Raw genomic sequence first — 57671 nt, forward strand, 5'->3', positions numbered from 1 at the left:
CATTGTGGCATCGAATACCTCTAAAACGCAGAGTTTACTCAAAGATGCAGACATTGCAGATAAACATATTAGTCTTAATGATTTAACCACATCCAGTATTCATGAACTCTTTGAAAAAGCACAATACAGTGAAGACGATAAAGCAAAATTAATAAATTTCTGCTTAATCAATCAACAAAAGCATGAAGATATTTTTAAAACCATTTAACCCTAAAAAAGCCGCTACTTGAGCGGCTTTAATTTTAAGTATTTTCAGCTTTTCGCAATACTTCCAATACAGCATCCACCACAATTTGTTGTCCTTTAGAAGACATATGCGTAGAGTCATCATAATTTTGATCTAAATCTTCATTTAAGATCTGATAATTGGGTACATACAATACACGCTTACCGTCGCTTAAATCTTTTAGAGCCTGATTATATTTTAAGATACGCGGTTCACGCGTTTTATCTTTATTAGGATACGTCTCGACCAATAATATATATTTTGCTTTACTGTGATCAATCATATAACGAATGTTATCAATATACTCTTGATATGGAACAACATTTGTTTCACCTACAACTTTATGCCAATGAATTTTTCGCGCATATTTTTTAATTTTTTTGACGAGTTTTCTTAAAAACTTACGCCAAGGTGAATCCGGATAATATAAAACAAAAGGTGAACCTTTAAAGGTTAACCAACTGTCCACACCACCATATTGAATACTGATTACATCAGCTTCAGCAACATTTTTAAGGTTAAAAAATTGAATGCCTTCACGTGTACTTGACATGGTATAACCATAGTTTTCGAGCGCCCAACCTTTCGCTTTTGCAACCCGTTCAGGATATGCATTGCCGATGTTGTGCACTTCACCTGTGGTATTACAACCACCTAAAGCGACATAACGGATTGGATTACTCATTCATTTTTCCAAAGACAGTGAATGGCACATTATACGCTACAAAAACAGTCGTGTTACACTATCGTGAATCGTTCAAATTCATTTCATTTGATGTGAGTCCACATGCAAGCAAATTTCGGCCTATCTTCAGAAACTTACCATGTTCATCCTGAAAGCTTAATCACTTTATCGCAGCGTGATTTTTCTTTTCATGGTGATCATTTAGGTTGTGATGCGGTTGTTCTTTTAGCCTGTGAAGCAAACCAACATCAAGACTGTATCATCTATTTAAATTCAGAGACTTCATTGGAGCAAGATCGTGTACGTACTCGATTTGCTTTCCAAACCGAAGGTTTTTTATTTAACTTTTTTGGTTCATTTATTAAAAAAATTCGCTCGCGTCGACAGAACTTCAGCTCCCAAAGTTATCGAATTTTACTCACAGACATAACAGAAAATGCTTTAGAGCGGAATATCAAAACGCCTGAAACAGCATACAATTGGACGAGCCGTCGTTGGAAGCTGGATGAAGATAAACGTCAGGAACGCTACAGTAAGTTGGAAAACTCGTTTAAAGATTCTGGTTATGACTTTAACTTTCCAATGCACATTATGTTATGCCGTTCTATGGGGGTAAAAGATAAGCTGAATCAAGGACATCATCGTATTATGTTCTGTAAAATTTACGGCATTACAGAAGTAAGCACCAAATTTATTAGTTCAGCCTACATGCCACCAGTATTTCAGCCTTTCTTTAAAAAGTTCATCGAAGTCACTAACTATAAACAAGTTTAAGCAGCCTGACTTGCAATCGCCTGCCTATATACTTGTTCTGTATTCAATAGCATATGCTCGATGGTTAAATGCTGCTGTGCTAAGTTAAACGCATCTTGAAAAACAGACTCAGGATGTTCCAATGCGCAATAGTGTTTGATCAGTTGTTGTAAAGCATCGGCATCATTCGTTTCACATAACCACTTTTCAGAAAGAAACTCAGGCATCATCCCAACGCGGGTTCCAAAAACAGGTCGGTTTAATAATAAAGCTTCACCCAAAGTGTAAGGACCACCTTCACGTAAGGACGAGACGATAAGAGCTTCATGCTCACTGATCTGCTTTTGTATGTCTTCACAAAATCCAATGAGCTGAACCCGATCGGATAAATCTAAGTCTTGAATAAGCTGCTCTAATAACGGACGTTGTTCCCCTTCACCCGCAATAGTCAACTGATGAGGAATGTCTTGCCAAGCTTGAAGTAAAACATCAAAACCTTTCACCTCATTTAAGCGACCAACTGCAATAAATTTACGATTCTTTTGAAATTTTTGAGGAACGATCTTCAGTTCAACGCCGTTATATACCACTGATGTTTTGGATGAATTTTCCAATTGATGTTTTAACTGTTCACTCACCACAATAATATGATCAAATGATTGATTCATTTGATTCTTTTTCTTTTGACCATGAACTGTTACGACACAGGGGAAAGCAAATGATTTAACCATTCGATGCACAAATTGGGCTGTTTTTGCTGCATGTACATGTAATACATCAGGCTGAGTTTCAATAATTTTCTTTTTTAACTGATACTTTGTCCAAGGATTATGTCGACTCCCACTCAAATCCATTTTTACAACATTCACTTTTGCATCGAGTAAGTGAGCAAAGCGCTCATGCGCAATCAAGCTGACCTCATTGTTTTGGCTTAATCCATTCGCCAATTCAATCACATGCTTTTCTAGACCACCATCTTCAGCACTTGCCATGACCAATGTGATACGCATGATTAACCCTCGCGTTTGCCTAATTTCAAACGAAGTTTTACTGCAAATAATGTATCTTTCCCACTAATTTTTATGCGTTGCAACTGCATAAAATCAGGATTGGTTGAATCAATTCCTTCTACAGTAGTAACTGCATTGGTGTAACCAGCCTGCTTAGCAAGATCTACATCACGTTGAGAATAAATACCAAAAGGATAGGCAAAGCTACTCACGGGCTTACCAGTCATGGACTCTAATTGCAACTTCGACTGTACAAGCTCATTCAAGCATTGCTCATCATCTAGTTTAGATAAGTTTGCATGCGTTAAAGTATGTGAGCCTATTTCAACTAAACCGCTATTGGCCAATTTACGCACTTGATCATCGTTCAACTTTGGCTCACGCGCTAATTCACCGCTATTATGATGGGCTTTTTTATAAGTTGACCAATCTCGATCATGACGATCAACCACAACATAGATCGTAGCTTTAACTTGGTATTTTTCTAAAATGGGAAAAGCATTTTCTAAATTATCGAGATAACCATCATCAAATGTAATCGCAACGGTCTTCTCTGGGTGTTTTCCCCAATTTTCCTGTAATTCTTGCATGGTCACAAAATGAAAGCCTTCCGATTTTAACCATGAAATTTGTTCTTCAAAGGCATCAGGCTTTACACGTAATTTATTGAACTTTGCACCATCAATATGCTCTCGAACCATGTGGTACATCAGAACTCGTGGCTTTTTCCAGTCTACAGCAGGTTTCCACCACGCATACTTATAGCTAAATAGCACCATTAATACGATTAAAATCAGGAGAAGAAATATCACAGGCTAACCCACTATAAATACTATGACTATGTTGCCATAGCCGCTTAGAGTTTAACAGTCAGACTCGGTAAATACATACTGCCACTACTGCCCCTTTAAGCTGTTATAAGAAATATAATCGTCCCAATCAAAAACGGTAACGTTTTTATTATCGGGTATCGTTTCTAAATGACGTTTTCCATTTAAAAGTGGGGTTTGAATACCAAGTAAGCCAGCATATATGTTCATATAGTCATACCCACTGATCGTTTTTTTATACTCAATTTTGTTTTTTGCATCACTGGTTAATACAAAAAATGGCACTTGATAATTATCTTTATATTCATTATCAACATGATATGAATCTTCATCCACAGTCATTCCGTGATCTGAAAAATAATTAATACTAAAACTACGCTGTGCTGTATTTAATACTGAGTAGGTTTGCTCAACAAACTGATCAAGCTTATTTATAGAAGATAAATAACAATCTATTTTCTCAGGCTTAGACATATACAAACGTGGTGCATCAAATAAACGTTCACAGGCATCTGGGTGTGAACCCATCATGTGCACAAAAAATACATTTTTTTGATTCGGGTATTTTTTAACTTGTTCTTGAAGGATATCCAGCATTTTCATGTCATCAATATTACTCGACATGTAATTACCACTCTTTAAAAAGAATTGGTGATCTGCATGAATGGCTATTTTAGATATTGCAGTATCATTTTTACCCATAAATCCTTGATTAGAAATCCAGACCGTGTTGTAACCTGCTTGTTTTGCTAAAGTGACCACGTTCATTGCAATTTGCGGATTCTTGTCTTGGTCAATCTTTGCTAATGTTCGAGTTAAACTAGTGACAGTATTTGGTGCTGTCGCAATATAATGATCTACAACTTTTAGCGGCATTCTACTTAAAAATGGTGTCGTTTTTTCTGCATAGCCATAAAGTGATAGGTAATCTCTCTGAACACTTTCTCCGATGATAATCACTTGATTGTCATATACAGCATCAACCTTTTGTATCTTCCAATCTACTATTTGGCTATTATCTTCTAATAGCTTCGCTTCTTCTTGCTTATATTTCACTGTTGCCAATGCAGCTTGAATCCCAAAAATACTGATCCCATTTACTAAAAAGATGAGTGCTAAAATTACTTTTTTATAGCTACTTTGCTTTTGACTATCAAAAATAAATAAATAACAACTCAGGGCAAAAAATAAGATAAAGGCAAAAATAATAAATTGAGGTTCGATAACTGTTAGAAATTCGAAGACCTCATTGGTATTACTTTGAAACATCGAAGCAACAATGCCTAAAGACATATGGCCTTGTAATATTCCAGTACCACTTGCAATATAAAGACAAATAAAGAAAAAAATTACAAGAAAACTTGCTTTTATTATTTTATTTTTTAACTGCTTAACTGCGATAAAAAAAAATGTACTCGATAGCACCATCACAAAAAATAAGGGTGCATCTTTTATTTCAGATAAATAATCCCAAAAGCCTAAACCAACACAAAACCCAATTGATAGAAGAAAAGGAAACAAATAGGTTTTTAGCATTGACCCGACAACCCTGTAATATTATTCAAACATTTTCTTGATAGAGTTAAATGTTTGTAGAAATTTTTCGTCGGGTATTATCTATAGTTTAGCCATCTAGTACAATGCTCTTTGCAATCCGATCAGCCTCTTTAAACAAAGTTGGCTGAGCTAAGCCTTGAATATTTATATCTGTAGATACCAATCTTTTATTTAAAATCAAATCGATCGATGCCGTAATTCGATCTTCCTGTAAACGATCTATTTCAATCACTCCAACTTTACACCCAGCAGTCATGGCTTCATAAATCATCGAAACACTGTCTTCCGTAACCCAAACCGCTTCGGCTTTTTGCATTTCTTCAAAAATCCAACCTTGCGGAGTGTCTTCAACTGGGAAAATCTGTACTTTTTCAATATTCTTTAACTGCTTTAATTCTGCTAAAAACGCTTTCGGGGTGCGCCGTGAAGTAGTCAAAATGATTTCTGAATTTGGATTCTGCTCGACTATCTGTTCAATCGCTTGGAGCACTTTAGCTGTATTCCACTGATGGCGTTTTGACGAACCACCTAGTGCAATAAGTACCCGCCCCATTTGATGTCGCCCCTCATCAACAATTGGATTTAAAGCCCCTTGCGTAATCAAAATCTTTTTGGAAGCTGCCATACCGTCATGCTCTGGTATTACACTATAGTCAAACCAGGCCACTGGCAAACTTGGCTTCATTAAAATGACAGTTTTAGCCTGCTTATAAACCTGACCCAATAACCACACACGAAAATGAGTATGGCTCCCTACACCAAAAATATAAGTCGGGACTTGCTGAATAGCTTTTACTTGATGACTAAAAACACCCGATAACAAAGTTGCTACTGGCAAATCATCAATCGATATTTCTTGAAAAGTAACAGTCGATGTATATTGACGCTGCATAGCTTTAAATAACCCTAAGGCTTGTGAGCGATGTCCGGCTTTACCATCACTGACATAAACAATATGCATAGTCACTTTCCAATCTTTCAATAATCTAAGGCCATAAAAAAAGGCGAAACTTTCATTTCGCCTTTCCATCTTAACCGATCAACTTATTTTACGTAAGTTAACCAGTGTGCATATTTAGGGTCTTTACCCTGAACAGCATTAAAGAATGCAGTTTGAATTTGCTCAGTAATTGGGCCACGACGACCTTCACCAATTTGACGATCATCATATTCACGGATTGGTGTTACTTCAGCTGCTGTACCTGTGAAGAATGCTTCATCTGCAATGTAGAATTCATCACGTGTAATACGACGTTCAACCACTTCAAAGCCAAGGTCTTTGGCAATTGTAATGATTGTTTGACGTGTAATACCATCAAGTGCACCACCCGCAATATCAGGGGTATGAATCACACCATCACGTACAAGGAATACGTTTTCACCTGAACCTTGGCATACATAGCCTTGCGGATCTAAAAGCATTGCTTCGTCATAACCCGCATGTGCTACTTCTTGATGTGCAAGAATCGACAAAGTGTAGTTACCAGATGCTTTTGCTTTACACATCGTCACGTTTGGATGGTGATGCGTAAATGACGATGTTTTAACGCGAATACCCTTCGCCATCGCTTCTTCGCCAAGGTATGCACCCCAGCTCCAAGCCGCAACAACTGCATGAATTGTATTATCTGTCGCAGCGATACCTAATTTTTCAGAACCGATGAAAATAATTGGACGCAAGTAACAAGACGCTAAGTTATTTTCACGAACAACATCAATTTGTGCTTGTTCTAATGCTGCGTGATCAAATGGAACATTCATTTGATAGATTTTTGCAGAATTTAGAAGACGCTTAGTGTGTTCTTTTAAACGGAAAATAGCCGTTCCATTCGGAGTTTCATAAGCACGGACACCTTCAAACACACCCATGCTGTAATGCAAGGTATGTGTTAATACGTGGGTTTTCGCCTCACGCCAGTCAACCAATTGTCCATCTTGCCAAATAAAACCATCACGATCAGCCAAGTTCATGGCACACACTCCAAATTTTTATACACAGTCATTTTTATCCAGTGCCGAAATAGCAGCTGGATCAATTAATCTTTGCCATAGCTTGCAAACGACCACTCGGGTATCGCGCCAGTCGTCAGCTGAAACTTGCATGGATTGATTCGCAAGTGCTAGACGATGGCTCTCGGCTCGTTCACGGAGATAAGCTTGAATCAATGCTGTCGCATCGGCGCTGGATAAGCAATCCGTTCTTGCGGCATCCTCAAGGATTCGTACGTTGTCAGAGTAATGGGCGAGATCGGGATTCGACCCACTCCATGCTAATACTGCATACTGTGCCATAAATTCGATGTCAACGATACCACCTGCATCTTGTTTTAAATGAAAAATTCCATCTTTTTGCTGTTCTTTAGAAGAGCCTAAATGGTCTTTCATTTTTTGACGCATTTTCAGCACTTCTGCACGAACATTCGCCTCATCACGCGTTTGAGTCAAAATATTACAACGCAGATTTTCAATTTCAACGCGTAAACTATGTTCTCCCGCAATTGTTCTTGCACGAACTAGAGCTTGATGCTCCCATACCCAAGCATTTTTTTGTTGATATTGTTCAAAGGCTTTTAAGCTTGTGACCAATAAACCAGCTTCACCTGAAGGACGTAAGCGAGTATCCACTTCATATACACGACCATCTAAGGTTTGCGTGGTCATCAAAGACATAAATTTTTGCGCAACCCGCATAGCAAACTCAAATCCACTGATTGGCTTCTGCCCATCTGTATCTGCTTGTTCATCCATAAAGTGAATAAACACCAAATCTAAGTCAGAGCCATAACCAAGCTCAATACCACCTACCTTGCCATAGCCAATAACAGCAAAAGCGGTATGGTCGTTTGAACAGCGTTGACCTTGTGCATCGACAGGAAAGCCATGCTTTTTAGCCACAATTTGATAGGCTAAATGCAATGCCGCATTCACAGATACTTCTGCAATATCGGTCAAAGCATCAGACACTTTCATTAAAGGGCTTTCTGCCAATACGTCACTTGCAGCCACAGCCAAAACATTGGATTTTTTAAATAACCGCAGTACACGCATTTGATCTTCAACTTGATCAATCTCAATGCGCAGCAATTGTTGACGCAGTGAGTCTTCTAAGTCTTTGCGCTTGGGTAACTCAAAATCCATGGACAGGAACTCATCCAATAAAACTGGATAATGTGTTAACTCCTCGCAAATCCATGGGCTGACTGTTGCCATTTTGACTAAACGTTGCAACGCACCTTTACTTTCAATCAACATGACCAAATAAACGGTACGACGCATGACCGACTCTACCAAAGGCATCAAACGTAGCAAAGCCGTTTGTGGCTTATCTGACTGTAAAATGGCTTCAATGAGATGCGGCCAAAAGGTTTTTAACCGCTGTACAGCTTTTGCTGGCAATTTTTTTAAGGCATGGCCATACCAAAACTCATGAATTAGATTCTTAGCATCATCATCAAGAACTTCATTCAATTGTGCTTCAAGCTGGCTAAAACTCTCAACCAATGGGTCTGGTTCTTTTTCTTTAATCAAATGCTCAAATTGATAGATGACTTTTGAGCGTTTTTGATTGAGCACCTCTAGAAACTCATCCCATGTTGAAAAACCAAGTGTATCCAAGATTCGTTGACGTGGTTCATCTTCATGCGGCAAGGACTGAGTTTGCTGATCATTTAAGGCTTGAATGGCGTGCTCTATACGACGCAAGAATAAGTAGGCATCTTCCAGTTCATTGACAGCCGTTTTCTCCAGCAACCCCACTTCGCCTAGGTGATGCAAACTCACTAAACATTGGCGATCTTGTAACTCTAGTTTTGAGCCACCGTAAATTAACTGAAAGACTTGTACGATAAATTCAACTTCACGAATCCCGCCTGCCCCTAATTTAATATCATCTTCAATATTACGGCGCAGAACCTCACGTTCAATCATTGCTTTCATTTCACGCATGGCTTCAAAAGCAGTGTAATCAACGTATTTTCGGAATACAAAAGGACGTGTCATTTCAAGAAGCTCATCTCCTTCTTTACCACCTGTCACGATACGCGCTTTAATCCAAGCATAGCGCTCCCATTCGCGGCCATGTTGGCTGAGATACTTTTCTAATGCAGCATGACTAATCGCTAAAGCAGAGCCATCCCCCCACGGACGAAGACGCATATCCACACGGAAAACAAAACCATCAGCGGTAATGTGATCCAGTAAATAAATCAGTTTTTGTCCCCACAAAATACAGAACTGCTGTACATCAATACATTTTCGCCCATTGGCTTCACCCTGTTCATCAAAAGCAAAAATCAGGTCAATATCACTGGACAGATTTAACTCTTGTGCACCAAGCTTACCCATCGCAACGACAATTAAATCTTGCACATTGCCTTTATAACCCACAGGTTCACCATGTTTGGCAACCAATGGAATACGCGCAAAATCTTTGGCAGCGCAAATCGATACATCCGCAAAATCAGAAAGCTCACGAGTTAAAGTAACAACATCGGTTAATTGATTGGCATCTTGCCAAATCCAACGAAACATTAAACGCGCTCGAAGTACACGAAGTTCGCGCATCCACATGGTTTCATCAGTAATTTGATCTAATGTTTGGGAAACATAATCTTGAATTTGCTGGGTACTCAATGATGTTAAGTACTGATCAATTGCATAGTCTTGTTCTAAACTTTTTTGATGGATGCCTAACACCTGTTCAGCATATTGACTGGCACGTAATGTTTTCTGCAATTGCTGCACATTCATTCCACAAACCCTAGCATGATTTTTTTCTAGTTATAACAGCTACAAATGCTCAGGGAAAAGTGTTTTTAGACTTTTATCTCATGCAAACTAACCATTCACTTGAGTTGCCAGGCATTCTTGCTCATGACTGGCCGCATCCACATTCAAAACATGATGACTACTTGTTGCAGCAGGTAATAGTACTTTAAAAGTTGTCCCTTCGCCCTCTTTAGAAGTCACCGAGATTTCACCTTGATTTAAATCAACAAAACGTTTACACAGCACCAAACCAAGTCCAGTCCCACGCTCTCCAGCCGTTCCCTTAATACTTACCGTTAATTTTTGCTGGAATAAATCATCAATTTGAGCTTGAGACATACCTAAACCGGTATCTTGAATGGTCAATAAAATTTGCTGTCCAATTTGCTCTGTTGCCAAACGAACTGAGCCGCGACCATCTGTATGTGTAAATTTCAATGCATTGGAGACCAAATTTTGAATTACCGAAGTCATCATATTGATGTCCGCATTCACTTTCGTGCCAATTGCCACATCATTAATTAAGCGAATATTTTTTTTCACGGCTAAACCATTGAGTACATCACAGACAATTTTCGCCGATTGATTTAAATCGAAATTAATAGGGTGATAAACAAAACGTCCGCCTTCCGCCATGGCCCAATTCAACAGACTTTCAAGTAAGTTATAAGTCGATTGCGTGGTGTCATGTAAATAATCTGCAATATTTTGAATACTAGAATCATCTAAAGTACCACGCTCTTGTGCCAGCACTTCTGAAAAGCCCAATAGCCCATGAAACGGAGCACGTAAATCATGCGCAATAATTTGAAAAAATTTGGTTTTACTAAAATTCAGAGCTGATTGCTGTTCATACAATTCTTTTAATTCTGCATTTTCCACACGAAGTTGAATAATATTAACTAAGCTTTGCACAAACTCTTCGACAATTTTTAATTGTTTTTCCTCAAACTGTTCTGTCTGATCATCAAATAGCATGACCTTACCAATTGAAGCTTGATTATATTTCAAATCAAAAGCCACCATCCTGCGATGACCGACCCCAAGCTGCTTTAAATAAGCACTATAAGCTGGATAATTCTCTGAACAAGAGTCTATACGTGAATGGTTTTCAAAAAACGTATCAAGATAATCATCATCGGTTTGAGCAAGGAATGCTTTAAGCCCATTTTCTGAGGCATACCAAATATAAGGCTCATCTTTAAATGCCAAAATTGCGCTATCCGTACCTATCATGCCACGCGCAAATTTTAAAAAATCTTCGACACGATTATCGTCAGTGTAGACCCCCATGAGCAAAGACAAGCGGCAGGCAGCTAACAATTCAGTTTGTGATCCAATCTCAAGTAATTGAAGTACCATTCATTTGTTCTCCTAGGCTGATCTTTCAAATAAAAACCAACGACCGTGCTCAAGATTATTAGCAAAATTTATCATTCGACTCAATAACAAAAGCTAACAAAAAGACTAATGTCACTTACTTAATTTAATTCCACTTTAAAATATACCAAACGTTAAAATAATTTAATAGAAATATATCCAATATTCATTGTTAATATATTTTTTTTATTCATACTAATCAATAGTATAATAAACCAAGTTAAGATGTGTTCACAATATCAAAATTGACTAGATTTTAATATCATTCAATTAACACAATCTAAATAGAAACATTCACTTACAGAACACTCAAAAAAACACATACAGAACTTTAGAGATGTATCACAAATTTTGGTGATATTTTCAAAGCATTTTTAGCCTAATGGGACAAAATCCGCCCATTTTTTATTTCTTGTAGGTTAAACACATTCTTTTAATTTGATTATTTTTTCTTAAAAATACCAATCACGACGATTTATATAAATCATTTTTTTGACATGGCATACAGAGCTAGCACAGCGATCGCTTTTACGGAGTCAATCTAATTTATTTTTCATCCATAGTATTTTTTGGATACCACGCCTAACGTCCCAAATTTCCAAATGAAGTTTTTTTACAGTGATTTATCCAGACTTCACAAAAACTGGTGAAGTTATGAACAATTGCGACGAAATGCAGGCAGCAATTAGGCATTATTTATTTGACGCTATAGCCATATTGTTTTACAAATAAATAAAGCCTGATGAGAAAACCGTATAAATACCAATAAAACTAATCACAATCTAATTGCTCAATAGTTTAAAACTATGAATGAGCCTTGATTATTCTTAATTTTCAAAATATTGCCCCATTATTGGGCAACGAGTATTTATTTTCGTGTTGTATCATTTTTCTACGAAATGTCCACATCACTGTATCTTGCGTTGACTGAAAAGCCCTGAACACCGATACTTTCAATGTTTTATTTAAGCAAATCGGTTCGTAGGGGCTGTGCCATAAGCTCGGCCCTCAAAAACATAATCCAAAGCAAGGGGCTATATATGGCTGGTGGAAAGTCAACTATCATTTACACACTGACCGACGAGGCGCCATTATTGGCGACTTACTCTCTGCTGCCGATCATTGAGACCTTTACTAAGCCTGCTGGCGTTGAAATCGTTAAACGCGACATCTCTGTAGCAGCACGCGTACTCGCTGAATTTACAGATTACTTAAGCGACGAACAAAAGGTGCCAAATACTTTGGCAGAGCTTGGACAATTAACTCAAGATCCAAGCACAAACATCATCAAACTCCCAAATATCAGTGCTTCAGTTGGCCAATTGACTGCTTGTATTAAAGAGCTTCAATCTAAAGGCTTCGCAATTCCTGACTACCCGGAAAACCCAGCGACTGAAGAAGAAAAAGCAATCAAGGCGCGTTATAGCAAATGTTTAGGTTCTGCTGTGAACCCTGTACTTCGTGAAGGTAACTCTGACCGTCGTGCGCCTGCTGCTGTTAAAAACTACGCGAAAAAACACCCGCACTCTATGAGCGAATGGAAACAGTGGTCTCAAACTCACGTTTCTCACATGGACGAAGGTGACTTCTACCACGGCGAAAAGTCGATGACTTTAGACCGCGCGCGTAACGTAAAAATGGAATTGATCACTAAGTCTGGTGAAACTGTTGTTCTTAAGCCAAAAGTTGCGCTTCAAGAAGGCGAAATCATCGACTCAATGTTCATGAGCAAAAAAGCGCTTTGCGACTTCTATGAAAAAGAGTTAGAAGATTGCCGCGAAGCTGGTATTTTGTTCTCTCTACACGTTAAAGCGACCATGATGAAGGTGTCTCACCCAATCGTTTTCGGTCACTGTGTGAAGATTTACTACAAAGATGCATTCGAAAAACACGGCAAATTGTTTGATGAGTTAGGTATTAACATCAACAACGGTATGTCTGGTCTTTACGAAAAAATTGAAACTCTTCCGACTTCTCTTCGTGAAGAAATCATTGCTGACTTACACGCTTGCCAAGAACACCGTCCTGCGCTTGCAATGGTTGATTCTGCAAAAGGCATCACCAACTTCCACTCACCTAACGACGTAATTGTAGATGCATCTATGCCTGCAATGATCCGTGGTGGCGGTAAAATGTGGGGCGCTGACGGCAAACAGTACGACTGTAAAGCTGTAATGCCTGAATCTACTTTCGCGCGTATCTACCAAGAAATGATCAATTTCTGTAAATGGAATGGTAACTTTGATCCACGTACTATGGGTACAGTTCCTAACGTTGGTTTGATGGCGCAAAAAGCTGAAGAATACGGCTCACACGACAAAACTTTCGAAATCGCTGAAGCGGGTGTTGCAAACATCACTGACCTAGAAACTGGTGAAGTGTTGATGTCACAAAACGTGGAAGAAGGCGATATCTGGCGTATGTGCCAAGTGAAAGACGCTCCGATCCGTGACTGGGTGAAACTTGCTGTGACTCGTGCACGCAACTCAGGCATGCCTGCGATCTTCTGGCTTGACCCGTACCGTCCACACGAAAATGAACTGATCAAGAAAGTTGAAAAATACCTGAAAGATCACGACACTGCCGGTCTTGATATCCAGATCATGTCACAAGTACGTGCAATGCGTTATACGCTTGAACGTGTTGCGCGCGGTCTAGATACCATTTCTGTAACAGGTAACATCCTACGTGACTACCTAACAGACTTGTTCCCGATTATGGAATTGGGTACTTCTGCGAAAATGCTTTCTATCGTGCCGTTAATGGCTGGTGGCGGCATGTACGAAACTGGTGCGGGTGGTTCTGCGCCTAAACACGTACAACAACTTGTAGAAGAAAACCACTTACGTTGGGATTCTTTAGGTGAGTTCTTGGCGCTTGCTGTTTCTCTAGAAGAAATGGGCATCAAAGAAGACAACGCGAAAGCTAAACTTCTTGCAAATACGCTTGATGCTGCGACTGGTAAATTGCTTGACAATGACAAGTCTCCATCACGTCGTACTGGCGAACTTGACAACCGTGGCAGCCACTTCTACCTTGCTAAATACTGGGCTGAAGAACTTGCTGCGCAAGACGAAGATGCAGATCTTAAAGTGAAATTTGCTCCTCTTGCTCAAGCTCTTGCTGACAACGAAGAAAAAATTGTTGCAGAACTTGCTGAAGTTCAAGGTAAAGCTGCGGACATCGGTGGTTACTACGCTGTAGATACAGCGAAAGTAAATGCTGTAATGCGTCCAAGCGCAACTTTGAATGCTGCTCTTGATGCTGCTCAATAAGTTGATGCAAAACTAACTTAAGTTAGTGATGTAAAAAAACCAGCGCTTCGGCGCTGGTTTTTTTACAATATATATCTTTCAATTTGTATACTTGATAAAAAAATATTTTGTAGACAAGTAACTTAAATATAGGTACTAGATTTCAACTAAAAAAAAGAGGAAACTTTCTGTTCTCATTATTTAAATTTCTACATATTAGAATTTTGATTTTCTTGAGTCGATGGATCTGCTTGGCTTGATGGATTTAAATTAAATTTTAGAAGGTTAAAAAATCTTTCTAAATATTCTACTCTAGCGTATCCAACATATGAATATGCTCCAATTAAAATAATTAATGATGTCAAAACAATTGAAAGAAGTAATTTATTAAAAATAATATCACCTAAATAATTATTAACGTAAACCACAGTAAATAATGACAAAAGAATAGAAGAGACGAACACAAACAAACCAAATAATTTATTTAAAAACGGGCTATTAATAAAAACTTTGTAAGGCATTAAAACAAAAAGAAATAATACAGACAATAAAATATATTTATCATTTTGAGGTATTTCACCATCCAAACTTAAAAGTATTTTATCAAAAAAAATAAAAAACAAATAAAAGCAACCCACTATAGATAGAAACCTTAATACTATTAAAAAACAATTAAAATATTTATGATTAGTCCCAACTACAGATTCCACGCAATCTTTATATAGATTATTTTCTGTACTTTTACTAAGTTTTTTGTATGTTTTTAAATTAATAAATTTTTGTGAAGCCAAAAATAAAGACAATAACTCATATAAATCCTCACATTTTTGAATATCATTTTTTATATAAGATGGAACTTTTGACCCACCATATGCTTGTTCAAAAATATCAATTTTAGTACTGTCATTTTTTCGTTTTTTCTGAGTCTTTTTTAAAAAAAATATTTTTAAATAGAAGTTATTTGCCAAAAACACCCAAGTAATGAGTGTAAAGAAAAGTACAAAACCTAGATTAAAACTAATCGTATTCATTCTGCATCACCTTTTCCATTTTTTGCTTTTACCATTTCAGCACTCGCACGTACTAACTCAGTTCCTGCAGATAATTGATCCTGAACCAAATCACCAATCTTATCATTTTGGGTTTGATCAATATTATTTCCAAAGTACCGTAGTGCAAGTTCTTTGGTGATTTCTTGCTGGTCAGATTTTTCTAATGACCTTATAAATAGTGGGTAAGCATTGATTTCAACATGAGTTTGATACGCTTTTTCATGCAGTTTTTTTGCATGTGCAGCTCGGCGTAAAAATAATGTACAGAGTGTGATACCTACAGCCAAAATCAAAAACTTGACAGATATAAATACAGCCCAATTAATATCAACTATAGGTATATTAAAAGCATAAGCAATAGATAAAATTGTACAACAAACTGTAATGAACAATGTATTTCTAAAATGCTCATTATTAAGTTCATATTCTTCTTCGTATTTTTCAGATAGTTCTACAAAAAATTTATCTGTAGCATTTGATTCAATTGCAAGTTTAGCAGCTTCTACACTTTGTATTTTTTCTTTTAATTCAGATATAGCATCCGATATTATTTTATTATTTCTTTGATATATATTCTTATATAATGATACATATGTATTTGCTTCTTTATAAATATTATTTAACTCATCTAAATATGAATTAATTAAATCAATTTTGCCATGCAATATTCCTTTATTTCTATCAAATAAATCAGTATAAGAACCCAAATTTATAGATCTAGTTAATAATGGTATATATAGACCATCATTTCTAAGAAGATTTAGATCTTCCTTAATCGTAGTACTTAAAAAATAACGCAAACTATCACGCAATTCGATAGCCTTATTAAGCGTAGGTGCAATACCCTCATCTGTCATAGATGATGATGAAATTAAATCACTTACAAAATCTAAGTTTTCATGAAGATATTCAATAATTACATTTGAAGGCTCAGATTCCAATTTTTACACCTTTAATTTTTTATAAATTCTATCAACTAAAAAACCTTGCATTAAAAAGAACCACTATATTTAAAACTCAGAGTAGCCATGATATCCCCTTCAAAATATGTTATTACTTTCTATTAAGTGATTTATATCAACGATACTAAAGAACTTACATAATTTTTTCATTATTTATTAAAAGATAATTACAGACAATAAAAAACCCCAAGTCTTAATAAGCTTGGGGTCTTTTAGAATTTTGGTCCCGAGGGTCGGACTCGAACCGACACATCATCTCTGATAGTGGATTTTGAATCCACCGCGTCTACCAATTTCACCACCTCGGGTAGGTGTTGAAACGTATAATAAACTTTTTCAGAGACTTGTCAACGCAAGAAATTCCCAATTGATTAAAAATAAAGCGTACAGGTTTTTTTCGATGGATAATCCATCAATTTCAACGTTAAAACCCAAAAAAGTTTATACTAAGCCAAATTTCTTTTGCTTCTTTATCAGATTTCTTGACATGCAACTCTCTGACTTTAATTTCAATCTTCCCGATGAACTCATAGCCCGCTACCCGCTTGAAACACGAAGTGCGTCTCGCCTGCTACACCTTGATCGCCAAGGCCAATATCATGATCAACATTTCACAGATATTTTAGACCTGCTTGAACCGGGTGATTTATTGGTATTGAACGATACCAAAGTGATGAAAGCACGCCTCAAAGGTAAACGTGCAACAGGTGGTGCAATTGAAGTTCTTGTTGAGCGAATTTTAGACCCACAAACAGCACATTGCCACATAAAAGCCAGTAATACACCCAAAGAAGGTGCTGAACTGTTTATTGGCCCAGATGAAGTCAAAGTTACAGTAAAAGGTCGTCATGAAAACTTATTCGTAGTTGAGTTTTCACAACCTATTTTACAAGTTTTGGATTTGTATGGTGCATTGCCTATTCCACCTTATTTTAACCGTGAAGCTGAAAGTATTGATACTGAACGCTACCAAACTGTATTTAACGACCCAACAAAATTAGCATCTGTAGCTGCGCCAACTGCAAGTTTGCATTTTGATGAAGCACTACTAGAAAAATTAGCCGCAAAAGGCATTAACAAAACATTTGTGACCCTACACGTAGGTGCTGGAACGTTCTTGCCTGTACGTACCAATGACATTGAAAATCATATCATGCACAGCGAATGGTGTGATGTATCAGAAGATTCAATGGCTTTAATTCGCGAGACCAAAGCTCGTGGCAATAAAGTCATTGCAGTCGGCACCACTGCGACTCGTGCAACAGAAAGCGCGGCGCAAGCGAATGGTGGCGAATTAAAAGCATGGACAGGTGATACTCAAATCTTTATCTATCCAGGATATGAATTCAAAGTGGTCGACCGCTTAATCACTAACTTCCACCTTCCAGAATCTACTCTTTTAATGTTGGTTTCTGCCCTTTCAAATCGCGACAATATTTTAAATGCGTATCACCATGCGGTTGAAAGTAAATATCGTTTCTTCAGTTATGGTGATGCCATGCTGATTGATAATATCAACGTAAAATAATTCGCTTATAGAAGCCACGCCCATGCCGATTGATACTGTGAAACATTCCATCCACATTCGTCGTAAGAAAAATGAAGTGGTTTTTCGCAATATTGCTCGGTTATGGGATATTGGTCGTAACGCTGAAACACAGCAAGACATCCTTGATGGATTGCATCCTTGGAATGCACCTATCACACTCAAATTTGAAAATTTATTGCCCTTAGCTTTAGGGTTTATAGGCGCCTGCTTTGCCCTATTTATTGTGATACAACCTGACCACGCTTGGGCACAACTTTGCTTTGTAGCGGGCTTAATCATGCTGTTTTGGGCATATATCAGTTATGAAAAAGATGATCCGCTTGAAGATGTCATTGAATACTTAGAAACGCAATGTATCGCCAAAAAATATCACTTGGCCTTCAATCAACAACCTCAACATATTTCCATTCAACTGAATCATTTGCAGTTTCTTGGTCATCTCAAACGTATGTTTCCAGTATTTAATCAAGGTAGCTTGTCCAATGAGATTAGCTCTTATGCAAGTACCGTCTGGGAAGATGAAAATCAGCAGCAACATCAGGTGATGGTATTTCAATATCACTATGTCCATGAAATCCGTGTGCGTGATAAAGATGGTGATGAAGTTAAAGTCAAAGAAATTCACAAAGACCTTTGGGGCGTTTTTGTGTTTGATGTCGCTATTCACGGGCTAGCTGTTTCAGCTTCAGGTAAAGATTATGCTTATCCATACAGCTTTCCATGGCATAGCAGCGATATACAAACCAATCGTAAATTAAAGTTCTTTTGCAGCGATGAATTGGCGTCGGCAAAGCTACTCACACCAAGCTTTGTACTGAAACTTTCGGATTTTTTTCAGCAACGACAAGGTGACCTGCTATTTCATCCGAACAATCAAATAATGTGCTATCTTGGTTCTCAAGATTTATTTAAAGTCAGCAGCAAAGCCAAACAGATAAACGACGTTTCGGCTTTACGTGGACATTTAAGAACTTTTAAATTGGTTGCATTAGAAAACTTAAAAAGCGACCTGATACAATTTTTAAAGTGATCATGTTTTAGAACTTTAAAAATGATTAACGATATTAATGACCTTTTATCTTGAGGATAAAATTTTATGGGGCTTTTGATTTTTTTATTGCTAATTGTTGCGCTGATAATTGGGGCAATCATCATTCGCAATAATATTGTCCGCCATCACAATGCAACTATTCGCGCATGGTCTGATGTTGCCAGTTATGAACGGCAAAAAATTAAAATTTTGGATGGATTACAACCGCTTGTTGAACAGTATTCCAGTTTCGAACAAGGCACTTTGGCAAAAGTCACAGAGCTACGTCAGAACATCATGAATTTGAACATCAATTCTACCGATGTCTCACAGCTACAGCATATTGAGGCTTTAAACAAAGAGCTTATGCGCAGCTTAAATGTTGTGGTTGAAAATTATCCTGAGCTTAAAGCCAATGAAATTTATCTAAAAATGATGAATGAAATTGAAGAGCAAAATGAAAATGTCGGTGCCGCAATTACCATCTTTAACCGCAATGTAGAGTTGTTCAATAACCATATTCAGATTTTTCCGAATAATATTATTAACACCTTGTTATTAAGTAAAAAAGCGATTCGCCCTTTCCGCGACCAAGCTGCAAGTCAAAGCTTTGATTACCGTCCAAACTTTTAAGTTTGGGCAGTAATAAAAAATATTAAAAAAATAATGATGAGGTGGTTAGCACCTCCATATACAAAGAATGAAAATAAAATATGCAAAACCAAACGATATACAAAGATGCGTTCGTCGCAGCATTTATGAATCTGTACCAACTGTATCAGACGGATCAAATCTATGCTTGCGCACTAGTTTTGAATAAATTCTTATTGATTGATAATTTAGCCATTTCTACACAGCGCAGTATTTTTGCCGAAGATGAAGATAGCGCTCAGTATCTTGCGGAAAATGACCGTTGGAATACTTCAAAGTGGCGATATCGCGCAACACCTATGCTTGAAAATAGCTCGAATCAGACCAAATCCATATTGTCTGACCATTTGAAGACGCCATACATGATTGATTCAGCCATACAACACGCACATTCAATCACACAGCAAAACAATCTAGCGATGCTGTTAAGTGCATTTCAGCAAGTTATAATCACATTAAAAAAGAATTTTGCCATCGAAGTAGAGCGTATTTTATTTTTTATCAGCCTACCGACACAGCCTGAAATCGAAATTTCTTCTGCACGCTATCTGAATACAACATCCCCATTGCTGCAAAACTTTTTAGATTCAAAACAACAATCCAATATCAACAGTTTGCCCAAACGTATGAAACTGACGCAAAGCGATAAAGATATGCTGATCGATTTAGCGCAAATTATCGAAATTCAGCCCTACCACTATTTGCAAGTTGCAAATGACGCTTATTTACTGACGCTAGACCGAAACTACCATGCAACCAATCCTTACATTCAAAAACTAATCGAAAGCATTGTTGCGATGACGTCAGCCCCTGATGGAACATTTGCAATGGAAAAGGATGAAATTTTACAAAGGATTAATCAGTTCTATCACAATGCCGAAGTTTCAACCGATGCCCTATTGAATTAAACATCCAATAAATTTACAGACATAACACCCGACAATGCTAGCGTTTAACAGCAGAATCAAGGAAAATAGTGCACTTTTAGCACTCTTACCATCAGCGAACTGTTTTTTCGCCTTGATCTGGATCTTGTATGAAGTTTGAAAAATTAGCACAGTCGGGGCGTGCTCGCCGCGGCCGTCTGACTTTAGAACATGGTGTTGTTGAGACACCAATGTTCATGCCTGTCGGTACTTACGGTACTGTCAAAGGTATGCTCCCGCGCGACATCAAAGAAATTAAATCCCAAGTGATTTTGGGTAATACTTTCCATCTTTACCTACGCCCAGGCCTCGATGTCATTCGTGAACACGGTGGCTTACACCAATTCATGAAATGGAATAACCCTATTCTGACTGACTCAGGTGGCTTCCAAGTTTTCAGCCTTGGTGCGATGCGTAAAATTAAAGAAGATGGCGTGACTTTCCGTTCTCCAATTGACGGTTCTAAAGTCTTTTTATCTCCTGAAATTTCGATGGATATTCAGCACACACTGAACTCTGACATCGTGATGATTTTCGATGAATGCACACCATACCCTGCAACACACGAAGAAGCACAAAAATCTTTACAGCTTTCTTTACGCTGGGCGAAGCGTTGTAAAACACAGCACCATGATGTGCTCAAAAACCGTAATGCGCTGTTTGGTATTATCCAAGGCGGCATGTATGAAGATTTACGTGATGAATCTTTAAACGGTTTAAAAGAAATTGATTTTGATGGTTATGCCATTGGCGGCTTGTCTGTCGGTGAACCAAAAGAAGAAATGATCAAAGTTTTAGATTATCTTCCTGCCAAAATGCCTGAAGATAAACCACGTTACTTAATGGGCGTGGGTAAACCTGAAGATATCGTTGAAGCGGTGCGCCGCGGTGTCGATATGTTTGACTGTGTGATGCCAACTCGAAATGCACGTAATGGTCATTATTTTGTGACCGATGGTTTGGTACGTATTCGTAATGCGAAATATCGTCACGATCAAAGTCCGTTAGACCCACATTGCGACTGTTATACCTGTACCAATTTTACAAAATCGTATTTGTTCCATCTTGAAAAATGTGGCGAGATGCTAGGTTCAATGCTCGGTACGATTCATAACTTACGTTACTACCTACGTTTGACCGAAGCGATGCGTGATGCACTCGACAACGGTACATTTGATGACTTTGTTGAAGACTTTTATCACCGTCGCGGTATGAAAGTACCACCTTGTCCACAAGATTAATTCTTTCAGTATTTGCGCTGAAGAAAAAGACAAGGTAAATTGCTGAACAAGTCCAATTTACTTATCAATAATTTGATAACCAGTTTTTTAGTTTAGGAAAATAAAATGAGCCTTTTTATTTCTACTGCTCACGCAGCAGGTGAAGCTGCACAGCAACCAAGCATGATGGCAAACCTGTTGATGATTGCTGTATTCGTGGCGATTTTCTACTTTTTGATTTGGCGTCCTCAATCAAAACGTGCAAAAGAACATCGCGCACTTGTTGACAGCCTTGGCGTTGGCAGTGAAGTTGTTTTTGCGGGCGGTTTAATGGGTAAAATCACAAAAATTGAAGGTGATTTTGCAGTCGTTGAACTGAACCGTGGCGTAGAAGTAAAAGTACAACGCGCAAGTGTGATTTCAGTTCTTCCTGAAGGCACGCTCAATAACCTTTAATCAAAAAATAAGTCGTGCACTCGCACGACTTTTTTCATTTTAAGAAGAAAACGAATGCGTTACCCAGCATGGAAATATCTGCTGATCCTAGTTGTTCTTGTGATCAGTACATTATATGCCCTGCCAAGTTTGTATCCTGATGAACCTGCTGTTCAAATTTCAGGTGCCAAAGCCGGTACCCAGATTGATCAAAGCATCGTACAAAAAGCAGAGCAAATTTTAAAATCTGAAAATATTGCCAGTCATGACAATAGCTTCACCAACAATGCCGCTTTATTGCGTGTCGATTCTAGCGAAATACAGTTAAAAGCCAAGGAAGCATTACGTCGTGGTCTAGGTGATAATTACGTCGTTGCATTGAACCTTGCCCCTACAACTCCAGAATGGCTACAAAAAATTGGTGCAAAACCAATGAAATTGGGTCTGGATTTACGTGGTGGGGTACATTTCCTACTCGAAGTGGATATGGATAAAGCCATTTCACAACGTATGGAAACCTCTGCAGCGGACTTACGCCGTCAATTACGTGATAACAAAATTAAATTCAACAGCTTAACGTTAAATAACAACACCATTACCATGCAGTTTGCAAATAATGATGATCGTTCTGCTGCTATGGATTTCCTACGTCGTAATGGTAACGAGTTTACGCAGCAAGCCGTTGCAACCACTAATGGTTCGACACTACGTTTAAACTATACTGACGCACGTCGACAAGAAATTCAGTCTTATGCCGTCAACCAAAACTTAACCACTTTACGTAACCGTATTAATGAGTTAGGTGTGGCTGAAGCATTGGTACAAACCCAAGGTAGCAACCGTATTGTGGTTGAACTTCCGGGTGTACAAGATACGGCTGAAGCAAAACGTGTTCTTGGTCGTACAGCAAACCTTGAATTCCGTCTCGTTTCCGACTTAAACGATCAATACATTGACCCATATACAGGCCAAGCTACCGGTTCATTACCACCGGGGACTGAAGCCTTTGCTTATGAGTCTCTCGATAGTGGTCGTCAATTATTGCTGAACCGCAACCGTATTCTAACCGGTGAACGTGTACAAAACGCATCTTCTGGCTTTAGCCAAGATACCGGTGGTGCTGAAGTAAATATTACTTTGGATACTGCTGGCGGCAAGTTGATGTCTGAAGCGACACGTAATGCTGTTGGTAAACGCATGGCGGTATTGTTCATTGAGAACAAACAAAAAATTAGCTATGTTCCAGACCCTGTGACAGGCACACAAACTGAAGTCCGTACACCTTATACCGAATCTGTCATCATTAATGCGGCAACGATTCAAGCGGTACTTGGTTCACAGTTCCGTATTACTGGTCTAGATTCACCACAAGAAGCAGCTGAACTTGCCCTGATGTTACGTGCTGGTGCACTTGCTGCGCCAATGTACTTCGTTGAAGAACGTGTGATTGGTCCAAGTTTGGGTCAAGAGAACATTGATAAAGGTGTTCTTTCAGTCCAAATTGGTTTCATCTTGGTTGCAATTTGGATGGTGGTATTCTTCCGTCTATTCGGTTTAATTGCCAACTTTGCACTTGTGGTTAACCTTGCCATGATCCTAACGATTATGTCTTGGATTGGTGCTTCTCTTACCCTTCCGGGTATTGCAGGTATCGTGATTACCATTGGTATGGCGGTCGATGCCAACGTACTGATTTGCGAGCGAATACGAGAAGAAATGAAATGGGGGGCCTCACCAAAACAGGCCATTGTTGCGGGTTATGATCGTGCATATAACACCATTTTTGACTCCAACTTAACCACCTTCCTCGTTGCATTCATTCTGTTTGCAATTGGTACAGGCCCGATTAAAGGCTTCGCTGTTACCCTCATGATTGGTATCGTTTGTTCAATGTTCACTGCAATTACAGTAACACGTGCAATCGTACAGCTGATTTACGGTAAAAAGCGTAACCTGAAGAAGTTGAGCATTTAGGAGATCGATGATGACTGAAAATACTCAACCGAAACAATACGGCCGCCCGGACAATGAACGGATTATTCCGTTCATGAAAATTGCCAAGCCGGCAGCAATCATTTCAATCCTTCTAACCATTGCCAGTATCTTTTTTATTAGCACCAAAGGCTTAAACCTCGGTTTGGACTTTACTGGTGGTATTGCGGCGGAATTAAACTACAGCCAACCAGTGAAATCATCTGATGTCACTTCGGCACTGACCCAAGCTGGCTTTAAAGATCCTGTGGTACAAACCTTAGGGTCTGACCGTGACCTAATGGTTCGTATGCCGGTACAAAAAGATGTTGAAGCTGAAGACTTAACCAAGGCGATCACTTCTGCTGCCCAATTACCGGGCAATAAAGCCGAAGTGAGTAAAATGGATGTGGTTGGTGGCCAAGTGGGGAATGAACTGTATGTTCGCTCTGCGGGTGCAGTCGGCCTTGCACTGATTCTGATGCTGGTCTATGTCACCATTCGCTTTGAGTTTAAACTTGCGATGGGTGCAGTACTGTCGTTATTCCACGACATTATCGTGACCATTGGTATTTTTGCCATGATGCAATGGCCATTTGACCTCACCGTATTGGCTGCATTATTGGCAATTATTGGTTTCTCACTCAACGATAACATCGTGGTCTCGGACCGTATCCGTGAAAACTTCCGTAAGATTCGTGGGGCTGAACCACTGGAAGTTGTAAACAGTGCATTGACCGAAACGCTGCGCCGTACCATTCATACTTCGATGACTTTATTACTTGTTGTCGTAGCAATGATGGTATTGGGCGGTGATGGTCTGAAATGGTTCTCTGTTGCAATGTTTGTGGGTGTGTTTGTGGGTACTTACTCATCTATCTATATTGGTACGGCTTTCGCGTTATGGCGTGGTCTGAACCGTCAGGACTTCATTGTTCAAGTGAAACCTGAATTCGAAGAAGAAGAGATTCCTTAAACATTTCTGCTTTTTCTTCGGTATTAAAAACCCATCTTCGGATGGGTTTTTTATTGCGCTAAAAAGTGTTCAGCACAGGTAAAATGGCAACAATAGGATCTACCCGCTCAATATCAGCAACATTAAATGTGACTTGCCTTAGTCCATCTAAGCGCTCAAATGTCATCTGTGATTGGCTTTGCTGTTTCAGCTTCAGGATTAAGTTTATCGCATTGGCTAAATACACACAGACAATTTGTCCCGTTTCAGCGGTATGTTTATCACACACAATAATCCAGTCAGGTTGCAAAATGGGGGCATAAAATGAATCCGTTACCTCTATCGCATATAACTGCGGATTCAACTGAAATAAACCCGCTAAAAGTGCATTATGATCGTTTTCGATGGATATCAATGTAAAAGCTTCAGACTCATGTACCTGCATACGAAATAATGGCATGGCTGCCATCAACAACTCGATACTTTCGACAAACTTCACTTCGCCATCTAAACTTCCTTTAACTAACCCCAATTGCTGTTCTAGTTCACGGGCAAATTTCTCACCAATTTGGCGGTGACTATTCAACAATTGAGTAATTAAAGGGATGTCTAAATCATGATGTTCACAAACCGCTTTGCCATTTTTAAATTGGCCAGTTGCGACCCATTGATCGATTGCATGAGATAAATTCTGTCGACGTTTTTCAAAAAGTTCTGTTGGCAACATAAGCATTCGAGTTTTATTTTAGCCTTGCCCCAATATAATAAAAAACCCGCATGCCGCGGGTTTTTTATTCAATCCTTTTACTTATAAACAAAATGCTTGATCAACTGCCCTGCACCAAACGGCGTGCACTGATAATGCCTGGTTGCTGTTCAAGACGTGCTAACAACTTAGACAACTGTGCCAAGCCTTTTACTTCAATCAACAGCTTCATATTAGCAATACCATCACTTTCAGAGATTGTATTCACCTGACGAATATTGATTTGATCAGAGAAAATCACTTGGGTTAAGTCTTTTAACAAACCACGGCGGTCATAAGCTTCAACCACAATTTGTACACTTTGACCACGGGTTGGCTGCATTTCCCAATCGGCTTCGACAGCGCGTTCAGGTTCTTGACCAATCATACGCACATAGTCAGGACAAGCGACTTTATGAATACTCACACCACGATTCAAAGTAATGTATCCCGCAATCGACTCCCCATGTACGGGCTGACAGCACTGTGCAACGTGTAATTCCACGTTATCCAGTCCATCAATCAAAATACCATGCGCAGATAAGGTATGACTCGCACGCGGATTCAATGTTGGTTTAAGCACCAGCTCAGGTTCATCCTGATCCAGATGCATATGACGGTTGACCTGATTGATTAAGGCATGCAGGCTAATATCACCATTCACCAAACCAATTAAGATATCCTCGCCTAATTTCACATTGAAATGGTTGCAGTAATCATTCAAATCAATGCTTTTTGGATGAATCGCAAGACGTGATAATTCTTTATTTAGAATTTCACGCCCCACTTCCAAATTCTTGCTACGGTCTTGCTGACGGAACCAATGGCGTAACTTGTCACGAGCACGTGCTGTCTTGATATAACCCAGTGAATTCACCAACCAATCACGGTTCGGCTCACGGTCTTTCTTGGTTAAAATCTCAACTTGCTCACCAGTTTTTAGCGTATAAGTCAAAGGAACATAGCGTTGGTTTACACGTGCCGCATAGCACTTGTTACCCACTTCAGTATGTACATGATATGCAAAATCTAGAACTGTCGAGCCACGTGGTAGTTCTTTAATATCACCATCACGACTGAACACATAGATTTTCTCAAAATCTTCGAACTCTTGTATTTGTTCAAAGTTTTCCGAGTCTTCTTCATCCTTATGCGCACTAGCATCATTACGTTCTTGATAATGTTCAAGTACCGCACGAAGTGAGTGTAGACGATGATTAAATGAATAATCGGTCGTCTTCGAGCCTTCTTTATAGTTAAAGTGCGAACATACCCCTAGCTCAGCTTCTTCATGCATATTCTTGGTACGAATCTGCACTTCTAGCGATTTATTTTCTGCAATGACTGCGGTATGAAGCGAACGATAGCCATTAGCTTTAGGGTTAGTAATATAGTCGTCAAACTGATGCGGGATGTGACGCCAAATTTGATGCACAATACCCAATGTGTGATAACACTCAGGTACGCTATCCACTAATACACGAACTGCACGAATATCGTAAAGCTGATCAAAACTCAGGTTCTTACTTTTCATTTTTCGATAAATCGAATAAATGTGTTTCACCCGACCATTAATTTCGGCCACGATGTCATGATCAAGCAATTCTTTGCGTAATTTATCGGTTACAAACTGAATATATTGCTCACGCTCTAGACGTTTTTCATTTAATAAAGATGCAATTTCCTTATAACGTTCAGGCGCTAAATAGCGGAACGCTAAATCTTCCAGTTCCCACTTTAACTGTGCAATGCCAAGTCGATGTGCCAGTGGTGAGTAAATGGTTAAAATTTCTCGTGCTACACGTTCTTGACGCTCTTTTGACGAATGCGCCAATTCACGTAAGGCATAAGTACGTTCAGAAAGTTTGATTAATACAACACGAACATCTTCCGTCACCGAAATCAACATTTTATAAATGCCGGTTAAATGTTCACGCTGGTTATTATTAAAATGATCTTCGAGGCGCTTATTCTGCTCAATCAATTCAGAAAGTTTACCCATCGCAAGCGTGCCTTTCACCAAAGCATGGACTTGCTCACCAAACTGGGTACGTACTTCTTCTAAACTGGTTACACCTTCACGCACCGAACGATATAACATCGCTGCGGATAAAGTATCTTCATCCACATACAGATGCGCCAAAATATCCGCCATTTCAATACCTGTATAAAAGGTATTGGAACGATGACTCACCGTGGTTTCGAGTTCTTTTTGCAAGGTCAGATTCGCAACTTCTCTGAGTTGCTTCAATGGAGCTCCGTCAAACATACCACTGACACGCTCCAACCATTCGGCTAGATCATGCTGTGCTTGCTCGGCATGTTCTACAGTCGCTTCCTGTGACAACTCATTGAGACGTCCAGGCAGCTGTTCACGTACTGTGACCATACCCTACTCCTACTTTTCTACGCTTCATATCTCTAATCGTTTATCTGATTTTCTTTTTCGAACAAAGCAATCGATTCGACATGCCCTGTATGGGTAAACATGTCCATGACACCCGCTTTTTTCAAACGGTAGCCTTGTTGTACCAACATCCCGGCATCACGCGCAAGGGTTGCTGGATTACATGACACATAAACGATTCTATTTGCACCAAATTTGGGCACATATTGCATAACTTCCTCCGCACCGGAGCGCGGCGGGTCAATCAATAATGCATCAAATCCCTGTTTTGCCCAAGAATGATGCGAAAAATCTTTTGTTAAATCTTGTGAATAAAATTTTACTTGAGAAAGGCCATTGTTTTGTGCATTTTCTGCACCACGTTGAACCATTTCCTCACTACCCTCAACGGCAACAACTGAACCAGTCTCTCCCACAGATTTTGCCAGTGGTAAAGAAAAGTTCCCTAAACCACAGAACAGATCAAGAACGCGTTCACCCTGTTGTAACTGAAGCAAATCACATGCCAGTTTCACCATTTGTGGATTAATCGTTGAATTCACTTGCGTGAAGTCTTGAGGATTAAAGCCAAATTCTACATTAAAGTCACTTAGACCATAGTGCAGACGCATCGCTGACGATGGATCATCAACACGGTGTAGGCTATCAGGGCCTTCAGGTTGTAAGTAAAGCTGCCATCCCTTCTGTAACGCAAATTTCTTAAATTGGTTGACATCTTCTGCACAAAGTTCAGCCGTATGTCGAACCAATAGCGCAATCTCTTGATCGCCCATAGCCAATTCAATATGCCCAATGTCAGCCTTACCAGCTAAACGTTGTAATAACTGTTTAAGTGTCGTCAATGAACCAAATTCACGATCAAGCACCATACAACGATCAATCGAGGTCAGTTTATTGGATTGGCTTTCACGGAAGCCCACCACCAATTTATCTTTCGCAGGTAGGTATCGCACGCCGATACGTGCTTTACGACGGTAATCTTCACGCTGTGAACGTAATGGCGCTAACCATTCTTCAGGTTGAATACCAGCAAAATGTTCAAGATGTGATTTTAGTACATCCTGTTTTAAACGAATTTGTTCATCTGGATGGATATGCTGCATGCTACAACCACCACACACACCATAATGTGGACAGGCTGGCTCAACACGCATCTCAGAGGCTTCGCTTAATAATTCCAGACTGTCAGCTTCTTCAAGACGCTTCACCACATTGGTAATACGCGCGCGTACAGTTTCACCCGGTAAAGCATAACGAATAAACACTTTTTTACCGTGTTTTTCTACAGGATGGTCTGGATGTGTGCCAAAGTGCGCAATGCCACGCCCCTCATGTGAAAGCGACTCAACCTGAAATGTATAAATGGGCTGTTGGGCTTTTTGGGGCTTGGCTCTATGTTTCATGCGTACCTAATGTGTGAGAGATGGGAAATCTGATTGAGTAAATTCGGTACGCTGCGATGTTTGCTGCCATACCGATAAAAAGTCAGCGTGTTGCGGCTGAGTATTTAAGTATTGAATCGTGCTTTGAATCATGTGCTGATGATCATTCAGCAGTAACTGTCCTTTCAACAATAGCCAGCGCAAATATATCAGCCATGTATTCAACACATCACCTTCACAATAACTGGTCAGTTCCAACCAGTGTTCATTTTGAACATATTCAGGAACATGATAGCCACCGTCACCACGCTTCCCAGGGAAGCCAAGTAAATGTGCTGTATCATCGAGCTTTTGAAAATGACGGCCATGGAACATTGCCATGACATCCATTAAATCAATATGACGATGATGATAACGATTCTGGTAGTTATTATACCGCTTTTGCGTATCAATCTCGCCCTGATCGAACAAACTTGGTGCAGATAAGCCGTGATACATGGCACGAAATAAAATGACCGGTAAATCAAATTGCGAACCATTCCAACTGACAAGCGTTGGGTGACGCTTTTCAAAAATCGAAACGAATTTTTTTAAAATTTCAGCTTCGCTGTTGTCTTCTCGGCTAAATGAAAACAACTTCATGCCTTTTTCATCAATCCACAGACCTGAAATACAAACAATTTCATGCAGCGCCAAACGTTGAAAATCAGTACCCGCTTCTTGACGGCGTAATTTCGTCAACGCAGCGTCAAGATCTGCCTCAGGCAAATCTAGCCCGTACAAATGCGCCCCAGATTTTAAATCGGTGAGTGTTTCGATATCAAAAATTAAAACAGGTAAACGCATGAGTACTCACCAGTGGAATTGCAATCGCAATTATTCAGGATCTACAACAGAGAACAAACCAGTCGACAAATAACGATCGCCACGGTCACAAACGATACAAACAATTACTGCATCTGGGTTTTCTTCAGCCAGTTTAATCGATGCCCACACTGCACCACCAGACGATGTTCCTGCACTGACACCTTCTTTACGTGCAAGACGACGTGCAGTTTTTTCTGCCTCAATTTGTGGAATATCCATAATACGGTCAACGCGTGATGGATCAAAAATTGTTGGCAAATATTCTTGCGGCCAACGGCGGATACCTGCAATGTTTGAGCCTTCAGAAGGTTGTAAACCAACAATTTGAATCTCTGGGTTTTGTTCTTTTAAATACTTTGAAATCCCCATGATGGTACCCGTTGTACCCATTGAGCTGACAAAGTGCGTAATTTTACCGCCAGTTTGTTTCCAAATTTCTGGGCCAGTAGTTAAATAATGCGCTTCCACATTATCCGGATTACCAAACTGGTTGAGTACCAAACCTTGACCATCTTTTTCCATTTGAAGCGCAAGATCACGTGCCTCTTCCATGTTTTCAGATTCAATCAGCTCAGCACCGTAAGCGCGCATTGCATCTTTACGTTCCTGACTTGAGCTTGCTGGCATAATTAATGTCATTTTATAGCCACGCATTGCAGCAACCATTGCCAAAGCAATACCTGTATTTCCGCTCGTCGCCTCAATTAATGTATCACCCGGTTTGATTTGGCCACGCTTTTCAGCTTGCATAATCATGTTATACGCGGGACGGTCTTTTACCGAACCTGCTGGGTTATTGCCTTCTAACTTGGCTAATACTGTTGCTTGAGTGTGACTTGCCAGACGCTGTAAACGCACTAACGGAGTATTTCCGACGTAATGGTCTAATAAAAAATCATCTGCTTGAAAATCAGGGGTTGTGTTACTCATTATGTGTACCTATATCGAGGTGCGCCTATTGTATGAAAAAATACCTGAGCCTGCACCCATTTGACTGGCTTTTTCGTCAAAGTGATTAAAGCGCAATCAGTTTTAAATAATCCATGCTAATATTCGGTGCATAAGGAATAAACTGCTTAAATCATGTCAAATATCAACAAAAAGCTTTTTAAACGCCTGCACTTAAATCATGCTTATGGACAGCTGATTGCACTGATTTTCGTGCCGATCACGATATTGGCATGTGTAGGTGCCATGTTGGTAATTACTGAAACGTCTAATGCAGCAAAAGCGCAGCAACGTCAAATGGCAATTGCAATTTTGACGCGTTATCAGCAAACCTCTGAATCTGCCGTCGACCTCCTTAACCATTACCCTTGGCAATTTGACCAAGCTCGTAATGCCATGCAAAACATGCTGAATGAAAAGCATCTGATTCGCGCTGCTATTTTAGATGTACAAGGTCATAACCGCCTGAGCATTGGCTTTCAAGACCAAGACCTTTGGCCTAAATTTGATAATAAAAGTTCTTTTGTCGGTCCAATAGCCCATAACGGCAATCATGTTTATGCGCTCAAAATTACAGATGCCAACGAAACGCCTGCTTGGTTATCTATTGAATTAGATAATCAACCACTTCAAATTGCACACTACCGTGTTTTGATTGTCTTAATCGCTACAGGTTTACTGACCTTATTGTTGTTATTGCTGTGCCTGAATTTCTATTCACGTCGCTGGATTGCCCCGATGTATGAAATCCGCATGCAATTACAACGCCTGAATGCAGACACCCTCAATCAGCACATGGTAATTAACAGTACCGGTGAATTACGCTTACTTCAGCGTGACATTGCTAACGTCGTAAAACGCCTGCATTTTAGCTTTTTAGAATTACGTGAGCATACTGAACAAACTGAGGATGATCTACGTCGTACCCTCGATACCTTAGAAGTTCAAAACATTACTTATCGCCAAGCACGTGACCAAGCAATTCATGCGAATCAATCCAAATCGGTTTTCTTAGCCAATATTTCACATGAACTACGCACACCACTCAACAGTATTGATGGTTTTATTCATCTGTTATTACGTCAAGGCAACCTCAGTAATGAACAAAATCTCTATCTACAAACGATTCGTAAATCGTCAGCGCATCTACTCGCTTTAATTAATGATGTATTAGATTTCTCAAAAATTGATGCTGGAAAATTAGAACTCGAAACAGCACAGTTTGACTTAGAAGAAGCGGTCTTTGATGTCATGGATATGTTGTCGCCGTTGGCTGCACAGAAATATATTGATATGACCTTCTACTATGCAGACAACGTCCCGAAATATGTGGTCGGCGATGCCCTACGCTTTAAGCAGATTTTGACCAACTTAACCTCAAATGCCATCAAATTCACTCCAGATGGTGAAATTATTGTCCGTGTGCGTATGGAGCATGATGACATCGGTCAATGCTTACTGCACTTTAGCGTTCAGGACAGTGGCATTGGCTTAAGCGGTACGGATCGTAAAAAACTGTTTGAATCCTTCTCGCAAGGTGATGCTTCGGTCACTCGTCAATTTGGTGGAACAGGACTCGGACTGGCAATTTCAAAACAATTGGTAAGCCTCATGCATGGGCAAATTGGTTTTGAAGACAACCAAGAACGTGCACCGACCGAAAAAGGTTCAACCTTCTGGTTCACTGCCCGCTTTAGTGTCGATGATGACGTTGAAATTGTTCATCCACAGTTTAGCCATTTGCAAGTGGTGTCCTATTTAGCACACCCTGCCACCGCGAATGTACTTCGTCATTATTTAGAAGATTATGATGTGCAGCACATTGAAACTCAGTCAATTTTAGATTTGTTTAGCCGACTCAATCAACTGCAAAGCAATGAAAACACTTGGCTGATTGTCGATCATAGTGGTGACTCTGAAGCCTTATTAAAAGAAATTCGTAACCGTTATACCGGCAATTTAGCCGTGTACGGTTATCAAATGATGCTTGATCCAAACATGTTGAATGAGTACCGAGCTCGTCCATTGCACCAACCGCTCAGCCGTACTGCGTTAGTTCAACTTTTGAGTAATGAACCATGGTTCGATCAAGAACAACATGAAGAATTCAATGGGCAAGGTTTACACATTTTGGCGGTGGATGATCATCTACCCAACTTAATTGTACTTGAAGCCTTACTTTCAGAATTAAATGTCAAAACCACAAAAGTGCTCAGTGGGCAAGAAGCCATTGAAGTTATTCAATCACGACATGAACAAAATTTATCGGCTTTCGATCTGGTCTTTATGGATATTCAAATGCCAGTCATGTCTGGTATTGATACTACACGAGCGATTCGCTCTTTAGAGTCCACATTTGAAGAACATAAACGCTTGCCAATTATTGCGCTTACTGCTCATGCCCTGTCAGATGAAAAACAAAAGCTGCTGCAAAGTGGTATGGATGACTATGTGACGAAGCCAATTCAGATGGATCAGATTATTCAAATATTGACGCAGTGGACAACAGAAAATTTCAAAAAAGCCAAAGGTTTAGAACGTAACTCTGTCATCGAAGCGTTAGAACCAAGCATTTTAGATTGGCAACAAAGCTTACAATTGGCTGCGAATAAAGAAGATCTTGCGATCGATTTACTAAAAATGCTGGTGGACAGTTTTGAGCAAGAAAAAACTGAAATGGCACAGCTCATTGACGATGAAGATTTTCCTCAATTAGAGCATGTACTACATCGTTTATATGGCGCAACACGTTATGTCGGTGCACCAACACTGCAAGAAGTTTCGGGTAATTTTGAACAATTCGTTTCGACATTACGCAAAGAACGTCGTAAAGCAGACGAAAGCTTTATTCAAGAAACCTTGCAACGTTTTGATGAACTCAATGCCGTGATGTTGCAAGTTGAACATGCAGCACAACAAATTTTAGCCAAACAAAACCAATAATTTTTAAACCTGAAAAAACAGTGCAGGCTTCAAACTCAAGTGACTGCACTGTCATCTATCAGACTAAACTGCATGCTATGCTCGGCGCAGAAACAACAAGAGTAAATACCATGGCTTTATTACGTATCGAAAAAAATAATGGCATTGCAACGGTTTATCTCAACCGTCCAGACAAACGTAATGCAATGAGTTTTACATTGTTAAAGGAATTAGTGAGCACAGCTGAAAAACTAAAAAAAGATCGCAGCTTACGCTGTGTAATTTTAACAGGTGAAGCTCAGGTTTTTAGCGCAGGTATTGATCTAGCTGATCTGAATGACCCTAAAAATCGTGCGTTTGCAGCATGGGAGCTGATTAAACCAGGCCAAAGCTTATTTCAAAAAGCGTTCCTGATTTGGCAACAACTCCCTGTACCAGTAATTGCGGCACTTGAAGGCTTTTGCTTCGGAGCTGGCATGCAATTGGCATTAGCAGCAGATATTCGTATTGCCCATCCTGATACTAAAATGTCGATTATGGAAAGTCGTTGGGGTTTGGTTCCGGACATGGGCTTAACCCGTTCGCTTAAAGGCCTAATTGGGTTGGATTTGGCGAAAGAGTTGACTTTAACTGCTCGAATATTTGATGGTCAATATGCCAAAGAAATTGGATTGGTGACACATTTAAATGAAACACCCTTGGCACAGGCTCAAATTTTGGCTGAAGAACTCTCTCAGCGCTCTCCTGATGCTTTGGCCGCAACCAAACAAGTATTAGACGCGATGGAACATAATCCAAAACGCTCACTGCGCTTAGAAAAAATTTGGCAATTTAAATTATTGATGGGCAAAAACAGTCAGTTAGCCCGTAAAAAGGATAAGAACCCAGAGGTTCAGTTTTTGCCGCGCCAATATAAGTAAACTATGTATGACTGGATAGATTGAGAATAAAAATGGCTTTTGATCGAAATACCAAAATTGCATTCCTTGGCATGGGTCTCATGGGAAGTCGGATGGCAACACGTTTGATTCAAGCAGGTTTTGAAGTTGCAGTCTGGAATCGTAGCGCTGCCGCTTGCGATGAGCTGGTTGCGATAGGTGCGACGCCATTATCCCTCGATCAAATCGCCCACTATCCCGTCATCCTCAGTTGCCTTGCAGATGACTATGCTGTTGCTGCGGTCTATGCACAAATCGCGCCCTACTTAAGTCCGAGCCAAATCATCGTGGATTTTTCAAGCCTATCGGTCAATCAAACATTGGATTTGGCCGCACAAGCAAAAACTAAAAATGTCATTTGGATCGACTCCCCTGTTTCAGGTGGAACGGCTGGTGCAGAGCAAGGAACATTGGTTATCTTCGCTGGTGGTGATGCACAAATCATTAATGATCTCAGCTTAATCTACAATGTTTTATCTCAACGCGTCACCCGAATGGGAGAAACTGGTACTGGACAAGCCACCAAGATTTGTAATCAATTGATTGTTGCTGCAAATAGTACCTTAATTGCTGAAGCCGTTGCCCTTGCATCACAAGCAGGTGTCGATACAACTTTACTTGCACCTGCCCTTGCAGGCGGCTTTGCAGATTCCAAACCGTTTCAAATATTAACGCCACGTATGGCCAGTCATCAATTTGAACCGGTGCAATGGAAAGTGCAGACTTTGTCGAAAGATTTGAACAATGCGGTACAGCTTGCTGCTCAATTTAATCTAGATATACCCGTCGCGACTTTGGCTCTTTCACAGCTCAAAGCACATCAAAATAATGGCTATGCTGAAAAAGATTTAGCCACAGTGATTGAACACGTTGAATGTAAAAAATCATGAGTGAATTGACCGACTACATGGATAAAAGGATCTAAACATGACCAAGCTCGCTGTGAATTTATCAATGATTTTCACTGAAGTTCCGTTATTAGAACGCTTTGTTTTAGCACGTGAACATGGCTTTAAATACATCGAAATTCAGTTCCCTTATGAACTGAGCATTGAGCAAATTCAAACACAATTAACCCTAAATGATTTGAGTTTATGTCTGATCAATGTTCCAGCAGGCGACTTAATGCAAGGTGGTGACGGGCTTGCCGGTGTGCCTGGTCGCGAAAATGAATTTCACCAAGCGTTAGAGCTATGTATTCGTTATGCAACAGCGCTCAATGTCCCAAGTGTAAACATTTTGGCGGGGAAGCAACCACAAGATGCTGACCTACTGCCTTGTTTAAATACCTTATCCACTAATTTAAAATTAGCGTGTCATATGCTGGTCGAACATCAAATTCAGCCAGTTTTTGAAATGATTAATGGTACAGATATGCCGCGTTTCTTGGTGCAAAATATTGCTCAAGCACAAGAAATGCTTGAAGCTGTACAACATCCTGCTTTAAAGATGCAATATGACTGCTACCACATGGCCATGATGGGTGAAGATATTTTAAGTAGTCTGGCTGAAAATATTGATGACATTGGACATATCCAATTTGCGGATTGCCCAGGCCGTCATGAACCAGACTCTGGGCAAATCGCCTATGCACAAATTTTTAAATGGCTCAATCAAAGCGAATATGCAGGATATGTCGCAGCAGAATATCGTCCACGTTCCAACTCGTCGCACTCTTTTGCATGGAAAGACAAATACTTCCAGAACTGAGCGCTAAATTTGAAGAGGGTTGATTTGAAATTCAGCAACAAAACCGCTATATTAGATCCTGAAAAATTGTCAGGAAATCATACCCTCTATGAATTTAGAACCATCGCCCAGCGCTTCTAATTCTCACGATCTCGCAAACAAGCAAATCAAAGACGTGCAAACTTGCCTAGCTGTTGTACGTGAAGCACTTGAAGATGTAAAAGCCAAAGATATTGTTTCTCTCGATATCAGCACAATCAGCAATGTAGCAGATGCGATTGTTATTGCGAGCGGTACTTCAACTCGTCATATTAAGTCTCTTGCAGACAACGTGGCAGAAGAAGCACGTAAAGCCGGCTTCCGCCCGATTGGCGTTGAAGGTGAACGTGATGCAGAATGGATCCTGATTGATCTCGGTTTTGTAGTGGTACATGTGATGTTACCTACAGCACGTAAATTCTACGATCTTGAAAGCTTATGGCGTACAGCTCCAGAAACTGTAGCTTAAGTTGTCATAAAAAAAGCGACCGAATTCGGTCGCTTTTTTATGTCTCATAGGTTGAGTAATGAATGCCCCTCCTAGTTACTAGGATATTAAAGCAACTGATGTAAATCCACTTCTGGGAAATTAGCTTTAATTTTCAGCTTGGTCTGAGCATAAACCTGATCTGCACGCATAGGGCCATAAAACTCGCAAAACACCTCATAAATGTAGGTCAATACTTTTGCATAGCTGGTTAGTGGCAGAAACTCCACAAATGATGCCGTATTAATTTGTGCATTGGCTGCAACGGCTAGCCCCATCTGCTCAATTTGTTCAATTACTTCCTGATTAAAGTCATTTACATCTACCGGCTTGGTATTTTGTAAAACAGCTTCTGTAAATGCTAAAAAAGCATCACTGATAGAATCTGCAACCAATGCCTCAACTTGTGAATTTTCTTTCGGTTTTTCAATCCGTAATAGAGCTTGCTTCTCTAGAGTAGATAACTCATACAAAACTTGCTTAAGCATGTCTTTTCGATAAAAGCGTAATTCTTCCGTCGTACAGATATCATTTAAAAAGCGATTCAATACAAAGGATGGTTTCATGCTGTACTGCTGCTCCCAATGCAGTAATGCACCTTGCAACATATTGCCCTGTAAATATTGTTGTAAGCCTTTTTCCAGTGCTTCACGGCGCTGTGCCAAATTTAACAGTTCAGTACTCATTTACTTCACTCCTAATCAGTGGCGTCTAGTCATATCATCAGTTTCAAAAGTGACATCTTTTTGAAACTCTGGATAAGACAATTCAGCATGTTCGGTATAGTCCAAACCACGTTGCTCATGTTGCTTACTGACACGCAGACCACCCATCAATTTATCCAAGACTTTAAATACAATAAATGCCACCCCAAAGCCCCAAGCAAAAGCCACCAACACACCTAGCCCTTGTATTGCAATGACATTGCTACTGAACATGTTATTTTCAAGAAATAGCCCTGCTGCTAATGTGCCCCATGCTCCGCAAAATCCATGGACAGTCACAGCATCAACCACATCATCCAGTTTAAGTTTCTCCATCAGCATAGGTAAAAAGGTCACTAGCACACCAGCGCATAAACCTGTGACTACTGCATAAATTGGCGACATAGTGGCACAGCCTGCGGTAATTGCGACCAAACCACCCAGTGAAGAATTAATCGTGCTACGAATTAAAATCGCTTTCGAACGAATTAGGCACAGCAACATATAAGTAACCGCAGCGGCACATGCAGCAAGATGCGTATTTAATGCGATACGACCCACACTTACACCGGCATTGATTGTCGAGCCAGCATTAAAACCGAACCAAGCCAACCACAAAATAAAACCACCTAAAGCGACTAATGGTAAATTATGGCCTGGCAAGTAATGGCTTTGACCATTGCGACCAAAACGTCCTAATCGCGGCCCCAATACAATAATTCCAGCTAGTGCAACCCAACCACCCATAGAGTGCACAACGGTTGAACCGGCAAAGTCAATAAACCCCAAAGCCTTTAACCAACCATCACCACCAAAAAGTCCGCCCCAAGCCCAACTGCCAAAAATTGGATATATCACACCAGAAACCACTGCCGCACTGACCACATAGGCCACGAAGTGAATACGCTCCGCCATTGCACCACTAGCAATGGTGGTTGCTGTTGCTGCAAACATCATTTGGAAGAACAGTAGATTCCAGTGCCAGTCATCCATTTGGTCAGGTGCGAAATGACTCAAACCAAACCACCCTGTACTGTTTACACCAAACATCAAACCAAAACCGACTAACCAGAACACCAAGCCCCCCAAGCATGCGTCCATATAGTTCTTCATGAGCACATTCACGGTATTTTTACTGCGGACAGAGCCGCTTTCAATCATGGCAAAACCCGCTTGCATGAAGAACACCAAAATGCCACCTAACACCACCCAAATACTATCGAGTGAAATACGAATTTCTTGAATATTACTGGCCATTTGTGAATCTGCTGACCAAGTTTGTGATGCAGTTAAACTCAACATCAATGCAAGCAAGTATGCTTTTTTCATGATTATTCCCCCAAGAATAATCCTACTTTGCAAAACAGATGCCAAATTTCAGACAAATAAATATATTTCAATCAGTTGCCGAAAAACATAAGCTGCGATGGGACTAACAAACAGCACCTTCTCGCACCATGGGTCAGAACAGCGCATAATAATTGGGTGGTATTTAATCTTTTGCATTCATTTGAAACATCAACTTTTTATGGTGCAATTTAATGCGCCTTTTTAGTGATCAATCACGTGCATATGCTCAACATAATTTTTCGAATCTCACAGCCATTTAGTAGATATAAAAAAACCACCCGAAGGTGGTTTAATCTCTCTCAATCCCTCTTTATGTAAGGGAAGAAATCAAATCCCCCTTTATAAAAGGGGGATTTACGAGGTTTGTATTAGTGTCCGCCGCCATTAATCGCTTTGGTCATATCTTCCACAACTTTCTTGGCATCACCAAAAATCATCATGGTCTTATCGTTATAGAACAAGTCATTGTCTAGACCCGCATAACCTGTTGCCATAGAACGTTTGATCACCATGATGGTACGTGCTTTATGTGCTTCCAAAATTGGCATGCCATAAATTGGAGAACTTGGGTCATCTTTTGCTGCTGGGTTGACAACGTCGTTTGCACCAATCACCAGCACAACATCTGTTGCTGGAAAGTCAGAGTTAATCTCGTCCATTTCCAAAATGTCTTCATACGCAACGTCTGCTTCAGCAAGTAACACGTTCATATGACCTGGCATACGACCAGCGACTGGGTGAATGGCAAAACGTACTTTTACACCTTGTTCTTTTAAGATTTCACACAGTTCTTTAACCGCATTTTGTGCACGACCTTGCGCCATACCATAACCTGGTACAATCACAACGCTGTCCGCATTTGACATGAGGAAGCCAGCATCATCAGCAGAACCAGAACGATGATTACGTTGAACTTTTTCACCATTATCAGACGCTGCAACGGCTGTACCACCCATTGCACCACCAAACAATACGTTGATGATTGAACGGTTCATTGCTTTACACATGATGTAAGACAGAATCGCACCTGATGAACCAACCAGCGAACCTGCAACGATCAACATATTGTTTTCAAGCGTGAAACCAATGCCTGCTGCCGCCCAACCTGAGAATGAGTTTAGAAGTGATACCACTACTGGCATATCACCACCACCCACTGGCGCAATCCACACCCAACCAAAAGCAAGTGCAAGTACAGTCATTGCCCAGAATGCATTCATGTTACCTGTGGTGAAAAAATAGATACCACATGCCAACATTGCAAGGAAAATCAGTACTTGAACTGGTTTAACCCAACCACCTGAAATAGTTTTTGCCCATTTCTTGGCAGCCAATTTACCGTAAGCAAAAACAGATGCTGTAAATGTAATGGCACCAACGAAGCAACCCACAAACAATTCAAATAAATGAACTTTGCTCATGTGTGCATGTTCAACACCAGCAGCCGTTAAAGCTGCTTCGTTTTCAGCAAATAACGCTGTAAGTTGGTTGTTATGTAGAATTGCAGCAATCGCAATCAGTACAGCAGCCAGACCGACCAACGAGTGCATCAGAGCCACAGTTTCAGGCATTTGAGTCATTGGAACCGTACGTGCACGTGCAATACCAACCACAGCGCCCAATACCATTGCACCAACAATCATCCAAATTACAGGATGATCTGCCACAAAGAATGTTGTCAAAACCGCAATTGCCATTGCGATCATACCGTATCGGTTACCCTGAATCGCAGTTTTAGGACCTGACAACCCACGAAGCGTTAAAATAAAAAGAACGGCACCAATCAGGTAGAACCAATCCGCATACTCTCGAATAAATTCCATCAATTAACCCTCTTTTTTCTTTTGCTTAGGTTTGAACATTTCAAGCATACGCGCAGTAACTGCGAAACCACCAAAAATGTTGATACTTGCAAGGAATACAGCAATCGCACCCAAGATACTCACAGCATTAATGCTTTGAAATTGAACGCTTGCATCCACAATGCCAGGAATACCGACAGTTTGAATCATCGCACCCACAACAATAATTGAAGACAGTGCATTAGTTACCGCCATTAAAGGCGTGTGCAGCGCAGGCGTAACACCCCAAACCACGTAGTAACCGACAAAGATTGCAAGGACAAAAATAGTAATCGTTTCAACCATGATGATTCTCCTTAACCACGTTTCAGCAGCACTTGGCCGCCATGAGTGACAAGTAGTGCTTTTTGAATTTCTTCTTCTGGATTGATGGCAAAGTTTTTCTCGCTATCAAACATGGTATCGACAAAATTCAATACGTTACGTGCATATAGTGCCGATGCTTCTGTCGCCACTGTAGAAGGAATATTTGGAATACCAAGAATTTTCACGCCATTGGCTGTCATGACATTTTCGCCACAGACTGAACCTTCAACGTTACCGCCAGTTTCCACCGCCATATCAAGAATGATTGAACCCGGTTTCATTTTGGCAACAGTTTCAGCTTTAATCAGACGAGGCGCATCACGGCCTGGCAACAACGCAGTGGTAATCACGATATCGGCATTTGAAACTGCTTTATCCACAATGATTGCTTGATCGCGGATATATTCTTCACCCGGCATCCAGCCATAACCATTTTTTGCTGCATCTGCTGCTTTTTGCTGTTCTTCAGCAGACATTGGTACGTCTAACCATTTACCGCCAAGTGATTCCACTTGATCACGTGCTGTAGGACGTAAATCAGTTGCTTCAACCACTGCACCTAAACGTTTCGCCGTTGCAATTGCCTGTAAGCCCGCAACACCCACGCCCATAATCACGACACGTGCAGGTTTCACTGTACCTGCTGCAGTCATTAACATTGGGAACATACGTTGATATTCAGCACCTGCAAGCAACACAGATTTATAACCTGACAAGTTGGCTTGAGAAGACAATACGTCCATGTTTTGTGCACGAGATAAAGTACGTGGCAAAAGTTCCAATGCAAATGCAGACACGTTTTGTGCCGCAAATTGGTCAAGTTCGGTGTTGCGGTAAGGGTCAAACATTGCAACCACAGTTGTGTTTGCTGCAAGTTTTTGAATTTCGTCACCCTTCGGTGCACGTACTTTCAAAATAATTTGACTACCGGTATAGGCATCATCCGTAATTTTGGCACCGACTTGTTCATAGGCACTATCGATATAAGCGGCTTTAACACCAGCATTACGTTCAATAACCACGCTATGGCCAGCGCTGATCAATTTTTTTACTGTTTCAGGCGTCGCAGCGACGCGATTTTCACCGACAACAGTTTCGGCTGGAATTCCGATCTGCATGAGCGTTCCTCAAGCTAATTTTTCTTAAGTAAACATCGCTACCTGCGATGTCTCCCCTCAGGATGTATTTTTGTACAATTTTTGGATTCTAATTGAAATTTTCTAAAATACTACCCAATATTTATTTAATAAATGACCATATTTTGAACTCATGATTCATGAAAATAATGGTGCGATATCTCAATTATTCAGATTTATTGGTTCATTTATGCGTGTTTTTTATACTAACTATAACTTTTAGAACTATTTTGATGATTTAAACATCACTATTTTTACTAACTAGGATCTTGCCATTAAACATTGGTTGATCTTTTTGACAATGCGCACTTCTAAAACGACTGACAATTCATCTTTAAAATTCAATTCAAGCACTGATAAACAACCACTTCGTTTAAAATTTAACGAGGCGTTGACCTTTCTGACATTTTAGACGCGCATAGCCTCATCTATTTTTGACCGACTTAAATGGGTTATGTGTCAGAATAGTCATTCCAATTGTTTAGCATGAATAGCGCATTTTTTGATGCTAATTTATGCAATGTGGTGAAACAGTGTTCATTGGTCTTAAGTCTAAGAATTTAAAATATTGGCTTAAAAAAAATTTTCATCAACATTTTATAGCATGATGGGCGTGTATTTTTTTTCGGCTAAAATCCAGTTAATGCACCATTAAGGTGCAATCACAAAATACTATTCAAGATATCTGTTCGACATGACTTCTACGTTCATTTTTCTAAAACATAAAACATTGTCATTTCTCTCGACAATTCAAATTAAATACACGTGCAATGCACGAAATGTAGGCTAAAACAAGGAATAGAATCTATTCTTTTTTTGCATTTATCATCTGTACTGGCATTTTTTATAATGAGAAAAAAAGCATCCCACTCATTTAAAAATTAAGATGTTTTTTGACTTTTAAAGCCTTCAGGAAGTTTAAAGATGATATCGAAAACGCTTCGTCCGCACTCCATCGGTGCAAGTTGTGCGATCGCGGCAGCGTTTTTATTTAGTACTAAAGCGATTTTCATCAAACAAGCATACGCCTTATCTCCTTTAGTCGATGCGACCTTATTAATGGCGTTACGTATGGCGAGCGCATTGCCATTTTTTCTTATCATTGCATGGTACAGTCGCCAGCGTTATCACAGTATTACAGCGAAAGATTGGGCATTACTCATATTATCGGGATTGATGGGCTATTATTTTTCTAGTTGGTTGGACTTTCTTGGGCTGATGTACATCAGTGCATCTTTAGAGCGCATTATCTTATTTCTTTATCCCACCTTGACGGTCATCGCATCTGCAGCGATTTATAAAAAACCATTAGGCTTAAAAGCCATTTTGGCCATTATTCTGAGTTATGGCGGTACCGTTTTAGTCATGCTGCAAGAGCAAAGTCATACGCCGCATGATGCTAATTTTTGGTTGGGTGCTAGCTTGGTTTTTACCAGTGCAATCTTGTTCTCAATCTATTTACTCCTTACCCCAACCCTGATGCAAAAATTTGGCTCTCTGCATTTTACGGGTTTAGCACTGAGCATTGCTTGTATTGCCATGATGCTACATTTTTGGATTGCAACCCCGGAGCCATTCCATTTATTAACTCAATTACCTTTGGGTATTTGGGGGTATGGACTAGCTCTCGGCTTACTGGTGACCGTATTACCAACGATCTTATTGATGCAAAGTATCGTCCGACTTGGCCCAGGCCAATCTGCAATGATTGCGTCAGTTGGCCCGATCCTAACAATTTTTTTGGCTGTTGCTTTACTGAATGAACATTTAAATGCATGGCAATGGTTAGGCTGCATACTCAACATGCTCGGGGTCTGCATGATTACCTTGAATAAGAAAAAATAAACTTTATTCATCGAATATTTTCTGCGTACCTTTCACAGAGAAACACTTTAAGCACCGTTCTTTTTTCCTTATAGTGAGCTCACTTCGCAAGTAGAACAATATCGAGCATATTGTTCACGCCGCAACATCTGGACAATTTTATGAATGCCTCTCTCGACATTAGCCACAATAAAATGCTGTTATGGCTTATGGCCATGGCCTGTGGTTTATGTGCAGGTGCTAACTATTATTGCCAACCATTGATTGCATCCATTCAGCACAGCTTTCAAATACCGCAGTCGCAAGTTGCTTTGACGGTAACCTTTGCACAAATATCCTATGCATTGGGTTTACTGTTCATTGTGCCCTTAGGTGATATTGTCAATAAAGCCAAGTTCATTCCGTTGTTAATGTTCGGTGCAGCGATAGGTTTAGGGCTATGTGCCCTATCTACTAACTTATATATGTTGTGGATCGGCACGATTATTACAGGTCTATTCTCCGTCGCAGCGCAGGTACTGATACCTTTAGTCACGCTGGCCGTCCGTCCAGAAAAAACTGGGGCTGTGGTTGGTTTCTTGATGAGTGGGCTTCTCGTTGGCATTTTACTCTCAACCAGTTTATCTGGATTGCTGTCCAATTTAATTCATTGGAAAGCCATTTATGTCCTCAGTGCCGTTTTAATGTTGATCATTGCACTGCTGCTTAAAACGCGGCTGCCACGTGTGAGTATTATTCAAATGACCTATCTAAAAATTTTTCAATCGATGGGTCGTTTGCTGAAACAAGAGCGACGTTTAGTTTACCGCTCTTTGATTGGTGGCTGTGTATTTGCGGCGATGAGTATGCTGTTTTCCACAATTGCAATGCTCTTAACCCAGCCACCTTTTAATCTGGCAGACGTGTGGGTGGGAATTGTCACATTAGTCGGTGTGTTTGGTGCACTTTCAACACAATGGGTTGGTCGCTTAGCCGATCAAGGCAATAACACCATATTAACTTGGGTCGGTTGCACAATTTTAGCAATCAGTTGGGGACTTCTATATATAGGTGGAAATTCACTGGGCTTCTATACCATTGGCTACGGTTTAATTAGTTTAGGTTTAGCTATGGTGCATAGTTGTAATCAAAACATTATTTTCCAATTAAACCCAATTGCTCGTTCACGAATAAATTCGATTTATATGACCAGTTATTTTATTGGTGGCGCGTGTGGCTCAGCACTCGGCGTATTTGCATGGCATCACGGAGGTTGGCCGATGACGTGCTTAACAGGTTTAAGCTTAGTCTTCGCAGCGGCAATTTTTATTTTATTTGATCAGTTTCACCGTCCTCAACCTAAAGCCAACGCTGAAAGCATTTAAGTACGCCATGAATACTCAATTGCCTCAAATATGAGGCTTTTAAGTATTAAGGAATACGCAAGTTATAAATTCAAACACACTCAAAATAGCTTATGAAATAAGGCAAGCTAACTCACCTGCACCACAGGATAAAAGGGTTTTCCTAAATCGAGTGTGGCCGCATTTTCGAGTAATACAAACATAAATACCGGCAATAAAGCCGAAAGAATATTACAAGCATCTTTTAACTGTTTACGATTTACTGAACTATTATAGGTCGCACCGCCATGAATTAATTGATTACGTAAGGTATACATGCGGTTAAAAAGCACCATTAAAATATCAATAGAATCCTGCTCTTTTAAAGCACGGAGGACTTTTTGCTTTTCTTGCTCTAGCCCTTCACGACACGCTTGCTGACTAATCTTTTGGTTTTGATAATCCCAAAAACCTTGATAGACATACGGGTTATCTAAAAATATCCGGATAGGCTGACTAAAACGCTCCCATAATATTTTATAAATCTTTTGCTCCATGTCTTTTTGGCAAATCAAATGTAAAAACTGCCTCAGTGTTTGTTTATCCTGACTAACGTGTAAGTCCTGCGCATAGATCGCATTAAACGACACCCATAAGCTGATAAATTGCAGATCTAAATCTTCCTGTAAATCTTGTGATTTTTTCAACCAACTTAAACCGCGATGAATACGTAAATTAAATTGATCTGTATGTTCAGCTTTTTTACTTTTAAATATTTCTTCTAGCAGCATCATTCTGCTTTTCCCTCAAAACTTGATTATTCGTTTATTTTTCTACCTTTTGAACTTACTCTAAATACAGAGAACTACACAATAAAAAACCCTCAAGTCACCTAAAAGAAAGGTGACCTAAGGGTTTAGTTTTTGAATAAATATTGATGCAGTCCCTGCTTAAGTCCAGACACTCGTTTAGACAATTATTAAATCTTAATGTGGTTTATCTTTATTTAATAATTGATCACGTTTGCCTTGATCTTTAAGCCATTCCCACTTAAAGAAGAACCTCAACATGAATGAAGTTCAACTCGTATATTCACCTTAACTCAGCTCACTTTTCTGAGGATAGAACCAGTTTTTCCATGAACTGGTTTGTCGGGCTTCAATAGCAACTGTTGGAATTAAGCTTTGTTTTAACACCTCTGTTTGTCCAACGCTTTGTGCTAAACGCGCTTTGACTGAATGAATACATTCACGGTCTTCAAACTCGCAGCGGTCTAAAGTGGTTCCACCACACGGGCCATTGGCTAAACCTTTCGGGCAAGTCTCTGGGCAAATATATAAGGTTTCACCAAGTCTGCATTGACCACAGCTTTCACAGCCGACAATACCATGCTTACTTATAAACTCAGTCTTCAGTAAAGCATCATCCGCTTTAGGTTTATTCCATAGTTTGGCAGCAAAAATCAAACCACCGACGCCTTTCGCCATTTTGGAGCTAAAAAAGACTTCATGCATCAGATGCATACTTTTATATTTCAACACTTGCTCAAGCGGTGCAGCATGATCGTGTGCGGAGATGGGTTGAAAATCTTCTACTGAATTTGACTGCCATAAAGTAGTCCACAAGTTTTGACATTCTTGCAAACTCAATTTCGCATATTCAGCCAGTGCTAAAGCTAATTTGTTTTGTTCTTGAGCTTTATGGCAAGCTGACAGATGTACCCCCGCATAGCCCATTTTTTGGCACATCAGTATCTGTAATGCGCAGCGTGCATAAACATTTTTTTCTGCTTGTTGTGCGTCCGCCAGTTGTTCTTGCTGTAAAAAACTCAGCATGTAAGGCGTTAATACGATGCCTGCAACTTTCTGTTTCACCATAAATCTTGCACGCGCAAAAGTCAGTGGCATAATACAAGCAAGTACCGGTATCTGAGCAAAATGCTGCTGCATATATTGTTGATAATCAGCCAGAACTTGCGTGTCAAAACCCAATTGAGTGATCACATAATCTGCACCAGCTTTAATTTTTTTCTCAAGTTTAAAATATTGGGCATCTCGTTCAGCTTGAGCATATTTAAAGGGATTAAACGCCACGCCCAAATAAAACCCTCCCTGCTGTTTTGCCGCCATGACTTGATTGACAGACTCTAGATAACGGCTCCGCAAAGCGGGATTGTGAACACCGTCATTATGCTGTTTGAGCTTATCTCCAGTCAGTAACAATAGATTTTCAATCGACTGTTCCTGAGCTTCATCTAAGAACACTTCAAAGTCGGAAATGTCTCGCCCTTTACCAGAGAAGTGCAGTATTTTTTCCACTTGTTGAGGATAGTCATTGGCCACTTCCAAAGGTGTAGGATCAGTATCCGTTTGCACACGATCAGCCAAGGTCATAAATGCTGGAAATCCAGCAAAATGATTCACCACATGCTGTGGCTTGGCTGTGGTTAAGTACTCAAAAGAAATACAAAATTGACCACGTGTTAAATGTTCAGAAAATAGTGACATAACCAATAAGGGAGATTAAAAAAATGGAGAGCAAAATGCTGAAATGTGCTTATCCAACACAATTCATTAAATTATAGATTATCCACTACAAAAGATAAAATCCTGCCTCTCATTCGGCTGCTTAAAGTAAAATCGTCGAAAATTTAAGGTCGTAAGATCCGTGCTTACACCCTTAGAAATCCATAGATACACTCTGTAAATACGAAGTAGCGAGTGGGATAGAATGTCCGTATTCTTTTTTTATGCTAATATTGCGCCCGTTCCAAAAATGCGGATTTTTCAGCGCATTTCGCATTCTTTTTGACGGCATCCCGTTAAACATTTCTCCTGTTCTCTGTTCATTTAAGGCGTGATTTTTTAATGACTGATCTCACAACCATTGAAAATAAACTTCAACCACGAATCAGTGTTGCGCCGATGATGGATTGGACCACCAAAGATTATCGTTTCTTCGCACGTCTGTTTAATCCCAATGTGATTCTGTATACCGAAATGGTGACAACAGGCGCCATTTTATTTGGTGGCGCTAATCGTCACCTTGACTATAACCATGAAGAGCATCCGATCGTACTGCAATTGGGCGGATCGAATCCAAAAGATTTAGCCACCTGTACCAAGATGGCCCAAGACTGGGGCTATGATGAAGTTAACCTGAATGTCGGCTGTCCGAGTGATCGCGTCCAAAATAATAAAATTGGCGCATGCTTAATGGCTGAGCCTAATTTAGTTGCAGAATGTATTGGCGAAATGCGTAATGCTGTCGATATTCCTGTAACGGTAAAACACCGTATTGGTATTGATGATATGCAGTCTTATGAAGAAATGCTGCATTTTGTCGATACTGTTGCAAAAACAGGTTGCGACAATTTTATTGTGCATGCCCGTATTGCCCTACTGCAAGGTCTATCACCAAAAGAAAACCGTGATGTGCCGCCACTACGTTATGAAGATGTCTATCGCCTAAAACAGGAACGTCCAAATCTACTGATTGAGATTAACGGTGGGGTAAAAACTTACGCTGAAACATTAGAACATTTGAAACATGTCGATGGCGTGATGATCGGTCGTGAGGCTTATCATAATCCCTACTTATTGGCTGAATTAGGTCAGTTGTGGGATTTAGACATGCCAAATCGCTTCGATATTATGGATCAAATGATGCCGTATATTGCAAAACGCATGGAAGAAGGTGCGCCACTTTCAATTATTACCCGTCATATTTTGGGTTTATTCCAAAACTTACCAGGTGCACGCAAATGGCGTCAGGCCTTAAGTGGCGGCAATGCTAAAACATTTGCGGATGTTGAAAATGCAATTGCCAACATTAAAGAAGCCATGCAACGCACTGAAGATTATTTGCGAGATCATCCTAAGCCCATCATCGTTGAATAAACGCAATAAAAAGCCCTAATATTTTAGGGCTTTTTTTTATGATCTATTTGAATATTCTATTTCAAAATTAACTAGTGGCTATTGACTGTAATATTACCGTTTGGAAAGGGTTCATCGTCATATTCAGTCCATTTATAATCTGAAGCATCTTGTTCTTCACGCAATCCGACATAACTTTGCTGAGGTGCATCAACAGATTCTTGGGTATTGTCATGATCCAATTCAGCGCTGATATTTTTAAATTCTTCGTCTAATTGCGCCTGATATTTGGCCACTTCAGCCTCATCAATGAATGCAAAAGCACTTTCCTCAATTTTCCATGAATACCCCTGCACATCTTTATAAATTTGCACGGGTATTTGATAGGACTGCCCATCATATTTCAGTGTGGCTTGCCCTTTAAAACTGGTTCCCTGACGCTCTAAAATTTTAAAATCTTGTATTTTCAAATGATACTGTTGATACGCAGCATTTTGATCAAACTCTCGTTGCATTTGTAATTCAATACGATCTGATAATTCGTCGGTCGAAACAAAATAGCTGCATCCCACAAAGCTCAAGGCAACTGCGATAAATAGAATTCGCAACATGCTACATCCCCCATGATGCACGTTTTATTCTTTAACCAAGAAGATCACATTTTCAGGAAAATTCGTTTTAATGATCTCACTCTACTTATCATAGTATCGAAATCGACAAAGAGCACAAGTAAAATAACACTCTAAAGGTATTTATTTTTTAATTTTAATATCAAATACTTAAAATAGATATCTCACCTTTTAAAGCCCTAACATGGGCGGGTAAAAACTGACATTTTAAGTATCAAATTGACATTTTTGGCCGCCTGGTACAGCAATAAAAATCTAGGCATCTTTATTTTTATTCTGATAAAAAGCCCCTTATCAGGAGCTTTTTATAATTTGAACGACTGAATTATCAACTCATCTGAATCAGTCTTCGTCCACTTCAGGCTCATAATGTAAGGCATCATGAATCGCCTCAACCAATTGTTGTGCAATTTCTTGTTTAGATGCTTTCTCTAAATCACGCTTTTCCATCTGATATTGCTCAGCAAAAAACACTGTCATCGCATTTTCATCCGAAGCAAAACCAATATCAGAACGCGACACATCATTGCACGCAATCATATCCAGTTTTTTTGCAATCAACTTGCCTGCGGCATATTCTTCCACATTACGGGTTTCGGCAGCAAAACCGACCATAAATGGACGTTTATCTTGCTGCGCAATGGTCGCAACAATATCCGGATTTTTAATGAGTGCAACATTAAGCTCATCGCCGGCTTTTTTAATCTTATGCTCTGCAACTTCAGCCACGCGATAATCCGCCACCGCAGCCGTTGCAATAAAGATATCGCAACCTTCTTCTAGCATATCCAAGCTGGTATTCAGCATTTTAATGGCAGATTGCACATTAATTCGGCGTACACCATTTGGCGTATCAAGGCTAACCGGCCCAGCAATTAACGTAACTTTAGCACCTGCGGCATAACATGCGGCTGCCAAAGCAAAGCCCATTTTTCCGGTACTGTGATTGGAAATATAACGTACTGGATCAATCGACTCACGTGTAGGGCCGGCCGTAATTGCAACATGCTTGCCTGCCAACATGCCAAATTTTTCCGCGATTGCACGCTGAGCTTGATGGAAATAAGCCGTCACTTGATCTGCTAGATCTTCAGGCTCTGGCATACGCCCTAGCCCTACATCACCACAGGCTTGCGAACCTGCATTTGGCATAATCACGTGCACGCCATCTTCAACTAATGTATTGAGATTGCGTTGGGTCGCTTTCGCCGCCCACATCTGTTGATTCATTGCAGGTGCAACCCATACTGGAGCTTTGGTCGCAAGGTATAAAGTTGAGAGCAAATCGTCCGCTAGACCTGCGGCAAATTTTGCCAAGGTGTCACAGCTTGCAGGTGCAACGAGCACTAAATCAGCCCAACGTGCCAATTCAATATGCCCCATACCTGCTTCAGCTTCAGGGTTTAACAATTCGGTATGTACCGGATTGCCCGACAAGGCTTGAAAGGTCAAAGGTGTGACAAAAGCTTGTGCACCTTGAGTCATTACAACACGTACATCAAACCCTGCGTCTTTTAGTCGACGCACAAGAATGGCACTTTTATATGCTGCGATACCGCCAGTTACAGCTAAAAGAATATTTTTAGTGGGCATTACACTTAAATCAAAGCTCACGAACAGGCTACCTATCTGTTGCAGTGGCGCTCACAATAGCATTAAATATTGGCTGACCCAACAATCCAACTTTAAAAAGCTGGATCACTGATAATAAAAAAGTCTAACAACAATGAATAATTCTATAAAAAATTGGCCTGAACTCGAACGGCCACGTGAACGCCTCATCCATCAAGGTGCTGAAAGTTTATCCGATGCTGAACTTCTGGCAATCTTTCTACGTTCAGGTTCACAGCAACATTCAGCGGTCGAGTTGGCTCGCCTGCTGATTCAGCATTATGGGCAACTGAATCTTTTAATGGATGCATCACTTGAGGATTTACGCCAGTTTCACGGTATTGGAAACAGTAAATTTGCTCAACTCATGGCAGTGAAAGAACTTGGAAAACGATATATTGGACAACACGTTCAAAATGCAGCTATCGCTTTACAGCACTCTGAACAACTGAAAAATTATTTAAGATATGAGTTTTTATCAGAACGACAAGAGGTTTTTGGTGTGCTGTGTTTGGATGCGCATTTAAGAAAAATAAACTTTAAAAAACTGTTCTATGGCAGCTTAAATTCCTGTGAAATCTCCATCAATCAACTCTTGCGCTATGCAATATCGGAACATGCCACCAATATTGTCATTGCCCATAATCATCCCTTTGGTCATGCTCAACCCTCCGCTGCTGATTTACAACTTACTGAACAAATTCACCAGGCCTGTGCCTTGGTCGAAATCCGTTTAATCGATCATTGTATTATTGCCGCAGAAGACAGTTTTTCTTTTGCTGAACATGGCTTAATCAGCACAATGAAAACAGCATGAAAGATCTATTGACAATGCATCCTTCAACCATGAAGATCATCATAATTTTTTTAAATATAAATTTATTATTCCAACATGATCGTTCGTGACCAACCCAGTATTTTTAAGGTGCTATTTTCTTGGCGTGGAACGATTTTACCCAAGGTTTTACCACCGCTCGGTGTGGTGATGCTCTTATCTGCCGTGATTGGTGGACTATCTTATGTCGACATCTTTCATTTTCCAGAATTTCCACTGGTGGGCTTTACCTTAATTGGCGTTGTACTTTCGATTTTTCTAGGGTTCAAAAACTCTGCGTGTTATGACCGCTGGTGGGAAGCTCGCCGTTTATGGGGTATTTTGATTGCCAATGCACGCCATTTTGACCGCGACTGTCGTTTACTCAGTCAAGGTCGTCGTGAACGTGTGATTCAGCACGTCATCGTCTTTGCCAACGTCCTACGCGATCGACTACGTCATCAAACAGCGAATCCTACTGAATTGGTCGAAACCAGTGGGATGAGCGCCAATGCCATTACCCAGTTATACCAACAAGCCAATGCTCCACAATACACTTTAAGTTTGATTCAATGGGAGTTGATGCAAGCGCTGAAAGAAGGTGAAATTTCTGACATCATTTATGCACAAATGAATCAACACGTGATGGAACTGAGTACAGTGCAAACTGGCTGCGATCGTATTGCGACGACGCCTTTACCTTTTGCCTATTCTGTTTTACTGAATCGTACCGTGTACTTTTTCTGTTTTGTGCTGCCGTTTAGTTTAGGTTCAACTCTCGGTTTGGCAACACCGCTCTTGGTCGGTATTCTTGCTTATACATTCTTAGGTTTAGATGCGTTAAGTTCTGAAATTGAAGAGCCTTTCGGAACGCAAAGCAATGACTTACCTCTCGACTCGATGGTCCGCACCATTGAAATTGAATTGTTAGGAACGCTTGGTAAACCAACGCCGCCCCCCATTCAAGCCAAAGACCATAACTTACTTTAATTTATTATCTCTCCCTAGCCCTCTCCTTATAGGAGAGAGAACATCGTCTCACTCCTATAAGGAATATATTCCGCAAGGAGATGAAAGAAATATTTAAACAAAACTTTCCCAAATCCCAACTTGGCCTTCTTTGACACGAGGAATATTGCCTAATTTAATCCATGGCATATTGTCGCCATGAAAATCACTGCCCACCGAAACTTTGAGTTGGTGCTCAGCAATCATTCGGTCAACCATTTGGCGAGTAGATAGCGGCTCAATCGCCGGTGGCAACTCAACGGCATCACCACCTGCTAGAGCAAAAATTTCAATCAAATAGCGAATATTGGTTGCAGATAAATCATAACGCGTTGGATGAGCAAGTACCGCATACCCACCACTTTGATGAATCACGGCAATGGTATCGGCAAGACTTGGACCTTCAAATTTTACATAGGCTTTTTTGCCTTCTTTAATATATTTATCAAAGGCCTGTTGTGGACGTGACACACAGCCTTTTTCAACCAATGTTTTGGCAATGTGGGTTCGTGTCACTCGGTCAGGCTCATTATCCACTTTGGCAATCACATCTTGATAAATATCCTGACCAATTAGCGGAATCAACAAATCACAGATTTGTCGCGCGCGTTCTGCACGTATTAACTTTTGCTGTGTCAACAGGTCTTGTAGCGGCTCAGGATTTTGCATATTCAAGGCCACGATATGCACGCCATAACTTTTTTTAGTTGCAGGTCGTGACCATTGGCTGGAGATTTCTACACCTGAAATAATTTGTATCTGACATTCGGTTGCCGTCTGTTCAGCTAAAATTAAGCCGTCCATCGTATCGTGATCTGTAAGCGCAAGGGTATGTATGCCAATTTGGCTGGCCGCACGCACCAATTCTGCAGGTGACAAAGTACCATCAGAAATATTACTGTGTGTATGTAAATCTACGCCTTGCATCTCTATACTATGTCATTTATTTGATCAGATTTAGATACTCTAACATGAAAGCACTTTTAGACTTTGTGCCACTCATTATTTTCTTTTATTTATATAAAACTGTAGATCCAAAAGATACACAGCACCCGTTATTGCAATTAGTTGGTTCTGCAGGCGGCGTGGACAATAATAATATCCTTGTAGCCACCACCGGTCTCATGCTTTCCATGTTAGTGGTATATGGCGCATTGTTTGTCATGCAAAAATTCCGTTTAGATAAACAACAATGGATTGTGTTGTTTATGACGGTTATTTTTGGTGGCATTACACTAATTCTCAGTGATGATTTTTATATTCGCCTGAAAGCAGTCTTACTGAATTTGGTCTTTGCAGGTGCATTCCTTCTTTCACCGTTCTTTAGCAAAGATAAAAAACCGCTTATCGAACGTTTATTTGGCCCCGTGTTAAATTTAACAGTTGCAGGTTGGAAAAAACTGAACTATGCATGGGCCGCAATGTTTGTGGTGATGTCTTGTTTACACACCTTCTTTGCTTATTTATTTGCCGATGGAAAATATTGGGGTGAATTCACTGCATTTGGTGACATGATCGTGATGTTTTCCTTTATCATTATTCAGTTTATTGTATTGCGTAAATACTTTAAGACCTCTGAATAATCCATTCGGTCAAAAATCAGGAAAAGTCATGCCATTATTCGTCGTAAGCTGTACAGATAATGAAGGTACAGTGGAAAAGCGCCTTGCAGTTCGTCCTCAACATTTAGAACGTCTACAAAAATTAGATGACGAAGGTCGTTTAGTTGTTGCTGGAGCGATGCCAAAAGACCCAACCAATCCACAAGCGGGCTTTTATGGTAGTACGATTATTGTTGATTTTGATAACCGTGAAGCATTGGATGCTTGGTTAGCTGATGAGCCATTTTTAAAAGAAGGTGTTTACGGTCATATTGACGTAAAACCATTTAACAAAGCATTTCCTAAAGGATAAGGTTCATGCACGTCGTTGTTTCTAGTTTACTGGGCTTATCTTTAATTTGTTCAACTGCATGGGCTGTCGAAACAGCTCCTGCTCCCGCTGTAGCCCCTGCTGCTCAAGCAACGACTGCAACACCACCACCCGTTCCACAAACAATTCCTGCCAACAAACCAGGGATTTTGCCTGTTTCGGCAAGCATTAAAGCCAACGGTCAACCTCAGGAAGCCAATCCACTGACCATTGAACAGTTAGCAAAAAATAAAGCCTTACAAGATGCGAAAGTCAAGGCAATGGTGAAAGACCAATCTGTACGTCTACAGCAATTGGAAAAAGCCAATTTGGAAGCTTTAGCACAGAACCAAGAGCTGCAATTAAAAAATGATAGTTTGGGTGTTCAAGTTCAAGTCCTCCAAAGTGAACGCAGTGCACAAATGTTTTTGTATGGTGCAAGTACGCTAGGTGTAGGCGTATTACTTGGCTTTTTATTGGCCAGCTATGTCTATACCAAACGTCGTCGCCAGTGGTAGTACACCTCCCTATTTTTCTTTCTAAACAAAATTTAAGGTTGCTTTAGTTTTGTCGAGTGCAATTCAAACTGCCGATCTCGATTGGCACATGATTGATGGTGTAGATATTCCTGCATCCAAACAGTTTGGTGATGTTTATTTCTCAAGAGACAATGGCTTAAATGAAACGCGTCATGTCTATTTAAACGGAAATGATCTTGAGAGCCGTTTGGCTGAAATCACAGATTATGAGTATTTCTGTGTCGGTGAAACAGGTTTTGGCACAGGTCTTAACATCCTTGCACTTTGGCAACTTTGGCAGCAGGTTCGCCCTGATAATCACAGCCATTTACATGCGATTTCTGTGGAAAAATTTCCACTTACAAAGGCTGATTTAGTTCGTGCCTTAAATGCATGGCCAGAATTAAAAGCCTTGGCAGAAAAACTGATTGCAAAATATCCTGAACCGATTGCAGGCTGTCACCGTCTAGATTTTCCAGAAGAACGTTTTTCCATAGATTTATGGCTTGGCGATGTACATGACGTTTTTTCTGTCATGGCAAAAACCACCACAGTCAATGCATGGTTCCTTGATGGCTTTACCCCAGCCTGTAACCCTGACATGTGGGAAGAAAAAGTTCTCAATCATATCGTGCGTCTTTCTGACATCGGCACAACCTTTGCCTCGTTTAGCGTTGCAGGTGTACTCAAACGTGGCTTGCGTCAACATGGAATTCGCGTGACACGCCCTCGGGGTTATAAGCACAAACGAGAAATGCTCAAAGCATTTTGGTTAGCACCTGAAACAATCAATACGCAAGAAAAAACTCCTCTTGAGTCAGCAGTACCCAGCACAACTGCTTTAAGCAGTTTTAAACAACGCCAAATCGCGATTATTGGCGCAGGAATCGCAGGGTTAAGCTGCGCTTGGGCATTTGCCCAACGTGGACACATCGTGCGTATTTACGAGAAATCTGAGCCACTCTGTGGGGGGTCTGGTAATCCACTTGCTTTACTCAATCCAAAACTCAGTCCGATTGAACAGACTTCCGCGCATTTAATGACTCTGAGCTGGTTATATGCTTTACAGCATTATCCGCAGTTTTCTGCATTTCGCCCTTTGCATATTCATCAATCCATCTTAAAGAATACAGATGAACAGCTAAACTTGGCAAAAGAGTA

50 protein-coding genes and 1 tRNA gene (2 of these 51 cut by a window edge) are annotated in these 57671 nt (G+C 40.1%); 25 read left to right on the plus strand and 26 right to left on the minus strand.

Annotated features, from left to right (window positions below):
• A protein-coding gene (locus A9J31_RS14910) for a polysaccharide pyruvyl transferase family protein (RefSeq protein WP_067767773.1) crosses the window boundary here: on the plus strand, positions 1-208 show its end. Its footprint begins 830 nt before the window's first position; only the last 208 of its 1038 coding nucleotides appear in the window; the start codon falls outside the window, past its left edge; the stop codon is at positions 206-208.
• Positions 209-242: 34 nt separating this feature from the next.
• Here the strand turns inward: A9J31_RS14910 and A9J31_RS14915 are convergent, their stop codons facing one another.
• Positions 243-911 carry an SGNH/GDSL hydrolase family protein gene (locus A9J31_RS14915; RefSeq protein WP_067767776.1) on the minus strand — a complete coding sequence of 223 codons (669 nt, stop codon included), beginning with the start codon at positions 909-911 and terminating at the stop codon, positions 243-245.
• Positions 912-1013: 102 nt separating this feature from the next.
• Between A9J31_RS14915 and A9J31_RS14920 the strand changes: the two genes are divergently transcribed.
• Positions 1014-1685 carry a hypothetical protein gene (locus tag A9J31_RS14920; RefSeq protein WP_067767779.1) on the plus strand — a complete coding sequence of 224 codons (672 nt, stop codon included), beginning with the start codon at positions 1014-1016 and terminating at the stop codon, positions 1683-1685.
• On the opposite strand, the gene A9J31_RS14925 is transcribed toward A9J31_RS14920, so the two are convergent.
• The 7 genes from A9J31_RS14925 to A9J31_RS14955 form a co-directional block, all read right to left on the minus strand.
• Positions 1682-2674 carry a glycosyltransferase gene (locus tag A9J31_RS14925; protein ID WP_067767782.1) on the minus strand — a complete coding sequence of 331 codons (993 nt, stop codon included), beginning with the start codon at positions 2672-2674 and terminating at the stop codon, positions 1682-1684. The two genes, A9J31_RS14920 and A9J31_RS14925, sit on opposite strands and share 4 nt — an antisense overlap.
• Positions 2675-2676: 2 nt before the next feature.
• The gene (locus tag A9J31_RS14930) at positions 2677-3453 is read right to left on the minus strand and encodes a polysaccharide deacetylase family protein (RefSeq protein WP_425394353.1); all 777 of its coding nucleotides are present in this window, start codon (positions 3451-3453) and stop codon (positions 2677-2679) included.
• Between the two features lie 117 nt (positions 3454-3570).
• Complete coding sequence (locus A9J31_RS14935; protein WP_067767788.1) at positions 3571-5040, minus strand: phosphoethanolamine transferase; 1470 nt, start codon at positions 5038-5040, stop codon at positions 3571-3573.
• Between the two features lie 88 nt (positions 5041-5128).
• Complete coding sequence (locus tag A9J31_RS14940) at positions 5129-6022, minus strand: ELM1/GtrOC1 family putative glycosyltransferase (protein ID WP_067767791.1); 894 nt, start codon at positions 6020-6022, stop codon at positions 5129-5131.
• Positions 6023-6105: 83 nt separating this feature from the next.
• Positions 6106-7032, minus strand: a complete 927-nt coding sequence (locus A9J31_RS14945) for a branched-chain amino acid transaminase (RefSeq protein WP_067767794.1) — start codon at positions 7030-7032, stop codon at positions 6106-6108.
• 18 nt (positions 7033-7050) lie between these two features.
• The gene (gene glnE / locus A9J31_RS14950) at positions 7051-9810 is read right to left on the minus strand and encodes a bifunctional [glutamate--ammonia ligase]-adenylyl-L-tyrosine phosphorylase/[glutamate--ammonia-ligase] adenylyltransferase (RefSeq protein WP_067767797.1); all 2760 of its coding nucleotides are present in this window, start codon (positions 9808-9810) and stop codon (positions 7051-7053) included.
• Between the two features lie 87 nt (positions 9811-9897).
• Entirely contained in the window at positions 9898-11190 is a 1293-nt protein-coding gene (locus A9J31_RS14955; RefSeq protein ID WP_067767800.1) for a sensor histidine kinase, read from the minus strand.
• Between the two features lie 1058 nt (positions 11191-12248).
• Here A9J31_RS14955 and A9J31_RS14960 point away from each other — a divergent pair.
• The gene (locus tag A9J31_RS14960; RefSeq protein ID WP_067767802.1) at positions 12249-14483 is read left to right on the plus strand and encodes an NADP-dependent isocitrate dehydrogenase; all 2235 of its coding nucleotides are present in this window, start codon (positions 12249-12251) and stop codon (positions 14481-14483) included.
• Between the two features lie 188 nt (positions 14484-14671).
• Here the strand turns inward: A9J31_RS14960 and A9J31_RS14965 are convergent, their stop codons facing one another.
• The 3 genes from A9J31_RS14965 to A9J31_RS14975 all read right to left on the minus strand — a co-directional run bounded on the left by A9J31_RS14965 (position 14672) and on the right by A9J31_RS14975 (position 16784).
• A complete protein-coding gene (locus A9J31_RS14965) occupies positions 14672-15493 on the minus strand; it encodes a hypothetical protein (protein WP_067767805.1) in 822 nt (273 codons plus the stop codon).
• Positions 15490-16455, minus strand: a complete 966-nt coding sequence (locus tag A9J31_RS14970; protein ID WP_067767808.1) for a hypothetical protein — start codon at positions 16453-16455, stop codon at positions 15490-15492. The genes A9J31_RS14965 and A9J31_RS14970 overlap by 4 nt, the downstream gene beginning before the upstream one ends.
• A gap of 242 nt (positions 16456-16697) precedes the next feature.
• Positions 16698-16784: transfer RNA gene (locus tag A9J31_RS14975), tRNA-Leu, on the minus strand.
• A 179-nt stretch (positions 16785-16963) separates the two neighbouring features.
• Between A9J31_RS14975 and queA the strand changes: the two genes are divergently transcribed.
• From queA to secF, 8 genes are all read left to right on the plus strand, one after another.
• Positions 16964-18004 carry a tRNA preQ1(34) S-adenosylmethionine ribosyltransferase-isomerase QueA gene (queA, locus tag A9J31_RS14980; protein WP_067767990.1) on the plus strand — a complete coding sequence of 347 codons (1041 nt, stop codon included), beginning with the start codon at positions 16964-16966 and terminating at the stop codon, positions 18002-18004.
• 22 nt (positions 18005-18026) lie between these two features.
• Positions 18027-19055, plus strand: coding sequence for a hypothetical protein (locus A9J31_RS14985; RefSeq protein WP_067767811.1), 1029 nt, complete (start codon positions 18027-18029; stop codon positions 19053-19055).
• A 66-nt stretch (positions 19056-19121) separates the two neighbouring features.
• Positions 19122-19688 (plus strand): LemA family protein, encoded by a 567-nt coding sequence (locus A9J31_RS14990; RefSeq protein WP_067767814.1) that lies wholly within the window; start codon positions 19122-19124, stop codon positions 19686-19688.
• An 80-nt stretch (positions 19689-19768) separates the two neighbouring features.
• The gene (locus A9J31_RS14995) at positions 19769-20614 is read left to right on the plus strand and encodes a DUF4303 domain-containing protein (RefSeq protein ID WP_067767817.1); all 846 of its coding nucleotides are present in this window, start codon (positions 19769-19771) and stop codon (positions 20612-20614) included.
• Positions 20615-20742: 128 nt separating this feature from the next.
• Entirely contained in the window at positions 20743-21873 is a 1131-nt protein-coding gene (gene tgt, locus A9J31_RS15000) for a tRNA guanosine(34) transglycosylase Tgt (protein ID WP_067767820.1), read from the plus strand.
• Between the two features lie 105 nt (positions 21874-21978).
• Complete coding sequence (gene yajC, locus A9J31_RS15005; protein ID WP_067767823.1) at positions 21979-22308, plus strand: preprotein translocase subunit YajC; 330 nt, start codon at positions 21979-21981, stop codon at positions 22306-22308.
• 54 nt (positions 22309-22362) lie between these two features.
• Positions 22363-24261: a protein translocase subunit SecD gene (gene secD, locus A9J31_RS15010; RefSeq protein ID WP_067767825.1), complete on the plus strand. Its 1899-nt coding sequence runs from the start codon at positions 22363-22365 to the stop codon at positions 24259-24261.
• 7 nt (positions 24262-24268) lie between these two features.
• A complete protein-coding gene (gene secF / locus A9J31_RS15015) occupies positions 24269-25234 on the plus strand; it encodes a protein translocase subunit SecF (RefSeq protein ID WP_171256710.1) in 966 nt (321 codons plus the stop codon).
• A 58-nt stretch (positions 25235-25292) separates the two neighbouring features.
• Here secF and A9J31_RS15020 read toward each other — a convergent pair whose 3' ends face one another.
• The 5 genes from A9J31_RS15020 to cysM form a co-directional block, all read right to left on the minus strand.
• Entirely contained in the window at positions 25293-25940 is a 648-nt protein-coding gene (locus A9J31_RS15020) for a hypothetical protein (protein ID WP_067767829.1), read from the minus strand.
• Positions 25941-26040: 100 nt separating this feature from the next.
• Complete coding sequence (locus A9J31_RS15025; protein WP_067767831.1) at positions 26041-28347, minus strand: RelA/SpoT family protein; 2307 nt, start codon at positions 28345-28347, stop codon at positions 26041-26043.
• Between the two features lie 32 nt (positions 28348-28379).
• Positions 28380-29768, minus strand: coding sequence for a 23S rRNA (uracil(1939)-C(5))-methyltransferase RlmD (gene rlmD / locus A9J31_RS15030; protein ID WP_067767833.1), 1389 nt, complete (start codon positions 29766-29768; stop codon positions 28380-28382).
• Between the two features lie 6 nt (positions 29769-29774).
• Complete coding sequence (locus A9J31_RS15035) at positions 29775-30593, minus strand: 3'-5' exonuclease (protein ID WP_067767834.1); 819 nt, start codon at positions 30591-30593, stop codon at positions 29775-29777.
• A gap of 30 nt (positions 30594-30623) precedes the next feature.
• Positions 30624-31544, minus strand: coding sequence for a cysteine synthase CysM (gene cysM / locus A9J31_RS15040; protein WP_067767837.1), 921 nt, complete (start codon positions 31542-31544; stop codon positions 30624-30626).
• 153 nt (positions 31545-31697) lie between these two features.
• On the opposite strand from cysM, the gene A9J31_RS15045 reads away from it, so the two are divergent.
• From A9J31_RS15045 to rsfS, 5 genes are all read left to right on the plus strand, one after another.
• Positions 31698-34505 (plus strand): GacS-like sensor histidine kinase, encoded by a 2808-nt coding sequence (locus tag A9J31_RS15045; protein WP_067767840.1) that lies wholly within the window; start codon positions 31698-31700, stop codon positions 34503-34505.
• Positions 34506-34615: 110 nt separating this feature from the next.
• Positions 34616-35404, plus strand: a complete 789-nt coding sequence (locus tag A9J31_RS15050) for a crotonase/enoyl-CoA hydratase family protein (RefSeq protein ID WP_067767843.1) — start codon at positions 34616-34618, stop codon at positions 35402-35404.
• 32 nt (positions 35405-35436) lie between these two features.
• Positions 35437-36312, plus strand: a complete 876-nt coding sequence (locus A9J31_RS15055; protein ID WP_067767847.1) for an NAD(P)-dependent oxidoreductase — start codon at positions 35437-35439, stop codon at positions 36310-36312.
• A 37-nt stretch (positions 36313-36349) separates the two neighbouring features.
• The gene (locus A9J31_RS15060; RefSeq protein WP_067767851.1) at positions 36350-37132 is read left to right on the plus strand and encodes a hydroxypyruvate isomerase family protein; all 783 of its coding nucleotides are present in this window, start codon (positions 36350-36352) and stop codon (positions 37130-37132) included.
• An 88-nt stretch (positions 37133-37220) separates the two neighbouring features.
• Positions 37221-37619 (plus strand): ribosome silencing factor, encoded by a 399-nt coding sequence (gene rsfS / locus A9J31_RS15065; protein WP_067767854.1) that lies wholly within the window; start codon positions 37221-37223, stop codon positions 37617-37619.
• Between the two features lie 86 nt (positions 37620-37705).
• Here the strand turns inward: rsfS and A9J31_RS15070 are convergent, their stop codons facing one another.
• The 5 genes from A9J31_RS15070 to A9J31_RS15090 all read right to left on the minus strand — a co-directional run bounded on the left by A9J31_RS15070 (position 37706) and on the right by A9J31_RS15090 (position 42977).
• Positions 37706-38323: a hypothetical protein gene (locus A9J31_RS15070; RefSeq protein ID WP_067767857.1), complete on the minus strand. Its 618-nt coding sequence runs from the start codon at positions 38321-38323 to the stop codon at positions 37706-37708.
• Positions 38324-38338: 15 nt separating this feature from the next.
• The gene (locus tag A9J31_RS15075; protein WP_425394354.1) at positions 38339-39643 is read right to left on the minus strand and encodes an ammonium transporter; all 1305 of its coding nucleotides are present in this window, start codon (positions 39641-39643) and stop codon (positions 38339-38341) included.
• 416 nt (positions 39644-40059) lie between these two features.
• A complete protein-coding gene (locus tag A9J31_RS15080) occupies positions 40060-41514 on the minus strand; it encodes an NAD(P)(+) transhydrogenase (Re/Si-specific) subunit beta (RefSeq protein WP_067767862.1) in 1455 nt (484 codons plus the stop codon).
• Between the two features lie 3 nt (positions 41515-41517).
• Positions 41518-41838, minus strand: a complete 321-nt coding sequence (locus A9J31_RS15085; protein WP_067767865.1) for a proton-translocating transhydrogenase family protein — start codon at positions 41836-41838, stop codon at positions 41518-41520.
• Positions 41839-41849: 11 nt separating this feature from the next.
• On the minus strand, positions 41850-42977 hold the full coding sequence (locus A9J31_RS15090) for an NAD(P) transhydrogenase subunit alpha (RefSeq protein WP_067767868.1): 1128 nt from the start codon (positions 42975-42977) through the stop codon (positions 41850-41852).
• Between the two features lie 945 nt (positions 42978-43922).
• Here A9J31_RS15090 and A9J31_RS15095 point away from each other — a divergent pair.
• Positions 43923-44840 carry a DMT family transporter gene (locus A9J31_RS15095; RefSeq protein ID WP_425394355.1) on the plus strand — a complete coding sequence of 306 codons (918 nt, stop codon included), beginning with the start codon at positions 43923-43925 and terminating at the stop codon, positions 44838-44840.
• Between the two features lie 140 nt (positions 44841-44980).
• Positions 44981-46183, plus strand: a complete 1203-nt coding sequence (locus A9J31_RS15100) for an MFS transporter (RefSeq protein ID WP_067767876.1) — start codon at positions 44981-44983, stop codon at positions 46181-46183.
• 107 nt (positions 46184-46290) lie between these two features.
• Here A9J31_RS15100 and A9J31_RS15105 read toward each other — a convergent pair whose 3' ends face one another.
• Positions 46291-46935, minus strand: a complete 645-nt coding sequence (locus A9J31_RS15105; RefSeq protein WP_067767878.1) for a HEPN domain-containing protein — start codon at positions 46933-46935, stop codon at positions 46291-46293.
• A gap of 303 nt (positions 46936-47238) precedes the next feature.
• On the minus strand, positions 47239-48648 hold the full coding sequence (locus tag A9J31_RS15110; RefSeq protein ID WP_067767881.1) for a methylenetetrahydrofolate reductase C-terminal domain-containing protein: 1410 nt from the start codon (positions 48646-48648) through the stop codon (positions 47239-47241).
• Between the two features lie 360 nt (positions 48649-49008).
• Here A9J31_RS15110 and dusA point away from each other — a divergent pair, with 360 nt between their 5' ends.
• Complete coding sequence (dusA, locus tag A9J31_RS15115; protein WP_067767884.1) at positions 49009-50040, plus strand: tRNA dihydrouridine(20/20a) synthase DusA; 1032 nt, start codon at positions 49009-49011, stop codon at positions 50038-50040.
• A 71-nt stretch (positions 50041-50111) separates the two neighbouring features.
• Here the strand turns inward: dusA and A9J31_RS15120 are convergent, their stop codons facing one another.
• Entirely contained in the window at positions 50112-50630 is a 519-nt protein-coding gene (locus A9J31_RS15120) for a hypothetical protein (protein WP_067767887.1), read from the minus strand.
• Positions 50631-50990: 360 nt separating this feature from the next.
• Positions 50991-52262: a bifunctional phosphopantothenoylcysteine decarboxylase/phosphopantothenate--cysteine ligase CoaBC gene (gene coaBC, locus A9J31_RS15125; RefSeq protein ID WP_067767901.1), complete on the minus strand. Its 1272-nt coding sequence runs from the start codon at positions 52260-52262 to the stop codon at positions 50991-50993.
• Positions 52263-52374: 112 nt separating this feature from the next.
• On the opposite strand from coaBC, the gene radC reads away from it, so the two are divergent.
• Both radC and A9J31_RS15135 read left to right on the plus strand, forming a co-directional pair.
• Positions 52375-53076: a RadC family protein gene (radC, locus tag A9J31_RS15130; RefSeq protein ID WP_067767909.1), complete on the plus strand. Its 702-nt coding sequence runs from the start codon at positions 52375-52377 to the stop codon at positions 53074-53076.
• 75 nt (positions 53077-53151) lie between these two features.
• Positions 53152-54063, plus strand: coding sequence for a bestrophin family protein (locus A9J31_RS15135; RefSeq protein WP_067767924.1), 912 nt, complete (start codon positions 53152-53154; stop codon positions 54061-54063).
• Between the two features lie 93 nt (positions 54064-54156).
• On the opposite strand, the gene A9J31_RS15140 is transcribed toward A9J31_RS15135, so the two are convergent.
• On the minus strand, positions 54157-55008 hold the full coding sequence (locus tag A9J31_RS15140; protein ID WP_067767927.1) for a PHP domain-containing protein: 852 nt from the start codon (positions 55006-55008) through the stop codon (positions 54157-54159).
• A 44-nt stretch (positions 55009-55052) separates the two neighbouring features.
• Between A9J31_RS15140 and A9J31_RS15145 the strand changes: the two genes are divergently transcribed.
• The 4 genes in view from A9J31_RS15145 to mnmC are tightly spaced (at most 49 nt apart) and all read left to right on the plus strand, a layout consistent with a single transcriptional unit that may run on beyond the window.
• Positions 55053-55664 (plus strand): septation protein IspZ, encoded by a 612-nt coding sequence (locus A9J31_RS15145; RefSeq protein ID WP_067767930.1) that lies wholly within the window; start codon positions 55053-55055, stop codon positions 55662-55664.
• A gap of 28 nt (positions 55665-55692) precedes the next feature.
• Positions 55693-55995 carry a YciI family protein gene (locus A9J31_RS15150; protein WP_067767933.1) on the plus strand — a complete coding sequence of 101 codons (303 nt, stop codon included), beginning with the start codon at positions 55693-55695 and terminating at the stop codon, positions 55993-55995.
• Between the two features lie 5 nt (positions 55996-56000).
• Positions 56001-56510: an SH3 domain-containing protein gene (locus A9J31_RS15155; RefSeq protein ID WP_067767936.1), complete on the plus strand. Its 510-nt coding sequence runs from the start codon at positions 56001-56003 to the stop codon at positions 56508-56510.
• 49 nt (positions 56511-56559) lie between these two features.
• A protein-coding gene (gene mnmC, locus A9J31_RS15160) for a bifunctional tRNA (5-methylaminomethyl-2-thiouridine)(34)-methyltransferase MnmC2/FAD-dependent 5-carboxymethylaminomethyl-2-thiouridine(34) oxidoreductase MnmC1 (protein ID WP_067767939.1) crosses the window boundary here: on the plus strand, positions 56560-57671 show its 5' portion. Its footprint extends 817 nt past the window's final position; the window shows 1112 of its 1929 coding nt (coding positions 1-1112); its start codon is at positions 56560-56562; the stop codon falls past the right edge of the window.

This window comes from Acinetobacter gandensis, from assembly GCF_001678755.1.
GTDB classification, from domain to species: Bacteria; Pseudomonadota; Gammaproteobacteria; order Pseudomonadales; family Moraxellaceae; genus Acinetobacter; species Acinetobacter gandensis.

Coding starts and splice junctions, on each gene's coding strand:
- A9J31_RS14985 (WP_067767811.1), top strand. CDS start 18,027: ATGCCGATTGATACTGTGAAACATTCCATCCACATTCGTCGTAAGAAA.
- rsfS (WP_067767854.1), top strand. CDS start 37,221: ATGAATTTAGAACCATCGCCCAGCGCTTCTAATTCTCACGATCTCGCA.
- A9J31_RS14995 (WP_067767817.1), top strand. CDS start 19,769: ATGCAAAACCAAACGATATACAAAGATGCGTTCGTCGCAGCATTTATG.
- A9J31_RS15080 (WP_067767862.1), bottom strand. CDS start 41,514: ATGGAATTTATTCGAGAGTATGCGGATTGGTTCTACCTGATTGGTGCC.
- A9J31_RS15090 (WP_067767868.1), bottom strand. CDS start 42,977: ATGCAGATCGGAATTCCAGCCGAAACTGTTGTCGGTGAAAATCGCGTC.
- queA (WP_067767990.1), top strand. CDS start 16,964: ATGCAACTCTCTGACTTTAATTTCAATCTTCCCGATGAACTCATAGCC.
- A9J31_RS15055 (WP_067767847.1), top strand. CDS start 35,437: ATGGCTTTTGATCGAAATACCAAAATTGCATTCCTTGGCATGGGTCTC.
- A9J31_RS14915 (WP_067767776.1), bottom strand. CDS start 911: ATGAGTAATCCAATCCGTTATGTCGCTTTAGGTGGTTGTAATACCACA.
- A9J31_RS15025 (WP_067767831.1), bottom strand. CDS start 28,347: ATGGTCACAGTACGTGAACAGCTGCCTGGACGTCTCAATGAGTTGTCA.
- A9J31_RS15155 (WP_067767936.1), top strand. CDS start 56,001: ATGCACGTCGTTGTTTCTAGTTTACTGGGCTTATCTTTAATTTGTTCA.
- A9J31_RS14945 (WP_067767794.1), bottom strand. CDS start 7,032: ATGAACTTGGCTGATCGTGATGGTTTTATTTGGCAAGATGGACAATTG.
- A9J31_RS14935 (WP_067767788.1), bottom strand. CDS start 5,040: ATGCTAAAAACCTATTTGTTTCCTTTTCTTCTATCAATTGGGTTTTGT.
- secD (WP_067767825.1), top strand. CDS start 22,363: ATGCGTTACCCAGCATGGAAATATCTGCTGATCCTAGTTGTTCTTGTG.
- A9J31_RS15105 (WP_067767878.1), bottom strand. CDS start 46,935: ATGATGCTGCTAGAAGAAATATTTAAAAGTAAAAAAGCTGAACATACA.
- A9J31_RS15145 (WP_067767930.1), top strand. CDS start 55,053: ATGAAAGCACTTTTAGACTTTGTGCCACTCATTATTTTCTTTTATTTA.
- A9J31_RS15140 (WP_067767927.1), bottom strand. CDS start 55,008: ATGCAAGGCGTAGATTTACATACACACAGTAATATTTCTGATGGTACT.
- A9J31_RS15150 (WP_067767933.1), top strand. CDS start 55,693: ATGCCATTATTCGTCGTAAGCTGTACAGATAATGAAGGTACAGTGGAA.
- A9J31_RS14955 (WP_067767800.1), bottom strand. CDS start 11,190: ATGGTACTTCAATTACTTGAGATTGGATCACAAACTGAATTGTTAGCT.
- A9J31_RS15135 (WP_067767924.1), top strand. CDS start 53,152: ATGATCGTTCGTGACCAACCCAGTATTTTTAAGGTGCTATTTTCTTGG.
- A9J31_RS15120 (WP_067767887.1), bottom strand. CDS start 50,630: ATGTTGCGAATTCTATTTATCGCAGTTGCCTTGAGCTTTGTGGGATGC.
- dusA (WP_067767884.1), top strand. CDS start 49,009: ATGACTGATCTCACAACCATTGAAAATAAACTTCAACCACGAATCAGT.
- A9J31_RS15100 (WP_067767876.1), top strand. CDS start 44,981: ATGAATGCCTCTCTCGACATTAGCCACAATAAAATGCTGTTATGGCTT.
- A9J31_RS15110 (WP_067767881.1), bottom strand. CDS start 48,648: ATGTCACTATTTTCTGAACATTTAACACGTGGTCAATTTTGTATTTCT.
- A9J31_RS14990 (WP_067767814.1), top strand. CDS start 19,122: ATGGGGCTTTTGATTTTTTTATTGCTAATTGTTGCGCTGATAATTGGG.
- A9J31_RS15035 (WP_067767834.1), bottom strand. CDS start 30,593: ATGCGTTTACCTGTTTTAATTTTTGATATCGAAACACTCACCGATTTA.
- A9J31_RS15070 (WP_067767857.1), bottom strand. CDS start 38,323: ATGAGTACTGAACTGTTAAATTTGGCACAGCGCCGTGAAGCACTGGAA.
- secF (WP_171256710.1), top strand. CDS start 24,269: ATGATGACTGAAAATACTCAACCGAAACAATACGGCCGCCCGGACAAT.
- A9J31_RS14940 (WP_067767791.1), bottom strand. CDS start 6,022: ATGCATATTGTTTATGTCAGTGATGGTAAAGCCGGACATCGCTCACAA.
- A9J31_RS14960 (WP_067767802.1), top strand. CDS start 12,249: ATGGCTGGTGGAAAGTCAACTATCATTTACACACTGACCGACGAGGCG.
- A9J31_RS15085 (WP_067767865.1), bottom strand. CDS start 41,838: ATGGTTGAAACGATTACTATTTTTGTCCTTGCAATCTTTGTCGGTTAC.
- yajC (WP_067767823.1), top strand. CDS start 21,979: ATGAGCCTTTTTATTTCTACTGCTCACGCAGCAGGTGAAGCTGCACAG.
- A9J31_RS14925 (WP_067767782.1), bottom strand. CDS start 2,674: ATGCGTATCACATTGGTCATGGCAAGTGCTGAAGATGGTGGTCTAGAA.
- A9J31_RS15020 (WP_067767829.1), bottom strand. CDS start 25,940: ATGTTGCCAACAGAACTTTTTGAAAAACGTCGACAGAATTTATCTCAT.
- A9J31_RS15075 (WP_425394354.1), bottom strand. CDS start 39,643: ATGTTGAGTTTAACTGCATCACAAACTTGGTCAGCAGATTCACAAATG.
- A9J31_RS15060 (WP_067767851.1), top strand. CDS start 36,350: ATGACCAAGCTCGCTGTGAATTTATCAATGATTTTCACTGAAGTTCCG.
- radC (WP_067767909.1), top strand. CDS start 52,375: ATGAATAATTCTATAAAAAATTGGCCTGAACTCGAACGGCCACGTGAA.
- A9J31_RS14965 (WP_067767805.1), bottom strand. CDS start 15,493: ATGAATACGATTAGTTTTAATCTAGGTTTTGTACTTTTCTTTACACTC.
- glnE (WP_067767797.1), bottom strand. CDS start 9,810: ATGAATGTGCAGCAATTGCAGAAAACATTACGTGCCAGTCAATATGCT.
- rlmD (WP_067767833.1), bottom strand. CDS start 29,768: ATGAAACATAGAGCCAAGCCCCAAAAAGCCCAACAGCCCATTTATACA.
- A9J31_RS15045 (WP_067767840.1), top strand. CDS start 31,698: ATGTCAAATATCAACAAAAAGCTTTTTAAACGCCTGCACTTAAATCAT.
- A9J31_RS15050 (WP_067767843.1), top strand. CDS start 34,616: ATGGCTTTATTACGTATCGAAAAAAATAATGGCATTGCAACGGTTTAT.
- tgt (WP_067767820.1), top strand. CDS start 20,743: ATGAAGTTTGAAAAATTAGCACAGTCGGGGCGTGCTCGCCGCGGCCGT.
- A9J31_RS14920 (WP_067767779.1), top strand. CDS start 1,014: ATGCAAGCAAATTTCGGCCTATCTTCAGAAACTTACCATGTTCATCCT.
- A9J31_RS14930 (WP_425394353.1), bottom strand. CDS start 3,453: ATGGTGCTATTTAGCTATAAGTATGCGTGGTGGAAACCTGCTGTAGAC.
- cysM (WP_067767837.1), bottom strand. CDS start 31,544: ATGAGTAACACAACCCCTGATTTTCAAGCAGATGATTTTTTATTAGAC.